Here is a 43,469-nt window from a genome sequence, read left to right as displayed (position 1 = left end):
AGCAATGGCATCCAGTTCGCCTAGCAGCCGCGCAACCGCAACACCGCCTGGTCGCGGCAGATGCGCTTCGACATGATCTGTGAGGCGCACGATATCGAGCACCGGCTCACCAAGCCGAACCACCCCTGGACCAATGGTCAGGTCGAGCGGATGAACCGCACTATAAGGAGGCGACCGTCAAACGCTTCCACTATGAGAGCCATGAACAGCTACGGACGCACCTCGCCGACTTATGGCTGCCTATAACTTCCCGCCGGCTAAGACGCTTAGCGGCCTCACACCCTACGAATACATCGCCAAAATCTGGACTTCAGAACCAGACCGGTTCATTGTTAATCCGATCCACCAAATGCCGGGACTAAACACCTAGCGTATGGAGTTCCATGATCTCCCGAGCGAGATTCTCGTTCAGTCCGCGCTTACGGTCGGGTTGGCGTGCGGCGGCTTGGCTTTCGGGACCGATCGACCGGAACTGGTTGAGATAGATCAGCATCGCTGGATGCTGTTCGGCGGCCAATACCATGTCCGAGAATTTGCCCAGCACGTGCGGCCGGATCGCATCGCGCTCGAAAGCGCCGGCGAACGCGGTGACCTGCGCGTTGTCGACCGAAATGCAAAAATGGTTCGACCAGAAATTCGCCATGCGTTCGACGAACGGCGCTTCGGTCGCGAGCGCACTGTCGGCGCGAGCTTGTACGCCGGCGCGGTAAAGCGCCTGAACGTCCTGTCGGAAATCCTGGCGTCCGGCTTTTAGATCGATCTTGGCGTCGGTGGCGCCCTCCTGCTTGGCCATGCGCCGGTTGGCCTGTTGCTGCCCGCGGTATCGTTCGACTACAGCGCCCGCATCACCGAGCGACGCGAAGCCCGTGGGGCGTACCTCGAACCGCGAGAACTGGTCGAGGAGCCAACGCTTGGGATCGCCGGGTGCTACGTCGTCCGGTCGGGCACCCAGACCGAACCGGTTCAGCGCGATCGCGGCAGGCGAGAGGGAAGCGAACTGGACGGACAATGGTCTTACCTCGGTGGTGATCCACTGTCCCTTCAACGCGACCAGACGGGATTTCCGTCGGAGATCATTCGGGAGCGGGCGGAATCCTGTCGGAGCGCCGCTTCATGGCGTCGGCGAGCTTTGCCCGATCAGCTGGTGGGAGCGTAGCGGCGTAGGCGACCGCGCGTCGCTCGACCGCAGCCCGAACCGCCTGATCGGCCGCACGAGCCCGGTCGAGGGCGGTCAGGACTGCCGCTTGATCGACCGTTGGCTGCCGCAGCAGCACAGCCGCCTCCGCCTTCGCCTTGCGTGCTTCAACGATTGTCGGACGCAGCTCCTGCCGGGCTCTGCGCAGCGCTGCCCGGAACGGTCGCCGCTCGAAACGGGGCAATTCGGCGCCTGCTATCCGCAGGGAGCCGGCGTTGATCATCCGCCCTCCGGTCCGCAGAGACACCACGCCGGCGACGAGCGCACCGGCGAGGAACAGGTTCAGGACGACCGATACGATCAGGGCGATGCGAATCTTACCCATCAGTTATCCTGTGCACCGATGTCACCAAACGATGTGCCGCTGTCCCCCGTGGAATCGATCGGGGCGACCATTGCGACTGCGGCTGTTCCGGACGCGGCGCCAGCTAGCGCTGCTGCGACGCCGACGGCAGACCACCAAAGCCGGGCGCGCATCCCAACGGTTTTCTTTTGCGCAAGGGCGCTCCCAACCACGTCATTGCGCAGTTCAACGGAAGGCGATGGCACCCGCCAAACATCGAGGGTTTCATCGATCGTCGAGGCATATGCGAGAATTTTACGTGCGCAGGGGCGCACCGCCATCAGCGCTGCGGCATCACGGTGCTGTTCGGGCCAGCGCGCAATAGCGCCGCCATACGCGTCCGCCAAATCTCGAAAGCGGTCGAGGGTCATTGGTTCACTCATGCGTCACCCTCCACCGGCTCGGCGAGCTGCGCGCGCAGCGTGCGCCGACCTCGCGCCAACAATGACTCCAGCGCTTCGACGCTGACATCCAACGCCACGGCCGCCTCGGCACCCGAAAGATCCTGATAGTGGACCAGCAAAATCGCCTCGCGCTGACGTTCGGGTAATGCTGCAATGGCGTTCGCAACCGAACCGCTGCGTTCCGCTTCCAGCAATCCGGCTTCCGCATCCGGTGTTGGGTCGACGGCGTCCGGTATCGTGTCGCTTCCAACCTCTCGCCGCCGCCGCAGGCGGTCGCGACACAGATTCAGTACGACCATATGCAACCACGTGTCGAAGCGGGCACGGCCGGGCTGCCACTTGGCCGCGTTTCGCCAGACCCTGACGAACGCCTCTTGTGCCACGTCTTCCGCTTCCGTCGTGTTGCGCAGGATGCGCGTCGCGAGACCAAGGATACGGGGAAGCTTCGCTGCGACCAGCGTTCGCGTTGCGGCCGGCTCGCCGCGGCTGACGCGCTCGAGCAAACTCGAGTCGGGGTCCTGATCGCTCAAGCGCCGTGGTTCCTATGCCCATCCCGGTTGATCCAGCATCAGGATTCCGTTTCATCGCCCGCAGCGTCGATGCTTTTGGGGCGCGCGCCTGCCCGTTCTGTCGGGCTCGCCACGCCGTCCCCGTTCGCATCGAGGCGCTTGAAGCGACGGGAGAGCATCGCATCGATCTCCGACTTGTCGAGCATGCCACTGCCGTCTCGATCCAACCTTGCGAACCGCTTCGCTGGATCGGTTTTGCCAGCTTTCGCGCCGGCGAGGTACTCGGACCTGCTGACCTTGCCGTCTCCGTCGGTATCTAGGGCCAGTTGCCTTTTCTCACGCCGTTCGATGAAAGCCTGCAATGATACGCCCTTTGCGGACGTCTTCGCTTCACTCTGTGAATGCTCCTGATCGACGGGCTGCGCACAGGCTATGGCGGGGGAAAGCATCAGCAAAGCCGTGAGGGTCCGCGCCACTGTCAATAGGGTCATCATATTCATGCTAGTGCCTCTATTGCTTTCGGATCATGGCTCTCGCTTCATCGATTACCGGACAGGAATAGCAGGAGCGCCGGTGCGCGACGCTCCTGCTGGCCTCAAAGCCTAGCGATAGCGCCAACCGCCGTGATACCGATACCGATGGTCACAATACCGCCTGCCATCCCAATATCCTCGGCCTCCATAAAATCCGCCGATGCGAAGCCTCGGGGCCACGACCACACGTCCGCGATTAGGGCGGCAATAGCCGCCAGGGCCACGATGCGCGCCAACGCCGCAGCCCTGCCGCGCCTCGGCGGGCGCAACGACGGTGAAGGCTGCTCCGGCCGCGATCGCGGCAAGCAGGATTTTCCTCATGATGCTCTCCTTGCACATAATACCCGGCACCCCTTCGGAGGCACCCAAGTAGTCATTGAACGCAGCTCAGCGGCAATTCCGTCGCGCATCGTGAATGGGCGCCACAATCGGGTCGGGTAAGGGTTGCTCAGCGTTCGCTAAGCAGCTCGCGTTGCGCTTTTTCAATCAATCGAATTTCGGAATGAGCGAAATGGGGAGTAAGCGGACCGACCGCTTTCGGGCGACGTTTGGCAATAGCCGCCGTTGCGCCACCGCCGACTCGCTCGGATCCTGGTAAGGCAGGTCGTGCTGATTCTAGCGCTTACAACTAAGATGAAATTAGGATTAAAACTTCGAGTGTCGGTCGTCACGAGAATGACACACGGGTTACTAAATGACGGGCTAGCGGTCCCCCTAGAGATATAGAGCCTCAAGGGTGTATCAATGACTTACTGATCATCTACTCGCGCTTGCATACTTGCATACTTGCATACTTGCATACTTGCATACTTGCATACTTGCATACTTGCAGGCGTCGCCTTCGCAAGCATGACTGCTGCATGTGCCGCGAGCGGCCAAGCTCCGGCTGGCGCGGCTGCATCGGCGCCAGAAACCATGCAGGTCCAGCCGCAGGCCAATTCGACCGACGCGTCGGATCCTAGCCAGTTGGAGGGCAGAGCGTTGAAAGCCCGCTAAACAACGCTAACCGAGAACATTCCATGAAAACGCGTATTTGAGATGTCGCCGCCGACCTGACTTTCCGAGCCAATCGGAATCATGCTAACCAGGCGGAGTGTCCGCAACCGCCCGAGGCTGTATAAAAACGCCTTGCCGCACCCGAAACAAGCAATATCGCAGTCGGAAAGGATATCTTAACCTCATAGCAGAATCCCGGCGCGCCCAGTCTTGAATGAATATTCCGCAGCAAGCCGCCGAACCTGCGTTTTACACGGGCTGGCCATTAGCAGACACGTACTATGTGCGGAGCACCGCGAAAACTATCTACAGGACAATCCGGTAGAGTAGCCCTTCGCCGCCGCCATAGGCACCGTCCCTAGTGAACGAGCCAATGAGATTACCGCCAGCCCGTTCAATGCTGCGTTGCGAGGCAATATTCTTTGGGTTGGCCGCGAGGTCCACATGCGCCAGGCCAAGAGCCCGGGCATCTGGCAACAGCGCAAGAACTGCCTTCGCTGCATAACCGTGTCCGCGCTTGCGCGGTATCACACTAAAACCAACATGACCGAGCACATGGGAGGGAAGACTGGCCGTACCCTTTTGCCAACGAAAGGCTATGCTTCCACAAAATTCCCCATCCCAAAGCCAGCGTTGATAGCTGGGCAGGCGCTTTCGCGTCGTGCCGTCAGGCATCAGGATTGGTTCACCGATAGCTTCCCGGTCCTCCAGCGACGCGAGGAATGCGCAGCGATCATCAGCGATCGAGCCCAACTCTTTTCGGGCGGCCGCGCCCCCGTTTAAATTGTCGGGCGACCATCCATCCTCAAGCGCAGCACGGTAAGCGGGGAGGTATATGAGCGCCGGGATTACCAAAGATAGCGATTCAGACATAAGGCCGGTGTTTTTGCTGGAGCAACGCGCAGCGTCAAGCGTTTGCTCGTCCCGTCCTAATTCAGAAGCCGAACAGCAGCTAACCACCCCTTTTCAGCCGATCACTCAGGCCGCCCAATGCCCATTCGTCGCATCTCGCGGTAGATCGTAGAACGTCCAATCCCGAGCTGCCGGGTACTTTCCGCTGGCGACACTCGCGCCTCGACGAGTTTGATCGCGGCGTCGATCTTGGCCATGTCGAGCGGCTGCCGGCCGGGCAGCTTACCCTTGGCGCGCGCCGCCGCAATGCCGTCCTTGGTGCGTTCCGAGATCAGCCGTCGCTCGAAATGCGCGATGGCACCGAAGACGTGGAAGATGAGCTCACCGGCAGCAGATGAGGTGTCGATCTTCTCTTCGAGGCTGAGCAGGGCGATCCCGTTGTCACGCAGCTTTGAGACCGTCGCCAATAGGTCGGCAAGCGACCGCGCGAGCCGGTCGAGCCGCACCACCGCCAGCGTGTCGCCTTTGCGCGCATAGGCGAGAAGCTCGGCAAGGCCCGGCCGGTCCATGCTCTTGCCCGACATGACATCGGTGAACACCTTGATCGCGCCCGCCTGCTTGAGGCGCATGGTCTGCCCCGCGACGTCCTGGTCGCCGGTGCTGACGCGGGCATATCCCAGAATGTCGCTCAAGCTCCGTCTCCCATACGAACGATTTATGGACACCCCGATCTCAGGGCGCAAACACGCGGAAAACCCGTCCACAGAATTCGTCCCAGAATGCTGGATCGTCCATAAAACACTCAGTCATTTTGTGGACGGGCTTATCGTTGCTTAGCGTAGGATCAGCGCTCCGCCCTCAATGACGAGGGATAGCGTCGCGCCCCGGCGACCGACCATGACCGCGGCCGGGGAACCCGGTTCAAGCATGGAGCGGCCGTTCCGCCCGATCACCGCCCGCCCGTAAGGACGGACTGCATCAGCCTAGTCGATCGTTACCCGTATGTGTAGCCGCACCTTCGGCATCGGAACAGGAAGCGATCAGCGTGGAAGAGCAAAGCACCGTCGCCCGAGGTTGGTTCGTCAGCGTCCCCAAAATTTACCGACAATGGAATGCGCGGTTTACCTAAAGTTTGATCACTTTACCTATAACTCAATATTGAGCGTTTTGGATTTTTGCGATGCGCAGGGAGGGATTGAAAGTCACGAGGCATAGCTCAAAGGTTGTGGCCGATTAAACGTATCTCCCATTTTCATCGTCCTTGCGGGAAGATGGCGCACTGTCCCAAAAGTAGCGACATTCGAGACGTCCGGAACTTAGTAGATTTGCGACACGCCCGTGGATCGGCAGAATTACAAGACCGCGTGGCCAAGCTGGAGAAGGCCATCTCGATGGGGTTGAAGTCGGGGCTGTAGGGCGGAAGGAACAGGAGTCTGGCACCCGCGGCTTCGATGGCGGCACGCACGGCTGGGCCCTATGACTCGATAAGTTGTCCATGATGACGACGTTGCCGGGCGAAAGTTCGGGCACGAGGACGCGGGTCACGTAGGTGGTGAAGGCTTCACCGTTCATCGCTCCGTCGAGCACCCAGGGCGCGATCATGCCGGTGCGGCTCAGACCCGCGACGAAGGTAGTGGTTTTCCAGTGCCCGTGCGGCACACCGGCCCGCAGTCGTTCGCCGCGTGGCGCTCGGCCGTAGCGACGTGCCATGTTCGTTGATGCCCACGTCTCGTCGATGAAGATGAGCTGCTCGGGATCGAGATCAAGCTGGCCGTCGAACCATTCCTCTCGTCGTTTTAGGATGGCCGGGCGATCCTGCTCGGTCGCGTGCGCTGTCTTTTTTTGCGCGTGATCCCGCGCCGCGCGAAGAACCGCCATATCGTGCCGAGTGCGACCTCGGTGCCGTGATCGGCCAGAAGTGCCTGCAACTCGGCCAGGGTGATGTCGGGCGTCGCCATATAAGCCTCCAGGATCAACTCGGCATGCGCCTCGATCCTCATCGAACGTCGATCGCCACCCTGCTGCTGTGGCGTCGGCGTTCCGTGCTGGTTTGCAAGCTGCTGCCACCGGACAGCGCTCGCGGCGCTGACACCGAACCGTACCGCCGCCTGTCGACGCGACAGACCGCTCGCGATCGCCGCCACAACCTTGTCTCGAAGATCCACTGACAATGCTCGCGCCATCAATGCCAGCCTCCTGCACCGGCAGGATTTATGAATCAGAAAACCGCAGCGACGGGAATTCCTCTATGATTCAGCACGGTGAGAAACCGCTTATCTTATGAAGGTGGCGGTCTTTCTGGCAAGAAAGGCCGTCGCCGACGAGCCGCAAACTCGTCGGCGACGGGAAGGGACGGATCGCAAAACCGCAGGCCGTAATGGGCCGAGTTAGAGATTGATCGCCCTTCTCTTTTCCCGCGGCCTGAACGGATACGTGGGCCTTGGCCCGCATGACAAGCAGAGGACCTGGAAAAGATGGAGACCATCATAGCGCAGAATGTTGGTGTCGATATCTCCAAAGCGACACTCGACGTGCATCTTCACCCGGCGGGCATCGCCCGCCAGTTCGCCAACGACGCCAGTGGCATCAAGGCGTTGCTCGGTTGGCTTGGCGACCGTGACATCGTCCGTATCGTCTTCGAACCGACTGGCCCATACCATCATCGGCTCGAGCGGCGACTGGGCGACGCAGGGCTCCCCTTGGCGAAGGTCAATCCGCTACAGGCGCGGCGCTTTGCACAAGCCGCCGGCGCACACGCCAAAACCGATGCGATCGATGCCGCTATGCTGGCCCGCATGGGCGCACTTCTGACACCGCCAATACGGCCGATTACCAGCGAAGCTATCGATGAAATGAGGGAGCTTCACATCGCCCGGCTCGCTTTGGTCAAGGATCGTACCGCTGCCAGGAACCGTCAGCATGCGTGTCGGTCGCCATTGCTGAAGCGACATGCTGCGCAACGGCTAGCACAGATCGATCGTTAGATCGCCGCCATCGACGCTGCCCTGAACGCGCGTTTGCAGACCGATCCTGAGCTGGTGGCGCGCTTCGAGATACTCGTCTCAATTCCTGGCGTTGGTGCACTCACCGCTATCACTATGCTCATCGAAATGCCTGAGCTCGGTCAACTCGAGAGCAAGCAGGTCGCCAGTCTCGCTGGTCTCGCCCCACAAGCCCGCGACAGCGGGCAGTATCGCGGAAAACGCCACATCCGCGGTGGGCGCGCCGTTCTCAGGCAAGCGCTCTACATGCCGGCCCTCGTCGCAACGCGGTTCAACGTCGATCTGAAAGCTAAATATCAGGCGATGGTCACCGCGGGGAAGCCTCCCAAGGTCGCCATCACCGCGATCATGCGGAAGCTCATCATCCTGGCAAATACGTTGCTCAAAGCCGACCGCAAATGGATCGATAAGCCCGCTTGATCACAACGGATACTCTAATCGCATGCCAGGATGTGCCGCGAGCCTGGTCAAGATGTTGTTGCAGACATCCGCATGATGAGGGGCAAGAAGACCGGCGGAGACGTAGACTAAACGATCGCTCGGCGAACGGGTCACCCTACGACCGTGTTCTTCGGGCGAATGTGACGCCGAATTCACTTTCAAATTCGAAGACATTTCGCAAGAAATCACTGCATGCCCGATGAACCTGAGCGCGATACCGTAACTGAAGCCTCGGCGCTGATGCGAGAGGCGCTTCGCCTGCTGGACGCCGCGGGCGTGGCGCTCGCGGCGTTGCATCTCGAGCAGGCGCTTAATCTGGTTCAGGACGAGTTGGCGGTCCGCTAGACGTTCGACGTTCAGTCCGGCGGAAATTCGACCTTGGCTCTGCCCACGTCTTCTTCCACGGTCGCACGGAGGGAAACGCGCGGCTGAAGCCGTCGTGTCGCGTACGCGTGTCGTTCACATAACGAGGAACGGACTCTACAAATTCGATTACGGCCTACCGACTGGACCGGAGCAGCGAGCGTGTTGAAAAGTGATCGGCGCTGGCTAATACGCCATAGGGACATTCGGGGGACGGCCATCCATGCATGAAGCGATCGATGTGGAAGGCCGATCGCTTCAGATCACGGTGGGGCAGGTCTCGAAGACCATGTGGACGGTGAGCGGAACGGTCGCCGGCTCGCCAATCACTGTCAGCGCAGCGAGCAGACGAACGGCGGTAAACCGTTGGCGCAAGGCTGCGGAGATGAGGATCTAAGATCGACGTCGAGGAGAGCATCTCCTTACCGCGAGACCACGGACCTTGACGGTCAACCGCCGCGTATTATCTCCCGCGGTTGGGCGGGCGGTCACGATTTCGTAGCGGCTCGCCCCCTGCGCACGCCATCGTGCTGTCGGTCGACGCGAAAAGCCAGATCCAGGCGCTCGGCCGCACTCAGCCGGGACTGCTGCTCAACTGCGGCCGTGGCGCCACCATGACGCACGACTACAAGCGCAACGGTACGACGACGCGACGATGCTGTTTGCGGCCCTGAACGTCCTCGATGGCTCGGTAATCGGCCGCAATATGCAGCGTCACTGGCATAAGGAGTTCATCCGCTTCCTGAACGCCGTCGAGGCAGAGCTGCCGCACGACAAAGCCGTCCACGTCATCCTCGATAACTATGCCTCCCATACACGACCAGCTGAGACCCAGCGTTCCTAAACTCGTAAAGCTGATGGATACGGCGGAGGAAGACGTGCTCGCGTACATGTCGTTCCCGCCGCAGCATCGCACCAAGCTGCACAGCACCAATCCACTCGAACGTCTCAACGGCGAGATCAAGCGGCGCACCAATGTCGTCGGTATCTTCCCCAACGAGGATGCCATCACACGCCTCGTCGGCGCCTTGCTGCTCGAGCAATACGACGAGTGGGCAGTCCAGCGGGGCCGCTACATGACGCTGGAAAGCGTGACGCAACTGAGCGATGATACCACCGTCACGTTGTCGTCCATGGCGGCGTGATCGATCCGGCCCTGCCCGGAGATCAAAGCGGCTACGCCGCTGAAGCTACACCACGCGGTGGGACACGATCTTCGGGATGAGCACATTGGATCGAGCCAGGAGTGCCCCGTTTTCCGATGTCGCCCGGGCGCATCTCGCGGCCACGCTGCTTGCGGTGGCCGGTGAGGACCGCGCCGCGTTCAAGGAACTCTATCGCCTGACGAGCGCGAAGCTGTTCGGCATATGTCTGCGCATCTGCGGCAATCATCAGAACGCGGAGGACGTACTACACGAGGTGTCCCTTCTCATCTGGCGGCGTGCCGGGGCCTTGGCGCCGGGAAAGGCCAGCCCGATCAGTTGGCTTGCCGTCATCGCACGGAACCGCTCCATCGACTGGCTTCGTGCGCAGACATCCCGACCGACCGCATCGCTCGACGAAGTACCGGACATCCTGGATTGGCAACCGGACGCGGAAACGATCCTGATCGCCAAAGGAGAGTGCATCAGGTTGGTTGAATGCCTGAACGAACTGGATTCTCGTCAGCGATATGCGATCGTCACAGCATTCTTCGATGGCGCAACATATGCGGAGGTCGCCGTCCGCGCGTGCCGACGAGTACCGCGAAAAGCTGGGTTCGTCGCGGGCTCCAGCAGCTACAGACTCGCCTTGGTGTCGACTAGGCGACGATATCACTGGCTGGCACTGGGAAGGATCAGGGAGCAGCGCGATCGAAAGCGTGGGCGAGACGATCGTGGCCGGGGGCGTTAGGTGATCTCGCTAAAGCTCCAATGGCAAAGCCAGAAAACCACGCCACGCATGCGTCATACTCGTGGATCGGCCATGGGCATTCCAAAGGCGTCGCCTCTGCCGATTTCCCTGCCTGCAAGCCCTGCGTATGCGCGAGAGCAATCGGGTGAGATAATTCAGTCATTGGAAAATCATTGAGCATTTAGCCAATGATTTCAACGAAAGACTGACCGCTAGCACGGTCACGTCAGTTCCGTCATCATTGATGCAGAAATCAAACAGACCGTGTGAAAAGTCGTGAGCAGCGGCGTAGACGGTGACGGGTAGGCGCGTGCGACCCGCTCCTGCCCGGTCGACTGCGGGAACAGCGCCTTGCGGTATTGCGAGCCCTGGTCGGGGCCTTGCGCGTTCAGCGTGGTCGGATCCGCGACGACGGAGAAATAGACGCGCAGCAGATCTGCGTAGCTGACCTTGGCAGGGTCAAGGACGACACGGACCGCTTCCGCATGACCGGTGGTCCCGGTCGACACCGTCTCTTAGCGGGACGAGCCCGCGCTGCCCCCGGCATAGCCGGAGGTCGCGGCGAGAACGCCCTTCATGTGGGAGAACACGCCTTCGACGCCCCAGAAGCATCCACCGGCGAAGATCGCCGTCTCGGTCTTGCCCGGCGCCAGTGCGGTGACACGCGGTTGGGGTGCGTTAACGAAGGTTTTGGCCGACGCATTTCCGACGACCGCCGAGGCCATGACGGTTGAGAGCGCGAAGGCGCCGCCGAACCCGAGATGATAACCTATTCGCATTTTGGAACTCCTTTGATTGCTAAGACATACGCAGCAGGTCGCTCCGAACTTACGACGTAACCGCACCAGGCGATCGCACGTATGTCTGTCCATGACCCACAATCACTATCGCCGACGCTTCCTGACCACCAGCGCGCTGATGCTCGCCGGGGCCGTGGCAACGGGCTATGCCCTCCCCGCTCTTGCAACCGCCCCCCAACCACTGCGCCTGACCGACGCCGAGTGGCGGCGGCACCTGTCACCACAGGCATATGCCGTGCTCCGGCAGGCTGCGACGGAGCGGCCGTTCTCCAGCCCCCTCAATGCGGAGCATCGCCGCGGCACCTTTCTGTGTGCTGGTTGCGCCCTGCCGTTGTTCGCGGCGCAGTCGAAATTCGACAGCGGCACCGGCTGGCCAAGCTTCTGGACCCACCTCGACGACGCCGTTTCCGAACACCGCGACGTCACCCTTGGCATGGCCCGTGTCGAGGTGCGCTGCGCCCGTTGCGACGGCCATCTCGGCCACGTCTTCGACGATGGCCCGCAGCCGACCGGACTACGCTACTGCATGAACGGCGCCGCAATGCACTTCGTCCCTGCCCCTCAGGCATAGCGGCGATGGTGTGGCGGCCGTGATCTTCACAGGGCGGAATGATTACGCGCCGCTTCCTCCGTGGCCGATTTGGTCGGGCGCAGCGCATCATCGACGGCGCCGGGATCGGTCCGGTTCAATTCGATCATGGCATGCCGATCGGGGCCACCGCGCACCACCTCAAGGCGATTATGGAGAATTGCGGCAACGACGTCCTGCGCCACCGCGGACGCCGTCTCGCGACCGCCGAACCGGCCGAGGCCCGACGTCGCCATCATCGGTGTGTCGGTTGCCGTGGGATACACCGTCAGGACACGGACCCCTTCCCCGTCCAGCTCCCGGCGAAGCGCCTCGCCGAAATGCGCGATCCCGGCCTTGACCGCCGCATAGGGCGAGTAGAACGCCATGCCGACGAGCGCGATCCCCGAACTGACGTTCACCACCAGCGCGTCCCCGCTCTCCCTGAGCAGGGGAAGCGCCGCGCGGGTCAGCAGGATCGGGCCGGTCAAGTTTACCTCGACCATCCGGCGGATCTCGTCCTCTTCGATCGCTTCGATCCGGCCCGCCCGGACGCCGCCGGCATTGTTCACCAGGATGTCGAGTCCGCCGAGCGACCGCGTCGCCAGATCGAGCGTTTGCGCCCGGCCTTCCGGTGTAGCTACATCCGCTGAAACGCCGCTGATCGCGCCCAGGCCCTCTAGGGTACGGACGGCTAGGTCGATGGCATCTTGCCTGCGGCCGGTAATCGCAACATTCGCGCCGGCGCGCAGCAGCTCGCGGGCGATTTCGAGGCCGATGCCGCTCGATCCGCCGGTTACCAGCGCGCGCTTTCCCGTGACGTTCATAGTTCAATTCCCGTGCAATATGTGGTGAAAACGGAAGGCATTTCTTTCTATGCTGCGGTCGACCATTCGGTGATCTGGTCGGGCAGATGATCGAGCGCGAATGCCTCGATCCTTCGATCGATGCCGGTCAGTATGAAGAGGCCGATAACGAGCAGCAGCGCGCCAAGTATGGCTTTTCCGCGTCCGCCAGCCATCATGAGGCGACCGCGCCACCGGGCGAGCGCGCCGCGCGCTGCAAAGGCGATCACGACCAGCACCGTGGAGATACCAAGTCCAAACGCGATCATGACCAGCGCCACGTCGCCGAGGTCCTTGCCTTCGGCCGCCAGCGCGACCGCGGCGCCCAATGTCGGTCCGACGCAGGGTGCCCAAACGATACCCAGCAACGCTCCGATCAACGCTTGCCCCCAGAGTCCGGCTTTATCGTCGAGTGCCGATTGACGGCTACTGGCCCATGCTGCGAGCGGCGTCGCGACACGGGTCAATCCGTCCTGCAGTCTCGGCATGAGGAGCACCACGCCAGCCAGGCAGAGGACCACGGCCCCGGCCGCACGAACGACCAACGTATCGATCCCGAGCGCCTGACCAAAAGCGGCCACGATAAAGCCAGTGGCGGTGAACGCCACCACCAGACCTGCCGCCAGCGCCAACGGTGCAAAGCGGTGCCGCTGCGCTGCTGACGAAAGCACGATCGGCACCAGCGGCAAGACGCAAGGCGAAAGGATGGTAAGCGCGCCCGCCACATAGGCGAGCGCGGGATTTAGTGCTGACGACATTCCCGGATCAGGCGATCGCGCTGCGAATTACCGCGGAAACCTTGCCGTCGTCTGTCTCATGCGCGATCCGCGCGGTCTCCCGCTTGCCGTGGAACGCGATTACCGTCGATTGCATCGTGGCGCCGAACTTCTGCCATAGGGCCTTCTGCGTGTCATAGTCGACGCGGAAGACTTGCATGTCGCGATAGGCCGGCTCGGCCGTCACCCGAGCAATCGTCTTGGCTTGCTGACGGCAGACCGGGCACCACGGTGCATGAACCCATACCACGATCGGCTTGCCCGCCTTCTGAGCGGCATCGAAGGCTGCCTGATCGAACGGCTGCACCGTGGGCGCGGCGGCGCTCGCCGGCGCCGCAACCATGATCGCTGGAACGCCGGCGGCAAAGGCGGCAAGAACGGCGAGTGAAGAAGCGTGGCGCATGGGAATCTCCTGGGGATGATCGTGCTTCTCGTTCGCGCCGAGGCGGCGCTTGGTTACACGTCGGATTTCCAACGCATGCGGCAGGTTCGCCGTGCGTTTGGAAAATGTGCCCTGCTCGCGGCACCAAGACCCAGCGGCCGGGATACCGAAGGGGCATAGCTCTGCACTTAGGACGGACGGCTGGGCAGGCCGACCGGCACCGAGGATCGTCCTCGCCGACCGAGCCGTGGCCAGTGGCAACGCCATGTTCACATCACGATTTGCGCCAGTCGCTCGCGCAGCCGCGGCGAGGCAAAGTCGATGAAGGCGCGAAGCTTGAGCGGGCGCGCCTGGCTGTCGTAGAGCAGATGGACGGGCACCGGAGCCGGTTCGAAGGCGTCCAGCACGATCACCAGAGTCTCCCGCCGGAGTTGTTCCGCGACCTGATAGGAGAGCACGCGGATCAATCCCATGCCGCTGAGCGCCGCATCGATTGCGGCTTCGACACTGTTGACGGCGATGCGCGCGCGCATCGCCGTCGCAACTTCCCTATCCGCGACCGCGAAGCGCCAGACGTCGGGTGATGAACCGGCTTCCAACGAAATGGCGACATACCCGGCCAAATCCTGTGGCGTCGCAGGGACGCCGCGTTCGGCAAGATATGCGGGACTGGCGCACACCACGCGCCGCACCGATCCGAGACAGGCGGCGGTTAACCCACTGTCGGGCAAGTCGCCGATCCGGAGCGCGATGTCGATATGGTCGTCAACCAGATGCACGATGCGGTCACTGAGCGTCAGCGAAACGCCGACGTCGGGGTAAGCGCGCAGAAAGTCGATTATCACCGGCAGTGTATGGATCCGCCCGAACATCACCGGCGCGGTAATCGCGAGTTCGCCGCGCGGCGCAACATATTCGCCGGCTGCGGCACGCTCTGCTTCGTTCACTTGTTCGAGAATGGCCTTGGCGGCGGCCACATATGATCGCCCCGTAGGCGTGGGCACGAGACCCTTCGATGAGCGGATGACCAGGATTGCGCCGAGATGCGCCTCCAGTTCCGACACCTTGTGGCTGACCGTCGCGAGCGGCAGGCCGAGTTCGCGGGCCGCCTTCGACAGGCTCCCGGCGTCAAGCGCGTGAAGCAGCAGCGTCATTGCCTCGATTCTATCCAAGTATCAAACCTTCCGAATTTCAGGAGGGTAGCTTCCGATTATCGCCGCTACCAATATTTTATGGAAGGGGCCAAATACATGCTCGCAAACAAAAAGAATCGTCATGTCCCGCCTTTCCATTCCTGAGACCATCGACGCTGCCCCTGCCGCCGCCCAGCCGTTGCTGGAAGGGGTCGAGAAGAAGTTCGGCTCGGTCCCCAATCTATTCCGACTTGTCGGCACCAGCCCGGCTGCGCTCGAGGGGTATCTCGCTTTGTCGGGCGCGTTGGGTAAGGGGTCGATCCCCGCGGCCACCGCCGAGCGGGTCGCTCTCGCCGTTGCCGAGATCAACGGCTGCGATTACTGCCTGTCGGCACATACGTTTATCGGCAAGAACCTCATCAAGCTAGACGACGCCGAGATCGCTGCAAATCGCGCCGGCGGATCGAACGACGCGACGGCCGACGCGGCAGTGCGATTCGCTGCCAAGATCGTCCGCGAACGCGGACACGTCGACGATGCCGACCTCGCCTCGCTCAACGCTGCCGGTTACGACGACGCGCAAGTGGTCGAGATCGTGCTCCACGTCGCGCTCAGCACCTTCACCAACTACATGAACGAAGTCGCCAAGACCGACATCGACTTCCCATAGCGAGCGCTCGCCAGCCGGCGTGAGCCGCTTGACCAGCCCCGACCTCGACCTTCGGAAAGGAGCGCGATCATGGCCTATGACTTTCTTGATCGTCTCGCGACGCCGGCCGTCGAGGCGGCGCGCGTCGCGAATGGCGCGGGCGGGCTGTGGGAGACACTGGGCGGCGATCACGCGTCGGCGGCGTTCACCGACCTTGAGGCCGCATTCATCGCGGCGCGCGACAGCTTTTATCTGGCGAGCGTTTCCCAGACCGGCTGGCCGTACATCCAGCATCGCGGCGGGCCGCCCGGCTTCCTGCGGGTGCTGGACGACACGACGCTCGGGTTCGCCGACTATCGCGGCAACCGGCAGTATCTCACGCTGGGGGCGGTCGCCGACGACGATCGCGTCGCGCTGTTCCTAATCGACTATCCCCACCGCCGCCGGCTCAAGATCCTGGCGCACACGACTGCGCACGACCTGAATGCCGAACCCGATTTGGCTGGCCGATTGGCAAACCCGGAATATCGCGCCGTGGCCGAGCGCGCGTTCACGCTGCGGCTGGCCGCGTTTGACTGGAATTGCTCCCAGCACATCATGCCGCGCTTCACGCCCGCGGAGATCGAGGCTGCGAGCGCGCCGCTGCACGAGCGGATCGCCGCGCTGGAGGCGGAGAATGCGCGATTGCGTGCGCGGGAGCAGCAATCATGACCGACGACGGACGTCCGCCGTTACCCCCCTTCACGCCTCAAACTGCCACATGGAAGGCAAGGATGGCGGAGGACGCCTGGAACAGCCGCGACCCGGCTAGGGTGTCGCTCGCCTATACGCCCGACAGCCGTTGGCGGAACCGCGCCGAGTTCTTGGTCGGCCGCGCGGCGATCGAGCATTTCCTCACGCGCAAGTGGGCGGCGGAGCACGACTATCGGTTGATCAAGGAGGTGTGGGACTTTCACGCCAACCGGATCGCCGTGCGGTTCGCCTATGAATCTCACAACGAGCACGGCGAATGGCACCGATCGTTCGGCAACGAGCTGTGGGAGTTCGACACCCGGGGGCTGATGGCGCACCGCATCGCCAGCATCAACGACCTGCCGATCGGGGAGGGCGAACGCCTGTTCCACTGGCCGCTCGGGCGCCGGCCCGATGATCATCCGGGCCTCAGCGATCTCAACCTTTGAGGAGCATCTCGATGAAGACCATCGTTACCGCCGCGCTCGCACTCATGGCGAGCGCCACCCAGGCTCAGCCTTCGCCGTCGACCTCCGCCACGACTACTTATCACACGGTCAAGGTCGATAGCCTGAACATCTTCTACCGCGAGGCCGGCCCCAAGGACGCGCCGACCATCCTGATGCTCCACGGCTATCCGTCGTCGTCGCGCATGTTCGCGACGCTGATCCCGCTGCTCGCCGACCGCTACCACCTCGTCGCGCCAGACTATCCCGGATTCGGCCAAAGCGACGCGCCGCCCGATTCGCAGTTCCGTTACACCTTCGATCAACTTGCCCAGGTGGTCGACCACTTCACGCAGGCCGTGGGGCTGAAGACCTACGCCCTCTACCAGCAGGATTATGGCGGACCGGTCGGCATGCGGCTTGCGATCGCGCACCCGGAGCGGGTGCGCGCGATCATCGTTCAGAATGCGGTCGCACACGAGGCGGGGCTGGGAGCCGGCTGGGAACTGAGGCGCGCCTTCTGGCGCGACCGCGCTGCGAACGAAGCCAAGGTCATTGCACCCTTCGTCTCGCTAGAAGGTGCCAAGGCCCGCCACCTCGGGTCGAGCCCGGACCCCCAACGCTACGACCCTGAGACGTGGCAGGATGAGTACGCCCTGCTGTCCCGGCCGGGACAGCGCCAGATCCAGTCGGCCCTGTTCTTCGACTATCAGACTAACGTTGCTGCCTATCCCCGGTGGCAGGCCTGGCTCCGCGAGCATCGGCCGCCGCTGCTGGTGCTGTGGGGCAAGTACGACCCCTCTTTCGCGGTGGCGGGAGCGCGGGCCTATAAGCGCGACGTGCCGGCCGCCGAGGTCCACATCCTCGATGCCGGCCATTTCGCGCTGGACGAGAAGGTCGATGAAATGGCCGCGCTGATCCGATCCTTTCTCGGCCGCCTCAACCCATAATCAGGAGCAAGATCACCATGCCCCCCATCTCACGCCGTCAATCGCTTGCCGGACTGTCGCTTGCTCTCGGGCTTGGCGTGTCCGGTCAGGCCGAGGCCGCTTTTTCTCGCGCGTCGCAGGATCGGCGTCGCACCCCCGAATCACGCAGCGCGGGGTCTGATATGACCGTCGCTTACAAGACGCAGAAAGTCGGCCCCGTCGAGGTCTTCTACCGCGATGCGGGACCAAAGGACGCGCCCGTCATCCTGCTGCTCCACGGCTATCCGACGACCAGCCACATGTTCCGCAACCTGCTACCGCAATTGGCGACGCGCTACCGCGTCATCGCCCCCGACCTACCCGGCTTCGGGCTGACCAAGGCGCCCCCGCGCGGACGATTCGACTATACCTTCGAAAACCTGACCAGGGCGATGGAGGGCTTCACCGAGGCGCTGGGATTGAAGCGCTACGCGCTTTACGTTTTCGATTACGGCGCGCCGACCGGCTTCCGCCTTGCCGCTCTGCACCCCGAGCGCGTCACCGCGATCGTCAGCCAGAACGGCAACGCCTATGTTGAGGGACTGAGCGGGGCGTGGGCTCCATATCAGGCCTATTGGAAGAACCCGTCCGACGCGACGCGCAATGCCTGCCGCGCAGCGCTGACTCCGCAGGCGATCCGCGCGCAATATGTGACCGGCGCGAACGAGGCGCACGTCGCGCCCGACGGCTACACGCTCGACATCGCCTATTTCGCGCGACCTGGGACCGACGAGATCCAGCTCGACCTGATCTACGACTATCGTACCAACGTCGCGCTCTACGACGCATGGCAGGCGTATTTCCGCGAACATAAGCCGCCGCTGCTCGCGGTATGGGGCGAAAAGGACATCTATTTCCTGCCGCCCGGTGCCACGGCGTTCAAGCGTGACATTCCCGACGCCGAGCTCCATTTCTACGACACCGGCCACTTCGCGCTTGAGACGCACGGTGCGGAAATCGGCGAAGCGATGCTCGACTTCCTCGACCGCAAGATGCGCGGCTGACTGGTGAGAACGGAACAACAGCCATGACCAATCGAACGATCGAGCCCCAGGGCATGTATTCCCCCGCCGGTGCATACAGCCATGCGGTGGAAATCCGCGGTGCGGGACGGACGCTCTACATTTCCGGGCAGTTGGGCGTCGATCCCGACGGCAAGACACCCGACACCTTTGCCGCGCAGGCAATGCTATGTTGGCGCAATGTCGTCGCGATCCTTGCCGCCGCCGAAATGACCGTCCACGATCTGGTCAAGGTGACGACGTTCCTGACCGACATCGGCGATGCGCGGGCGCTGACGGCCATCCGTGAGCCGTTTCTGGAGGGCGCGCGCCCCGCGTCGACACTGGTCGCGGCAGCGGCGCTGGTCATGCCCGAATGGAAGATCGAGGTGGAGGCCATCGCCTTTAAAACCGGCGACGGCTGACGGGCGGCGAACGATTACGCCGGACCGAGAACGGTTATGATGGTGTCGTAGGTCCGCCGACGCGGTGTAGGAAGTCCAGCACCGCTGCCCAGTTCGCCGCTGCGCCCGCCGCATTCTTCGCTGGAATGAGCGTGGAAGAGCCATGGACCCCGGCACGTGGCAGGTACTGACGCTTCAGCGCGGCCGGCGAGGCCGCAAGGATGGCGCGCGCCGCCGCGATCTCGCCCGCGTCGTCCGCGGACGTGACGAACACGGGCACGCGGACCGCCGCCGCGGCGTGCGCCACCGCCTGCTTGTCGTCGAGATATTCGCCCGGCGAAAAGGCCAGCACTGCCGCCACGCCCTGCGGGTGCGCCGCCGCGACGCGGAACACCAACGCGGCGGAATAGCTGCTGCCCCACAGGATGATCGGCAGGCCTTGGGCACGTCCCCAGGCCAGCGCCGCCTCCAGGTCGCGCTGCGCTTCCGGATAGTCCGCTGGGCGGCCGAGCCGCGCCGCGGTGGCATTGACGCCGAACAGCGGTCCGCCCGCGCGCTGGTCGATCGCCAGCGAGCTGTAGCCCGCCGCCGCCAGACGCGGGGCGATGGTGGCATACTCGCCCTTGCCGGACCCCGCCTGATGGAACAACAGGATCAACGCCCTAGGGCTCGTCGCCCGGCGATAGTCACCGTCGATCCGCACGCCATCGGTGGCAGTCAGTGTTACTGGTGACGCGACTACACCGGGAACCGTCACCCGTTGGCTTGTTACCTGCGGCTCGCTGGACGCTCCGCAGGCGGAGACCGCCAAGGCCAGAGCCAAATACGGCGCATGGGGTTTCTCCGTTGATTGTTGGTCAGGCGCCCTGCCCGACGAGTAGCGACAGGCCGCCGTCGATCGTGATCGACGTGCCCGTTATGTAAGCGGCGTCGGGCGACGCCAGAAAAGCCGCGAGCCGCGCCACTTCCTCCGGCCGGCCGGCGCGACCGACGGGGATGTTGCGCTCGATCTTGCGGAGATACTCCGGATCGTCTTGGGCCTGCTTGTTCAGCGGCGTCAGGATCATGCCCGGCGCGATCGAATTGACCGTGATCCCAAGCCGCGCGACCTCCAGCGCCAGCGTGGCACCCAAGTTAGCCTGCCCTCCTTTCGCGGCAGTGTAATCCGCCCCGCCCGCCCGCATGGCAAAGGCATGGATGGAGGTGATGTTGACGATCGCACCACCCCGTCCCACCCGCTTCAGGTCGCGAACGAACCGGCGCGAGGTAAGAAACGTGCCGGTCAGGTCGGTGTCGATCAGCCGTCGCCACTGCTCCAGCGGCATGTCGGCCACGTCGACGTCCGACATGTTCAGTCCGGCCGAATTAACCAGGATGTCGGGTACGCCGAGCACCGCTGCGACCCGATCGAACGCGGTGTCGACCGCCGCCTCGTCGGCCACGTCGAGCGACACCGCGACGGCCCGCCCGCCCGCCGCCTCGATCGCGGCGACACGCTCGCTCACGTCCTCGTTGCCGACGATGCCGATGGCGACGGCCGCACCGCGCTCGGCAAGCGCCTGAACGCAGGCTTCGCCGATGCCCGAGCCGCCGCCGGTGACGATCCCAACCCGGCCCGCAAGGATGCCGGTGCCGCTCACAGCCGGCGCAGCCTTGCGCGGAACAGATCCTTGTCGGACAGCGAGTAATAGAGCCAGATATGATCCTCGTCCTCGATCGCTGAGGCGGCGAAGGCGATGTCGGTGGCGCCTGACGCCAGTGCCTCGGGCGCGATCAGCGGGCCGTCGCATCGTGCGACCACCTGTCCCAGACCCGCGTCCAGCGCGGCCCAGCCGATCCGCCAGTGCGCGTCATGCGTGGCGCCGTTGTAGAACATCACCGGCTGCTTGGAACCCGCACCGATCACCGGCCCGGTCGACAGGTGCCAATTGTCCCAATGGTCGGGCCTGGCAGCGAGCAAGGGTCCGATCACCTCCCAGGGGCCATGCAGGTCGGGGGCGGCAGCGGCACCGATCTTGGAATGCTCGTCCTCGGCATATTCGAACAGCAACCGCCACGATCCGTCGGCAGCGGGGGCGACCGTCGCTTCCTTGGGGTTGGCGTAGGGCGGGCGGGAATCGAGCACACGGCGCTGCTTGTTCAGGCTGCGCGCGTCCGGTCCCGCCGCATACATCAGCCGCCCGGTTCGCTGAGCCTGGTTCCAGCCAGTGTACCAGCAATGCACGCGTCCCTCCGAGACGATCACCGTCGGGTCCTCGCAGCCGTCGAGATCCTCCAGGCCGGGCCCGGGAAAGAGGACAGGCGCCTCGTCCATCTCGAAATGCAGGCCGTTGGATGATGTCCCGTACCAGATTTCCGCCATCTTTAGCCGCGGTTCGTCGTCGCGTCGCGGCACCGCCCGGACGAGAAGTTCATAGCTATCACCGGTCCGCCAGATGAACGGGCTCAGCACATACATGTCGACCAACCGGCTTTGACGGCCGAGCGTTACGGGTTCGATTGCCTCGACTATGAAGCCCTTCACAACGCTTCCCCCTGATGTGATCCATCCACGAGTGTGGCCGCTCGGCGGGCATAAGCGGCGGCAAGCGCGAGATGCGCCAGCTTGGCCGACGGGCACGTCGCCTGCGAACCGCGCCCCGCCTCCTCCGCACTGCGTTTGCGCATATAGTCCTGCTCGTGCCTCATGGCGTTCGCCTCATCGTTGGTAGGGTAAGACATTATCGGTCGAATGCGGTCATGCGATCGCCCTCCATGTCCGGCCGTCGCGTGCCATCAGCGCCCCCGACCCCGCGGGGCCCGTCGTGCCGGCAGCGTAATCCTCCGGCTCGCCTTGCCGCCAAGCTTCGATCAGGGGCGCCACCGCCGTCCAGCAGGCCTCGACCATGTCCGCGCGCTGGAACAGCGTCTGGTCGCCGATCAGCAGGTCATAGATCAGCGTCTCATAACCGGTCGGCCGACCGAGCCCGAAAGCCTCGGCATAGCAAAAGTCGAGCGCGACGGATGCCGTGGTCAGTGTAGGTCCCGGCCGCTTCACAACGATGCCAAGATGGAGGCCTTCGCGCGGCTGGATCTGGATCACCAGCTCGTTGGCGGGGCGTTCGCCTTCGATGCCCTCGAACGGTGCGGCGGGGACGTCGCGAAACCGGATCACGATTTCGCTGTCGCGCGCGGCTAGCGCCTTGCCGGTACGCAGGTAAAAGGGCACGCCCGCCCAACGGAACGTGTCGATCGCTACCTTGGCCGCGACGAAGGTTTCGGTGCGGCTATCCGCCGCAACGTTCTGTTCGGCGCGGTAGTCGACGACGGGTTGGCCGCCAGCCTCACCCGCCGCATAGCGGCCGCGCACCGTGTCCTCCGGCCGAACCGGATGCACGGCTTTCAGCACGCGCGCCTTTTCGTCGCGGATCGTTTCTGCATCAAAGCGGTTTGGCGGCTCCATCGCCACCATCGCGAGCAGTTGGAACAGGTGATTGGCGACCATGTCGCGCAACGCGCCGGTCGCGTCGTAAAAGGCGCCACGGCTGCCAACCGCGACGGTCTCGGCGACGGTGATCTGGACATGGTCGATATGGCGGTTGTTCCACACCGCCCCGGTCAGCGCGTTGCCGAAGCGCGCCACCATGATGTTCTGCACCGTTTCCTTGCCCAGGAAATGATCGACCCGAAAAATCTGCGTCTCCGCCGCTCGCCCCAGCAACCGCGCGTTGAGCGCACAGGCGGAAGCAAGGTCGGTACCGAACGGTTTTTCAACCGCGATCCGGCGAAAGCCATCGGCCTCGTCCAGCAACCCGGCGTCGCCCAGCGCGTCGACCAGCGGGCCGAAGAACGACGGCGCCGTCGCGAGGTAGAAGATCACGGCGCCGTTCAGCTCGGCGGTCAGCGCGCTGAACAGCGCCGGGTTCGCGAAATCGCCCGACCGGTAGCTGATCCGATGGCGCAGGGCGCTCCAGCCGTGCTGGTCGCCTTCCTCCTCCAGCGTGCCGTTTTCGCGGAGGAACTTCTCGAGCGAGTCGCACAGCATCGCGTCGTCGCCCATCTCCCGGGCTACGCCGAGAATCTTGAATCCGTCGTCGAGCAACCCGTCGCGCATCAAATGTACCAGCGCGGGGGCGATCAGTCGCCGCGTCAGGTCGCCCGTCGCGCCGAAGATCACGAGCGTCGCGGCGGGCGCGCGGTCGATCATTGCGGCATCTCGACATGCCCGCCGAATCCGAAGCGCATCGCTGATAGCAGCTTGTCCCCGAAAGTCGTGTCGACGCGACTGCGATAGCGCGCGAACAGCGCCGCCGAGAGGACGTGAATTGGCACCGCCTGCTCCATCGCGGCGTCGATCGTCCACTGGCCTTCGCCGGAATCGCTAACCCTGCCGGAGAAGTCGGCAAGCTGGTTATCCTTGGCGAGCGCGGTGGCGCACCAGTCGAGCAGCCATGAGGAGATCACCGAACCGCGCCGCCATACCTCGGCCACATCGGTCAGGTTGATCTCGAAGCGCTCGCCCTTGGGCACGCGCTCGCAATTGCCGCGGCTCTTCAGGATGTCGAACCCTTCAGCATAGGCCTGCATGATCCCGTATTCGATGCCGTTATGGACCATCTTCACGAAATGGCCCGCCCCCGGCGTGCCGGCGTGGATGTAGCCGCGCTCGGCGCGGTCGTCGGTCGTGTCGCGACCTTCCGTCCGGTCGATGGTGCCGGTGCCCGGTGCGAGCGTCGCGAGCACGGGATCGAGCAGTTCGAGCGCCGCCTCGTCCCCACCGACCATCATGCAATAGCCGCGCTCCAGGCCCCATACGCCACCCGACACGCCGACATGGACATAGTGGACCTTCTTCAGCCGGCAGTCCTGCGAACGACGGATATCGTCGCGGTAGTAGCTGTTACCGCCGTCGACGACAACGTCGCCTTCGTCGCCGAGCGCGACCAGCGCCTGGATCGTCTCCTCCGTGGGATCGCCGGCGGGCAGCATCACCCACAGCACGCGCGGCGGCTCCAGCGCGGCAACGACCTCCTCGAGCGATTTAGCAGGCGTCGCGCCGTCCTTGGCAAGCTCCGCCACCGCCGAAGCGTCACGGTCGAAGGCGACGACCTCATGTCCGTCGCGCAACAGTCTTCGCGCCATGTTGCCGCCCATGCAGCCGAGGCCGACCATTGCGATCTTCATGCTGGTGTCACTCCTTTAGAATGGGTCTTTAACGACCAGGAGGTGTGCCAAGTGGCGCACCTCCTGGTCGGCGGATTGGCAGCTAGAGTCGCGTTGCTGCAACGATCGCGCCGCCTTTACCGCTTTGAACCAGTATCGCGGTACGCAGGATCGGATTGGGGTTGGGAGGCAGCGTGAAGCTGGCCGCACTTCCCGACCATGTCCCGACGGCATCCAGCTGGCGGACGATGTTGCGGTGGGGCAGCGTGCGCCCGCCATTTTCACCTGCCCGTATCGGCACATTGTTGCTGCGTGGATCGTACCGGACGACCCAGACCGTGGCTGGCTTCACACCACTCGCTGCTCCGACCGTGATCCGGTTGCCCGCAACCACGATCGAGGGACCGCCAGTGTGCCGGGCAGAACGGATCGCCGCCTCGAGCTGCTGCCGATTGTTGCCCACCACCGTCTTGTGCCCCCCATTGATGACGATCTGGGGCGTCGCCACCTCCAAACGGCCGGCGCTGCGCGCATAATCCCACTGCCGCGCGGTGAATTGCGGCGGGCAAACGTGTCCTTCCAGCCGAGCTGATCCCAGTAAGTTACACCGAACGATAACGGGATGACGTCCGCCCGGTCGGCGATCGCATTGAGGTTGGCATTTGCCGGGGGACAGGAGGAGCAACCCTGGCTCTGAAAGAGCTCGACCACGACCGGCGCCACGGTCGCTGCCTTGGCGGCAGCAGAAGGCGAGCCCGGCGCGGCGAGCAGGCCCGCCGCACCGATCGCCGCTATGCCAAAGGCGCTCGGCACCCAGAAAATGGCCTTCATCGTACTTCTCCTTACGCTTTATTCCGTGGCGAGGACGACTGTCCGCTTGACCATCATACGCAGCCGATCCGGCTGCGGTTACGCCCCTCGGCACGGGCTTGGCAGCTGGCAGACGGACGTAACCAGCGCAGGTGTTGACCGTATTGATCTTGCGACATCGGTCAGCTGCTACACGGAGAAAGAAATGCGCCTGTCTCAACTCGGCTCGCTGCTCTTCGGGCGATCCCCGCCGGGCGGCACCATGTTGCTTCATCATCACGATGCCATGCTGAAACCCGACCCGTCGCGCACCGTGATCCGGCCCTTCGAACCAGGGTATCCCGGCGGGCATGACGACGGGCCGTCGCGTCTTCAGGTCATCGCCGAGCGCGTCATCGGGTTCGATGATCGGCAGGTCGACCGCTTGTTGAGCGAAGTGACTTCCGCCCTCGATGACCGTCATCGTAATGTCGATGCGACCTTTCGTCGTCGCTTCGACGATCTACGCCCCATGCTCGTCGGCATCGATGGCGTCGATGCACCCCGCCGGGAATTGATCGGTGCTCTTTTCATGGAGGAATATGCGTTCGAGGCGGCCGCCCTGTTCAACCCCAGCGCCGTTCCGCATCCTGACCAGGACGACGTTCCGGCAGGCAGTCTCCGCTTCGTCATGTCGCTCAGGGGCATCGGTGAAGGCCATGTTTCGTCCGTAAGTTTCCGCACCGGCATCTGGACGTTTGGTGGCGGTGTCGAAATTGATCCGGTCGGACCCACAACCCAGCCACCGGTCATCGACGCCGCGGCAGTCCGCGCGGAAATGCCGCGTCTGGAACTGCATTGTGGCGGCAGCCGCGTCATATCTGAGACGGTGCTGTTCCCGGTCCTTCCCACCCAGCGTCAGGGGATTGAAGACGTGCGCCTGGTTCGGTTCGTCGAGGATGACGGGCAAGTCACGTATTACGGCACCTATACCGCCTTCGACGGCATGCACGCGCGCTCCGAGATGTTGGTCGGCACCGATTTCCGCTCCTGGGAAATGCGGCAACTCGCCGGCGATGCCGTAGGAGCGAAAGGCATGGCGCTGTTCCCACGGCGCATCGACGGTCGCTATTTCATGCTCGGGCGGCAGGACAATGAGAGCATCTGGCTGTTGTCCTCCGACGATCTTTTCACCTGGAATGGTGGCGCCAAGCTGATCGAGCCGCGCTTCCCCTGGGAAGCAGTGCAGATGGGTAATTGCGGTTCGCCGATCGAGATCGACGAAGGATGGCTCGTCCTGACGCACGGTGTCGGCGCCGTGCGCAACTATTCGATCGGCGCCTGCCTTCTCGACCGCGACGACCCTTCGCGCGTCCTCGCACGCACCCCGGAGCCGATCCTGTCGCCAAGTCCCGAGGAGCGGGACGGCTATGTCCCCAATGTCGTCTACAGCTGCGGTGCCATGGTGCACGATCGCGAGCTGCTTATCCCGTACGGAGTGGCCGACAGCTTCACGGCGTTCGCGACCGCGCGTGTCGATGATTTCCTCGCGGCGATGGTGTGAGGTTGCGGGCATCGGACAAGGTCGAGGCTGCCGATAACCGCGCGCGGGCTTCCGAATGGCAAAAAAGTGAGAGTGATCTGTAACCGAACGCTGCCCGCTTACGCATGACCCTAGGATGCGGTTTGCTTTCGCCCTCCCCCTCCCCGAAGGCAGACCGCTTCTTCACGCTAACGCTGGCCGCTGCGGTGGATGTCCTACCGGGGCCGGCGAAACAGGAGAATACCCATGCGTTCCATGACCTTGATCGCGCTTTCCGCGCTTGCCCTCAGCGCCGCCGCTCCCGCCTTCGCCCAGGATGCGATGGCGTCCCACGACCAGATGAAGAGCGGCGACAAGATGGCCACCACCAAAAAGCCGATGGCCAGCAACATGAAGTCGCACGACGCCATGTCGACAGGCAAGAAGAAGCACGCCAAGCCGGCTAAAAAGGCGCATTCCGACATGATGAGCCATGACGCAATGAAGCACGGCAACTGAACGGAGTCGGGGGCGCGTGAAGCGTCCCCCTTTCCTTTTTCCGGGGGTTTTCATGGCTTCACGCGCTAGCACATCCGAACCGACGGGCGGCGATCTCGTCTACCGCCAAAGGCGCCCGATACGGCTCTGGCATTGGCTGAACGCGCTGTCCGTCGTCATCATGCTGATGAGCGGCCTGATGATCTTCAACGCGCATCCTCAGCTATATTGGGGTCAGTATGGCACCAATCACGAAAGGCCTTGGCTGGAGATCGGCAGCACCGACGACCGCGGCTTCCTACGCCTCGGACCGGTCACGATCCCGACGACGGGGGTGCTTGGCATCTCCAACGGACAGCAGAATGCCTTTCCATCGCTGGTGACGATCCCGTCGAGCTACAATCTCGCCGGCGCACGCCAGTGGCACTTCTTCTTCGCTTGGCTGCTGGTCGTACCCGGACTGCTGTTCTGGCTATGGGGGTTCGCAACCCGTCATGTGCAACGCGATCTCGCGCCTACCGGCGATGAACTTCGTCCCCATAACCTGTGGCAGGACGTCAAGGATCATGCCCGCCTGCGCTTCCACACTGGCGAGGCGGCAAGGCGCTACAACGTACTTCAGAAGCTCAGTTACGTCGGTGTGATCTTCGGATTGTTGCCGGCGATGGTCTTGACCGGGCTTACCATGTCGCCCGCCATCGATGCGGCTTGGCCTTGGCTGCTGGACCTGTTCGGCGGCCGGCAGTCGGCACGCTCGATCCACTTTATCTGTGCAGCTCTGCTGTTCGGGTTCATCCTTGTGCATCTGCTGATGGTCGTGCTTGCTGGGCCGCTCAACGAACTGCGCTCGATCGTGACCGGCTGGTATCGCCTGCCCAAGGAGCGCGAAGAATGACGTTGTTGACCCGTCGCGGCCTGATCGGCTCGCTTGGTGCCGGCGCCGGTGGCCTGCTGCTCTCGGGGTGCGACCGGATCGCGGCTGCCCCCAAGGTCCAGGAGGTGCTGAGCCTCGGCGAGGGCCTGACGATGCGCGCGCAACGGCTCGTCACCGACCGAACCGCGCTTGCCCGCGAGTTCCCTGCCTCGGACATGTCTCCGGTGTTTCGTACCAACGGCAACGACATGCCGGACAACACCGATTATCAGGCGCACATGGCCAATCATTTTGCCGACTGGCGTCTTGTCGTCGACGGGATGGTGCGGCGGCCGCTGAAGCTATCGCTCGCGCAGATCAGAGCCATGCCCGCCCGCACCCAGATCACCCGCCATGACTGCGTCGAAGGCTGGAGCGCGATCGGCAAGTGGCACGGCCTGCCGCTCAAGTTGGCGCTCGATGCCGCGGGCGTCTTGCCGTCCGCCCGCTATCTCGTCTTTCACTGCGCCGACGACTTCGACGGCGATCCCTATTATGAGAGCATCGACCTGATCGACGCATACCATCCCCAGACGATCCTCGCCTGGGGCATGAACGACCAAATGCTTTCGGTCGGACACGGTGCGCCGCTTCGGCTCAGGGTCGAGCGTCAGCTCGGCTACAAGCAGGCAAAGTACGTCATGCGCGTGGAGGCAGTCGACAGCCTGGCCAAAATCGGCGCCGGCAAGGGTGGCTATTGGGAAGATTCCTCCGACTACCAATGGTATGCTGGTATTTGAGCAGCCCGGCGGGTCATGGTAGCCGGGATTGAGAGCCGCTTGCGACAGGATGCACACGCGATGGCCCTCACCCTTTACGCTGCGACGATACCCTCCTACCTGCAGATCCTGTCCTCGGTGTCGCGCCTGATCGACAAAGCGGAGAGTTTCTGCAGCGAGCGTAGCCTCGCACCGGATCGCCTGATTCAGGCACGTCTGACCGCGGACATGATGCCCTTCGCCTATCAGGTGAAGTCGACCATTGTCCATTCGCTAGGCGCCATTGAGGCTCTTAGAGTGGGCTGCTTCTCGCCCGACAACACGGCTCTCCCTGCCACGTTCGACGCATTGCAAGAACGGCTTGGCACAACGCTGGCCACCCTGGAAGCGACCGATCCGAGCGAGATCGAGTCCTATGTCGGTAAGGATATGCGCTTTAAAGACGGTGAAATGCATATCAATTTTTTAGCCGAAGATTTTCTGCTCTCTTTTTCGCAGCCTAACTTCTATTTTCATGCAGCGACGGCGTATGACATTCTCCGCGCGGAAGGTTTGCCGCTCACCAAGCGCGATTTTAACGGACGGGTCAGGAAGAAGCCGTCGAGTATTTAATTGGCACGGCGATCGACGTCACAAATTCTTTTCACGGTGCGCCTGAAACATCACTGACCGACTTGTCGTCGCCGTCGTCCCGCAGGCGCCAGTGTTCCTCGATTTGGCGGCATCCACCGCGCTAGCCGAAGAAATAATCATTCGGCTTGCGCGCGAAGGGGCTGGTTTGGTGGTTTTTCCCGAAACCTGGCTACCTGGCTAGGTGTTTAGTCCCGGCATCTGATGGATCGGATCGACGATGAACCTGTCCGGCTCTGAACTCCAGATTTTAGCGATGTATTCGTAAGGCGTGAGGCCACTGAGCGTTTTGAGCCGACGGGCGAAATTGTAAGCCGCCATGAAGTCGGCGAGGTGCACCCGTAACTGCTCGTGGCTTTCATAGTGGAAGCGTTTGACAGTCGCCTCCTTGATGGTTCGGTTCATCCGCTCGACCTGACCATTAGTCCACGGGTGGTTCGGCTTGGTCAGCCGGTGCTCGATGTCGTTTGCTTCGCAGATCATGTCGAAGCGCATCTGACGCGACCAGGCGGTGTTCCGGTTACGCGGCTGCTCGGCGAACTGGATGCCATTGTCGGTCAAGATCGTGTGGATGCGGTAGGGCACCGCTTTCAGCAAGTGTTCAAGGAACTCCCAAGCCGTCCGCCTGTCAGCCTTGTCGACGAGCTGGGTGACCGCAAACTTGCTGGTTCGATCGATGCCGACGAACAGGTAAAGTTTGCCTTCGGCAGTCTGAACCTCGGCAATATCCACGTGGAAGAAGCCGATCGGGTAGCGCTGGAAGCGCTGTCGCTTCGGCTTGTCCCCCTCGATGTCCGGCAGACGGGATATGCCGTGCCGCTGCAGGCAGCGGTGCAGCGCCGACCGTGTCAGATGCGGGATCGACGGCTGCAACGCGTAGAGGCAATCGTCGAGCGGCAGTAATGTGTGACGCCGGAATGCAACGACCGCCGCCTCTTCGGCTTCGGTAAGGGTTGTGGAATGAGGGGCCTTCGGCCCGGTCTTTTGATCCTCGACCGTCGCCCGCTTACGCCACTTCGCTACCGTCTTAGGGTTGATCCCAAGCTCTCGGCTCAGCGCCGAGAGCGAAGCTTGCGATCGCTGTATTGCTGCTCTGACGGCGTGCGTGGTCGTGGCGCTCCCGTGACGTACCTGTCCCATATGGCTTCCTTCCATTCCAACGAAAAGATCGCACCATCAAACCGTGGGATCAAACAGTTTCTTACATCGAGATCGGACTCGCTCTAATTCCGGGCCTTACCGGCATCTGGCTTCTAACGCTGCCACCCACTAATAAGGTTCTGATGCTGATATTCTACATACCGGCAATGAGCTTTAGTCTTTGTATTTGGGGTCTGCTGTTCATTTGCGGCGCGTTCGGAGCATGCTTATGACAGCTCCATTTCGTACTCTTCTGGCATCATCGTTTTAAAAGCTGCCCGTCGCCTATCCACCAGGCCATGACATCCGCGATCGGCAGCGCATCGGATTTCCGCATCACCGCAATGCCGAGTTTCCGCCGTTCCAAGCCTGATGCAAAATTTGTGAGTTTTTCATCACGAATAGTTGCCAAAACGCCTAATAAGGATATCGCGCTTGACGATCGCGCCAATGCACGTGAGCTATTCGAAACATTTTAGGGGAACGCTTGTGCGTAATCGATTGGCCGTGTCCGCGGCTGTAGCAATTTTTGTCGCGGCAAGCCCTGCCTTGGCCGAGTGTTCCGTATCGTCTGATGCTGGAGCTATCGCAAAACCAATCGATATGACTGTTCAAACAGACGCAAACATCGTCGCTTCTATGAGCTTGCTGCCAAAGCTGATGCACATCGACTATTCGAGTGCGGCCGGGGGAAAGCCGTCATGCGACCTGGGCCAGTTCACTGCTGGTGCGGCGTCATACGAGCTCTATGGCGATGACAAGGCTGGTCGACGACGGACGGCCAAGCCGGCTCGAAAGGGTGATCCCATCGCTCAGATCGTCCCAGTGACGGACATCATAAAGGCGATCAACGCATCGAAACAGGGTAAGTCGGCCACTGTAGAAGGCTACCTCCTCGCCACGGTGAGCAAGACCGAGTTTACTGGATGGCGATACTACACAGGCATGCCCGATACCGCGACATTGAAGCGCGACATGGCTGAGGCCTTGGGTGGCAGCACCGCTCCAATTTTCCGTAACGGAGCGGATGGCAAAACGGAGATATTTGTACCCAAGCGGTGATCCACCCTCAACTTATGGTCGTGAGTAAGTATCGCCGCGATGCAAAAATGTTGACTTTTGCATCATGGAAGGCCTTCGGTTGGCTCCATTTTCGAGAACTGCTTTAAGGGGCTTGCATCAATTTTTTCGCAAGCGCAACATGACGACGCCTTTCAGGCAACCTCTGTTGATAACTTCGGGGCCGGCTCACGCTGGCCCATTTTTTTGCCTGATGAAGATAGCTTTATCGTCGCAAAAGGGACCCCTTTTGCAACGGGAGCGCGTACCCCTCCGGGCACGGCAGAATACCCGAGCGGCAGTAGGTTAATGCTTCAGCTGATGAAGAAGGCGAAATGTCGGCGGTCGCGATGGCCTTTCCGGAAACCTGTTAGACCACCCGCCACCTGACATTCACCTTCGCGAACGGCGCAGACCTCTTCTTGTATCCAGATCAGCCACGAGTTTTGGGAACACGCTGGCGTTCTCAAATCTCGATACTTTTCGAGAAAGGAGCTGGCAGCAGCGGTATGCGTAAAACGGCCGGGGCTGTTGAAAAATGCCGATCGCCTCGCCTGCCTGTGTCAGAAGGGATGGCTGATTGGGACGCAGCGGCCATCACTCTCGCCGAACCATAGCTTTCTTGAACTTCCAGTTTAACTTTTTCGCCCCACGGATAACGCTTCAGTACGCTCGGCGCGGCAAGCCATTTCGTCCCATCGTTCAGCAGACCGAAGTGCTCGATCTCGAACATTGGGTAACACAGCTGTACTTGCCTCCACGCGCTCGGCCGCCGCACGCTCCCTGAACAATTTTGCGTCGTCCGCCATGGTGTCTTTGGTATACAGTTTCGCCAGCCATATGGAGCGCTTTATGTCCGAAGAAACCTACCAGCCCAATGCGGTCGAACTCGCTACCGAGTTAACGATCGCCTGGCTGAGCAACCCCAATACCCGCACGTCTGCCGATGACGTCCCAGCATTTCTTTCGCAGATGCACACCAGTGTTCAGTCGCTTGTCGGCGGTTCGCGGACATCGGAAGCTCCCGTCGAAGAGCCCAAGCAGTATGTCGGCGCGGTCACTGCCCGGAAATCCCTTGCAAGCCCCGATCATATCATCAGCATGATCGATGGAAAATCGTACAAGACACTCCGGCGTCACCTCGCAACCAACGGCATGACACCTGCGGAGTACCGCGAGCGCTACAACCTCAAGGCCGATTATCCGATGGTCGCTGCAACATATTCGGAAAGCCGTCGCGCGATGGCGAAAAAGATCGGCCTCGGCCGCAAGCCGGGTCAGACAAACGCTGCCAAGGCAGGAGTTGCAAAATCAGCGCCGCGTAAGCGCAAGGCTGACGACGCAGCAGCAGGGTAATATCGGGGCTGGCTTTCAAGGGGGAGGCCAGCCACCCCATTTCGAAATTCCTTCTCGATTAGGATCGCAAAACGGGAATGCCTGGATCACACGGCCTCCAGTCGAGCGATACCCTGAAGCGCCTCCACCAAGCCGTCGAACACCACCCGGTAGCGGGCGTTGGTCTTCAAGTCTTCGTGCATCACGATCCATAGCGGTAGCGCGAATGATACGGCGTCCAACACGCGCGCCAGCACCGGATCGGCCTGTGCCATCGTCACATGGCACAGGCCGATGCCGAACCCGGCGCGGATGGCGGCGAGTTGCGCCAGGTTGCTGTCCGTGCGCAGCGCGAAGCTGCTCCGGTCAAGCCCGGGCAAGTGAGTAAGCATCGCCCGCAACGCAGGCGTCTCGGCGTCAAAACCGATCAGATCATGCCCCGAAAGGTCCGCGAGCGTGGTCGGCACGCCGCGACGCTCGAAATAATCCCGGTGCCCGTGGAAGCCGAGATCGACGGGGGCCAAGCGTTGGGCGACCAATGCGCCTTGGGTCGGTTCGGTGTTGCGCACGGCGATATCCGCCTCGCGCTGGAGCAGATCGTCCACGCGGTCGGTTAGCGTAAGTTCGATCACGAGTTGCGGATGCTCGCGTCGTAACAGAGTGAGAATCGGCGGCAGATATTCGACGCCGATGACCTCGCTGGCGCTGATGCGCACGGTGCCCGCCACGGTGCCCGCCGCCCCGCTCGCGGTGCGGAGCAGCGCGGCGGCTGTAGACCCCATGATTTCGGCATGAGGTCGCAGCGCCAGCGCCAGGTCGGTCGGCGCAAGTCCGCGCTGGGAGCGGACGAACAGGTCGGAGCCCAGAGCCGCTTCCAACGCATCGACATGGCGTGCGACGGTCGGCTGGGTCAGGCCGAGGCGCCTGGCGGCGCCCGACAACGAGCCGTCCTTGAGCACGGCCAGCAGCGTCCGGTACAGCGCCCAATCGGGGTCGGCGGTCATACATTCCCGTATAGCAGGCCAACACAATACGGCAATTTCCGCGCAGGCCTGGGCACGTCATCTTCTCCTTATTGAAAAGGAGATACGGCATGAACGGATTGACGGTAGTGTTTGGCAGCGGCGCGGTGGGGCGCCCGATCATCGAGACGCTCGCGGCCCGAGGCGACCGGGTCCGGGTCGCGCAGCGCGGCACGCCCCAAGCGTTGCCGGCCAGCGTCGAGCATGTCGCCTGCGACGTGCTCGACGCAGACGCGGTGGCCCGCGCGGTCGAGGGGGCAGCCCAGGTCGTGCTGGCGGTCGTCTTCCCCTATGATGCGCGGGTCTGGCGCACGGCATGGCCGCAGGCGATGGCCAACATGCTCGCCGCCTGCGCCGCGTCGGGCGCGCGGCTGGTGTTCATCGACAATCTCTACCAGCTCGGACCACAGAACGAACCGCGCCACGAGGACATGGCGCTGAGCGAGATCGGCGAGAAGCCGGCCATCCTCACTGCGGTCACGCGGATGTGGCTGGCGGCGCGCGACCGGGTGCGGGTGGCGGCGCTGCGCTGTCCCGATTTCTACGGGCCCGGTGTCGGCCACTCGCATCTCGGCGCGTTCGCGCTTGGCGAACTGGCCAAGGGCAAGCCTGCGCAGCTGCTGGTGCCGCCTGACACAAAGCACGACTTTGCCTATGTGCCCGATATCGCTCGCGCCGCGGTGACGCTGCTCGATGCGCCCGACGATGCCTTTGGCCGGGCCTGGAACATGCCATGTGCCCCGATCCGCTCGCCGCGCGAACTGCTCGCGATCGGTGCGGATTCGCTCGGGCAGCGGGCAAGGATATGGGCGGTGCCGCTATGGCTGATGCGGCCGCTAGGCCTTGTCTACCGGATGGCGAAGGAGGTGGTCGATGTCGGCTTCACCTGGGATCGTCCCTACGCCGTCGACTCGGGCGCCTTCACGCGCCGTTTCGGCTTCGCCCCTACATCCTTCGCTGTCGGCATCCCCGCCAGCGCGCTCTCCTTCGTTGCAAAGGACCGCTGACATGACCGATCTTCAGGAAATCGCGATACGCTGGCTGGCGCTGTGGAACGGCGACATGGCCTTGCTCGATAGGCTCGTCGCCGAGAGCGTCGTCACGCACGCCGTACTGGTCGGCCAGCTGACGGAGGAGCCGATGGTCGGGCGCGACGCGCTCGCTGCATGGATCGCGCAGATGCAGGCGGGGATGCCGAGGGTGCACTTTTCGGTCGAGGTCGGGCCGCTGGTCGACGGCGATCTGATCGCGCTGCGCTGGCGGGTCGAGGGGCAGCATGGCTCGGCCTCGGTCAGCTTCACCGGAACCGACATCCTGCGTGTCGCGGAGGAGCGGATTGTCGAATACTGGGTCAATAGCGACACCTCGCTGATGATGGCGCAAATTCAGCGTGCCGCGCTGCCCTGACAAGTCGAGCGCCGACAGCACCAAACGTCGTCGTCGGATCAAACTGCCCGCAAAGGAACGGCGCTTGAGACGGCTGCGGCTTTCCCAAAAGGATGGTTGATCGGGAAAGGGATGGCTTCCCAAAACGCCGCAGGCCGCGACAATAGTGAGAGGCGCGTACCGCCTACTTGCGTATTGATCGGTAGAAGTCCACCAAGTCGCGAAGCGACGGGGCACCTGCCGCTTACCGGCGCTGAACCGCCTGCGAGCCGACCGATCGCGTCCCGATCAGCAACCGCGTAATCATAGAACCGCCGGTGTGTAGGCGACAAGTTCCCCCCTCACTATGCTGGTACCCGGCGGGAAACTGCCCAAACAGGAGGTTGCGTGAGCGCGGCCACCTTCCGCTGATATCGAGGCGGAGGCGGTCGCCCCGGCGAAAGCGAGTGGCGTGCGGGCGCAAAGACAACACGATCGGCACGATTTCGCCGGGGGCGGCGGGCTCCGCACGGTCATGGCGATGCACCGGCTCCAAGGGCGTGCTGAGGTCGGAGTCAAGCATCCGGTGCGCGACCCGCTGCCAGCCCTTGGACACGCTGTCGGCACCGTAGCCGTATGAGCCCTCGAACGTCACCTCGCGCCCGGCCACGATCTTGCGGGCGGTGACGAACAGGTTGAGGTCGTCCACACCCACTAGTTCGACCGCGATCGACAGCGCCATCGGCCCGATTACGTCCATATCCTCGGGTACGGTCCAGACGAACGACGCGACACCGTTTGGGGCATCAAACGAGGCGACCGCTTCGGCGACGCCCTGCTCCGTCTCGCCAAGTGTCCCGTGTGCAGCGTCGAGGTTAAGCGAACGCCAGCGCAGATCGCAGGGCGGCCATGCATCCTCCCGCGTCACAGCCGCCGGCTCCGCGCCGGCCTCGTAGATCGCGAGACGGACGGGCGGCTCCTCCCCCCAGCCGTTGTCCGCGCTTTTCAGGAAATAGTCGAAAAAGCGTAGCCGCGTGCGGGTCGCCTCCTCGCCATAATAGGCCGCCCACTTGCCGTCACGGTGCGTGTAGAGCCACTTCTGCTCCGAACCAGCGCGACGAAACAGCTCGAACGATCCACGCGTGTGAAGCAGATGATCGGAGAAGCTGCCGCACACAAGAATCGGCACTGCGATATCCTCAATCCGGGGCGTCGCCGCGACGTACCAGCCGTCACGTTCGGGCCGGGCGACGATCTCGTCGTTTAGGGAGCCCGATACCCGCGCCTCCCGCGCGGTGTTGTTCGACCATAATTTGCTGAATCCGTCCTCGCGCACACCGCCTGGCCGGGCGAAATCGCGGTAGAGGTCGGTCAGCCCCTCCCAGGGGCAGATCGCGGCGAGGCCTGGCGGGTGAAGCGCCGCGACCTTGTACTGGCTGATCGCGAGATACGAAACGCCATCGAGCCCGATCCGTCCGCTCGACCAGGGCTGTGCGACGGCCCATTTGATCAGGTCGTAATAGTCCTCAGCTTCCTGGTCGGAGATCAACTCGGCAGTGCCCTCGGACGTGCCGCCACCACGCAGGTCGGCGTTGACGACGACGTAGCCGTTCGAGGCCCAAAAAACGGGGTCGGGCGCTTCCCAGCTCGTCCATTCCGAATAGCGGATCGGGCGCGGCTGAGACAGGACACGCGCCTGGAACGGCAGGCCACGACCGCTACGGGTTTTCGCGGGGATTTGATCCTTGCCGTAAGGGTGCGCGGACATGATGACCGGGTAGCCGCCGGGTGCGGCAGGTCGGAAGACGTTGACCCGAACCATGGTGCCGTCACGCACGCGCACCGGCACGTTCCACTCGGCGGTGAGGTCGCTTGGAGCGGGCGTCACTATTACGTTGGGTGAGAAGGCGTTGCGGAGAAAACGCCGTGCCAACGCCCAGCGGGACCAGCGGCCATCGTTCGGATCGTTCGTCATCGTTGCTCCCCTTCGTTCGACGGCCGGTTAGCGGACGCTAGAAACCGCGATGCGGTCGCTGCCCGCCGGCAGGTCGATCGTCATCCCCTCCGCACCCAGCCGCCATCCTGCCGCCGGCCGCGTCACCGCCACCCCGCGCAGGAAGATCGATCGCGTCAGCAGGTTGTCGGGTGGGATCGGGCCCAGGTGGTTGAACACCAGCAGCCGCACCCGCGCGTCTTCGGCGATGCGCGCCGCCTGGACAGGCGTGGTGTGATAGCGTGCGATCTCGCGCATCTGCCCGGCAAGCCTCGCCTTGCCGGCATTACCCAGCCCTTGGACAACCGAACCGAGCAACTCATCGCTCTGCGCCTCATGCACGAGCAGATCGGCACCATGCGCCATCGCGACCACGTCAAGTGAGGGTGCGGTATCGCCTGACAACACCACCGATCGGCCCTTGTAGTCGAAACGGTAGCCGACCGCTGGATAAACCGGCTCGTGATCGACCTGGAACGCGGTGATCCGCAACGCCCCATCATTGAGGATTACGCGACGCGCCATGTGCGTTCGCCGCTCGGCCGCGTCCGCCAGCCCGAACGGCCGTGCGGTCAACGGCGCGGTTGCGAGCGATCCGTCATCCAGGGCGACGCGGTACTCATCGTCCTGCGCGAAGGCTGTGTTGAACCCAGCGACCACCTTCACCACCCCGTCCGGACCGAAAACGGGCAGCGTCTCGTGCCGGCCGCCGGTCCACGAAAGTCGGCGGAACTCGCCGAGGTCGCCGATATAATCGGAATGGAAGTGGGTGAGCAGGATCGCCGATATCCGCCCCATCGGGAAATGCCACTGGTCGAGATTGTTTGCCGATCCTGTACCGGCATCAACGACGAAGATGCGCTGGCCGGCGATCACCGCCGTACAGGTGCGCGCGTGCGGGCTAGGCGCGGGCGGTGCAATCCCGCACAGGATCACCCGCAGGCCGTCCGCCGATAGTGCCGCCGGGTCTCGACCTACCTGCCGCGTTACAAAGAACGCGACCAGCCGATCCTGGACGACAGGCAGCGTCGCGACGCCGATCGTCGCCAGCGCGGCGATACTGCCGACGATGCTGAGCATCCGACCTGTTCGCGTCACCCTCCGCATCCGCTGCTCCATCCGCTCGGCCCGTCCGACCACCTCCGCGATCGACCGGATCAACGGGCGCGACGGCCCAAGGTGTAGCTGAGCGCCAGCCCGCCGGATGCCTGGTCGCGCGACCCGAATGCCCGCACGACGGGCGAGCGACCTGCATCGTCGACCAGCCGGTTGTAGCCGGCATAGGCGTAAATGCCGAACGGCCCGGCGATGATGCGGTAAAGGCCGAGGTTCACGCCAACCGATTCCAGACCGCCATCGGGCCGATAGGCTGCAAGCCCGGAGGTTGCGGCCTCCGCCTGGGTGACGCCGAAATAGGCCCGGTTGAACTTGCTCTCGGTGAAGGTGGCGCGCGGACCGATGAAAACGGACGACCGGTCGCCATCGGCGACGATGTAGTCCGAGCCGATCGTGCCGATCCATGCTTTGTGCCCGTTCACGCCGTGGCGGACCTCCGCCGTTAGCCGGAACGAGGGCAGGACGCGGTAGCTTGCGAACCCGCCCAATTCGACGGTCGATCCCACCCGCGCGAGCTTGTCGTGGGTGTCGCTCGCCGATCGGCTACCCTGGAAGGCGACGGACGGCCCCAAGGCAAAGCCACCGCCATGAAAAAGCGTGGGTTCCAGCGTGCCGTCCGGCGTCGCGAAGTCGAACGGCGCGTCGCCGCTCGCCCGCGCAATCGAGCCGAACGGGCGCGCGCTGACGTGGTCGGCACCCGGATAGCTGGGTGCCACCTGCACGCCGGCGGCGACGCGCGTTACGGCGCCTTCGCCGCTATCCTGTGCCCATACCGCAGCGGGGATCGCGGCGCCGGCCAGGACGATTGCGAAGAGGCTCCGGGGAGCCAACTTTCGCAGCAGGGTGGGGGTAGGTCGTAGCATCGTGTCGCGCCTTAATACCAAGTCGATATATAAACGCGTTTACATTCTTACCGGGTACTGCACAACCCGCCCTTCCCGAAATATGTCAATGCGTTTACGTCGTACGCGATGAAGGCCCAGCCGCACGATATCGTCGACCTCATCGACACAGCCTCCTCAGGCTCGCCGCGCAACTCGGTCGGGTTCATGCTGTGGCGGATCACTCACCGTTATCAGCGCGACGTGGACCGGGCGCTCAAGACGCAGCAGCTCACCCACCTGCAATTTGTAACCCTGACGCTCGCCGCCTGGCTCGGCCGCGACGGGGAACCGGTGAATCAGGCGCAGCTAGGCCGGTTCGGCAGCATCCACCCCATGCAGGTCTCCACCGTCGTCAAGGCGCTGGAGGAGAAGGGGCTGATCGTCCGCGAACCTGCTGCGGTCGGACCGGCTAAGGCAATCGGCATGACGCTGCAGGGGGTGGCGGCGCTGAGAGCCGCGCTGCCGCTAGTAAAGCAGGTCCAGCGCGACACCTTCGGCGATGCAGGCCGCACCGGGGGGGAGCTGTTCGATGCTCTCGCGCAGATTGATTTGGAGGGTGATTGAAGCCTTCCCACAAAGGAACGGCCAGTAAGACGGACAGGACGTTCTCAATTGGGATCTTGTTTCGAGAAGCGCTTAAGCTGACACCTTGCCGATGTTATGACACCCGCTTGCAGTTTGGCGTGTCGATGCTCGTTGCGCCCCTTGGGTCGAACCACACCGTTCCGTTCGACACCATCGCCAATCCGTCATGAACGAACATCTCATGCGGAACGGCCAGCTTCAAACGTGATAGGAGGCATGGTGTAAATATCTCATCCCAGCGTCGGAACAGCTCTTGTCTGGTGCGGACGAGACCCCGGCGGCTACCGATGTTCAAGGGAAATGAAGTCGCCGATGCCGCTTCAGTTTTGTTGCCGGACAGGGCACCGTCTATGAAGTGTCGCGCTCTCGCCTCGAACACGTTCGCCGATTCCTTCGTCACATCCTCGTACCGGCTGGCCCCTTGCGGCCCACCGATGAGATCCATTCCGAGCGTTACCGGCAGCGTCGTTGTGCCCTTCGTCCATGTTCCTACAAGCGACGTCGAATTATAGAATGTCAGAGGCGGTTTCGATGCCGGGCTGACGGTCTCGAAGTGTAGATTGAACGTTGAACCGTCATCACCATGCAGGACAAGATGATCCCCATTCATCCCGCCGGTGAGTCCTATGTCGATGGGGTTCCGTGCGTAGAAGTAGTGGCCGGCGACGAACTCGGTGTGGTTCCTCACCGTCATGTGTGCGCCGACGCCATACGGGCCAATGGACCCGTCCAGGCCCTCCTCCTCGACACCGGGGACCGCAGCGCCATGCTTGATCGCCGTGCTGGAAGTGTCGGTCATCTGACCGGCATCCTCCACTATGATCTGTTTCCCGGCGATAGCTTGCAGCCTCACAGCCGGTGAAACAGTCGGATTATCCGGGTAGCTATGCCCGTCATAGCGCAAGCGCGCCTCATATCCGCGAACGATGCCTCCACCAGCGACCATCACTCCCAGATCACGCCACCCATGCGTAGTTGTCGCCAGAACGCGCACGGGGGGGCGGGCGACGGAGATATCGGTGATTTCCCGGTAGCCGGTCGGCGTCATGGCCAGCACGTAAAGATCGCATCCCCCGCTGCCGCAAAGGTCGGCTTTGCCGCCACCTTCAGACGTGGCCATTGCGTAGATCAGCGCCTCCGGCTTATTGTCCCCGTCCAGGTCCGCCAGCGCGACGGTGTAGCGCGTCAGCTTGTGATCCCGAATGAAGGCCGCGACCCCGGAGGGCGCTGTTGGAGCTGCCATGCCTGCGGCCGTAATCAGGCCGGCGATTATAGCTGCGGAATAAACGGCCAGACGCTTCAAGACAGCCTCCACCACGAAATGTCGCGACGCGTTTGTGCGCCAATCGTCTTACCCTGCCTCTGCGTTCCCGTAAACGAACGGCGATCGAGAAGGCCAGGGCGTTCCCAAAAGGATCAGATTTTGGGAAAACATCATGGGACAGGCTATTCCCGCTGCCGACCGGAAAGGTCGTCACCGAACACCCATCTGACGAACAGCGGCTGCAAGTCCCGACCGCTTGACGCTTCCATTGCCCGTTCCAGATCGATGCTGGTGACCGTGCCGCCCGCATGTTCACGGGTGTAGCGACGCAGGCCCGACCAGAACGCGGTATCGCCTAGCGTGGCCCGCAGCTGCGCCATGAATAGCGCGCCCTTGCTATATTGGATTGCTCGCCGGGCGCTTAGTGTTGGGTAGGTGCCGTCCCAGGCCAGCGGCTTGTCGAAGCCCAGCGCCTGCGCCTTTTTAAGCCGGCGTCTCGCAACTTCGAGTTCGGCGTCGTAGGCGACGCGGCCGTAGCGGTGCTCTTTCCAGGCCGCCGTCATGAAGGTTGTGATACCCTCGTTCAGCCAGAAGTCCCTGAGCGTCTCACACGTGATTAAATTGCCCCACCATTGATGGGTAAGCTCATGCGCGATGGCCCAATCCTCCGACGGATCATCTGGCTTCGTCGGCAGCGCATCAGTGCCGAGGACCGAGTACGTTGCCGCCTCCTGTGCCTCATCGCCTTTGACGAGAAGCTGGCCGTAGTCGGCGACGGGAAGCGGCACGCCTGCCTTGGCAGAAAGAAAGGCGACCATCTCCTTTGTCTTCGCAAACCGTCGTTTTAACTCGTCCGCGTCGGTGGTGTCGCTCAGGTAGGTGAGCCTTTTTGATCCGGCCCGTTCGCTAACTCGCGTAAATCGCCCGACCCCAAAGCCGTAAAGGTACGCTGAGTAAGGCCGGGGCGCCTTCCAGCTATGGATCTCGCTACCGTCCGGTCCCGGACGCCGCGCGATCATACTACCAATCGACAGGCTGGTCATCCCGGCCGGGACGCGCAGATCAAGGAAGAACGCCGCCTTCTCGCCAAACTTGTTCTGGGAACAGACCATCCAGTCGCACGCGAAATAGCTAGTGTAGAGCGTTGTCGCGGAGCCTGCGAACCCACGGGCGGGGCGGCCATGATATGACAACTCCAGCTTTACGGTGCGCCCGCGTTGAATCGGCCGGGGCAGGTCAAAGCCGAGCACATCGCCTTCCACGGTGTGGGCGAGCGCCACGCCATCGAGAGCCGCACTGTCGATGCTGAGAGCATTGGCAGAGAAGGTCAGGCGCTGGACGCCCTCCATCGTCGCGCGTAGTGTGATCACCTCACGCCCTTCAACAGTCTTGTTCTGAATGTCAGGGGTAAGCGAAAGCCTGTAGCTCGCCACTTCGAAACCATCGCCAGGCCCGTTGGCGGCGAGCGCAGGGCTGCACTGTACCCCTAGAACCGTTCCTGCCAGCGCTAGCACCAAAATTCTGCGGATCACTGACGCCTCTCCATACGGCTTGGCCAACGAGCCAACCCATGGCTTCTATCGATGGGGGCCAACCTAGAAGCGGTCGCGTAGTCCCTCCTGCAAACGATCCTTTTCGAGAAGGGCAGCTATCGCCAACTGCCTCCTGAAAGCTGCCTGTCCGTTCCCCACCAGACCCGGTCGTTCCTGATGCAAAAATCAAAAGTTTTGCATCAGGGCAACAGGGTTAAGCAGCCGATCGACCAACCCCAAAACTTTACCATCCGTGGAGCTTGTCTGCTTCCCAAATTCCGTCATCGACTGGTGTAGGAGGGCAGACGCTGGCCGCCATCGCTGTGAATCTGTTTACCCTAAACGATAAGCATTTATAGATTTATGGAAATTACATAGGGTCAGGACCCATTGATCTGAGCGGCTCGATCTGATTCAGGCTCCGTGAGGAGACCGAGGATGAGCGACCTGTACTGGCTGACCGACGAGCAGATGGCGCGGCTCGAGCCGTATTTTCCCAAGAGCCATGGCAAGCCACGGGTTGATGACCGGCGGGTGTTGAGCGGTATCGTGTTCGTCAACCGCAACGGGCTGCGCTGGTGCGATGCCCCTCGGGAGTATGGCCCACACAAGACGCTCTACAACCGATGGAAGCGGTGGGGCGAAAGGGGCGTGTTCCTGCGCATGATGGAAGGGCTGGCCGCCGCGAGCGCCACGCCCAAGACGATCATGATCGACGCGACCTAT

48 protein-coding genes and 7 pseudogenes are annotated in these 43,469 nt (G+C 62.8%); 26 read left to right on the top strand and 29 right to left on the bottom strand.

The window, feature by feature from the left end:
• A pseudogene (locus RI03_RS23245) lies at window positions 1-370 on the top strand (integrase core domain-containing protein); the annotation flags it as partial.
• On the opposite strand, the gene RI03_RS21675 reads toward RI03_RS23245, so the two are convergent.
• The 9 genes and pseudogenes from RI03_RS21675 to RI03_RS24985 all read right to left on the bottom strand — a co-directional run.
• A complete protein-coding gene (locus RI03_RS21675) occupies window positions 359-1,009 on the bottom strand; it encodes a DUF1800 family protein (protein ID WP_010219911.1) in 651 nt (216 codons plus the stop codon). The pseudogene RI03_RS23245 and the gene RI03_RS21675 overlap by 12 nt on opposite strands.
• 64 nt (window positions 1,010-1,073) lie before the next feature.
• Window positions 1,074-1,520: a periplasmic heavy metal sensor gene (locus RI03_RS21670; RefSeq protein ID WP_010219910.1), complete on the bottom strand. Its 447-nt coding sequence runs from the start codon at window positions 1,518-1,520 to the stop codon at window positions 1,074-1,076.
• A complete protein-coding gene (locus RI03_RS21665; RefSeq protein ID WP_026046977.1) occupies window positions 1,520-1,921 on the bottom strand; it encodes a hypothetical protein in 402 nt (133 codons plus the stop codon). Before RI03_RS21665 ends, RI03_RS21670 begins: the two co-directional genes overlap by 1 nt.
• Complete coding sequence (locus RI03_RS21660; RefSeq protein ID WP_010219907.1) at window positions 1,918-2,472, bottom strand: RNA polymerase sigma factor; 555 nt, start codon at window positions 2,470-2,472, stop codon at window positions 1,918-1,920. The genes RI03_RS21665 and RI03_RS21660 overlap by 4 nt, the downstream gene beginning before the upstream one ends.
• A gap of 38 nt (window positions 2,473-2,510) precedes the next feature.
• Window positions 2,511-2,951, bottom strand: a complete 441-nt coding sequence (locus tag RI03_RS21655) for an EF-hand domain-containing protein (protein WP_010219906.1) — start codon at window positions 2,949-2,951, stop codon at window positions 2,511-2,513.
• Between the two features lie 102 nt (window positions 2,952-3,053).
• The gene (locus RI03_RS25485; protein WP_081504332.1) at window positions 3,054-3,305 is read right to left on the bottom strand and encodes a GCG_CRPN prefix-to-repeats domain-containing protein; all 252 of its coding nucleotides are present in this window, start codon (window positions 3,303-3,305) and stop codon (window positions 3,054-3,056) included.
• A 981-nt stretch (window positions 3,306-4,286) separates the two neighbouring features.
• Window positions 4,287-4,853: a GNAT family N-acetyltransferase gene (locus tag RI03_RS23240; RefSeq protein ID WP_081504330.1), complete on the bottom strand. Its 567-nt coding sequence runs from the start codon at window positions 4,851-4,853 to the stop codon at window positions 4,287-4,289.
• 101 nt (window positions 4,854-4,954) lie between these two features.
• Window positions 4,955-5,524: a recombinase family protein gene (locus RI03_RS21640; RefSeq protein WP_010219903.1), complete on the bottom strand. Its 570-nt coding sequence runs from the start codon at window positions 5,522-5,524 to the stop codon at window positions 4,955-4,957.
• 677 nt (window positions 5,525-6,201) lie between these two features.
• Window positions 6,202-7,015, bottom strand: a pseudogene (locus RI03_RS24985) (IS630 family transposase); the annotation flags it as partial.
• Between the two features lie 291 nt (window positions 7,016-7,306).
• Here RI03_RS24985 and RI03_RS21630 point away from each other — a divergent pair.
• The 6 genes and pseudogenes from RI03_RS21630 (at window position 7,307) to RI03_RS21615 (ending at window position 10,531) form a co-directional block, all read left to right on the top strand.
• Window positions 7,307-8,254 (top strand): annotated as a pseudogene (locus tag RI03_RS21630) (IS110 family transposase).
• A 213-nt stretch (window positions 8,255-8,467) separates the two neighbouring features.
• On the top strand, window positions 8,468-8,620 hold the full coding sequence (locus RI03_RS24270) for a hypothetical protein (RefSeq protein WP_170318450.1): 153 nt from the start codon (window positions 8,468-8,470) through the stop codon (window positions 8,618-8,620).
• A 241-nt stretch (window positions 8,621-8,861) separates the two neighbouring features.
• On the top strand, window positions 8,862-9,035 hold the full coding sequence (locus tag RI03_RS24265; protein WP_170318449.1) for a hypothetical protein: 174 nt from the start codon (window positions 8,862-8,864) through the stop codon (window positions 9,033-9,035).
• Window positions 9,036-9,144: 109 nt separating this feature from the next.
• Window positions 9,145-9,461, top strand: a pseudogene (locus RI03_RS23225) (IS630 family transposase); the annotation flags it as partial.
• Window positions 9,451-9,783: pseudogene (locus RI03_RS21620) on the top strand (transposase); the annotation flags it as partial. The pseudogenes RI03_RS23225 and RI03_RS21620, both read left to right, overlap by 11 nt.
• A 76-nt stretch (window positions 9,784-9,859) precedes the next feature.
• A complete protein-coding gene (locus RI03_RS21615; RefSeq protein WP_010219898.1) occupies window positions 9,860-10,531 on the top strand; it encodes a sigma-70 family RNA polymerase sigma factor in 672 nt (223 codons plus the stop codon).
• Between the two features lie 221 nt (window positions 10,532-10,752).
• On the opposite strand, the pseudogene msrA reads toward RI03_RS21615, so the two are convergent.
• A pseudogene (gene msrA, locus RI03_RS23220) lies at window positions 10,753-11,256 on the bottom strand (peptide-methionine (S)-S-oxide reductase MsrA).
• Between the two features lie 145 nt (window positions 11,257-11,401).
• On the opposite strand from msrA, the gene msrB reads away from it, so the two are divergent.
• Entirely contained in the window at window positions 11,402-11,902 is a 501-nt protein-coding gene (msrB, locus tag RI03_RS21605) for a peptide-methionine (R)-S-oxide reductase MsrB (protein ID WP_010219895.1), read from the top strand.
• A 26-nt stretch (window positions 11,903-11,928) separates the two neighbouring features.
• Here msrB and RI03_RS21600 read toward each other — a convergent pair whose 3' ends face one another.
• From RI03_RS21600 to RI03_RS21585, 4 genes are read right to left on the bottom strand one after another with little or no spacing between them, the layout of a single operon-like run.
• Window positions 11,929-12,726 carry an SDR family NAD(P)-dependent oxidoreductase gene (locus RI03_RS21600; RefSeq protein WP_010219894.1) on the bottom strand — a complete coding sequence of 266 codons (798 nt, stop codon included), beginning with the start codon at window positions 12,724-12,726 and terminating at the stop codon, window positions 11,929-11,931.
• A 47-nt stretch (window positions 12,727-12,773) separates the two neighbouring features.
• Window positions 12,774-13,502 carry a cytochrome c biogenesis CcdA family protein gene (locus RI03_RS21595; RefSeq protein ID WP_010219892.1) on the bottom strand — a complete coding sequence of 243 codons (729 nt, stop codon included), beginning with the start codon at window positions 13,500-13,502 and terminating at the stop codon, window positions 12,774-12,776.
• Window positions 13,503-13,509: 7 nt separating this feature from the next.
• Window positions 13,510-14,169 carry a thioredoxin family protein gene (locus RI03_RS24980; RefSeq protein WP_238542499.1) on the bottom strand — a complete coding sequence of 220 codons (660 nt, stop codon included), beginning with the start codon at window positions 14,167-14,169 and terminating at the stop codon, window positions 13,510-13,512.
• Between the two features lie 2 nt (window positions 14,170-14,171).
• Window positions 14,172-15,056 (bottom strand): LysR family transcriptional regulator, encoded by an 885-nt coding sequence (locus tag RI03_RS21585; RefSeq protein WP_010219890.1) that lies wholly within the window; start codon window positions 15,054-15,056, stop codon window positions 14,172-14,174.
• 121 nt (window positions 15,057-15,177) lie between these two features.
• Here RI03_RS21585 and RI03_RS21580 point away from each other — a divergent pair, with 121 nt between their 5' ends.
• The 6 genes from RI03_RS21580 (at window position 15,178) to RI03_RS21555 (ending at window position 19,256) form a co-directional block, all read left to right on the top strand.
• The gene (locus tag RI03_RS21580) at window positions 15,178-15,705 is read left to right on the top strand and encodes a carboxymuconolactone decarboxylase family protein (protein ID WP_010219889.1); all 528 of its coding nucleotides are present in this window, start codon (window positions 15,178-15,180) and stop codon (window positions 15,703-15,705) included.
• A 69-nt stretch (window positions 15,706-15,774) separates the two neighbouring features.
• Complete coding sequence (locus RI03_RS21575; RefSeq protein WP_010219888.1) at window positions 15,775-16,395, top strand: pyridoxamine 5'-phosphate oxidase family protein; 621 nt, start codon at window positions 15,775-15,777, stop codon at window positions 16,393-16,395.
• Window positions 16,392-16,865, top strand: a complete 474-nt coding sequence (locus tag RI03_RS21570; RefSeq protein WP_026046972.1) for a nuclear transport factor 2 family protein — start codon at window positions 16,392-16,394, stop codon at window positions 16,863-16,865. The genes RI03_RS21575 and RI03_RS21570 overlap by 4 nt, the downstream gene beginning before the upstream one ends.
• Window positions 16,866-16,876: 11 nt before the next feature.
• A complete protein-coding gene (locus tag RI03_RS21565; protein ID WP_010219886.1) occupies window positions 16,877-17,812 on the top strand; it encodes an alpha/beta fold hydrolase in 936 nt (311 codons plus the stop codon).
• A 161-nt stretch (window positions 17,813-17,973) separates the two neighbouring features.
• Window positions 17,974-18,834 (top strand): alpha/beta fold hydrolase, encoded by an 861-nt coding sequence (locus RI03_RS21560; protein ID WP_010219885.1) that lies wholly within the window; start codon window positions 17,974-17,976, stop codon window positions 18,832-18,834.
• A 23-nt stretch (window positions 18,835-18,857) separates the two neighbouring features.
• On the top strand, window positions 18,858-19,256 hold the full coding sequence (locus tag RI03_RS21555) for a RidA family protein (RefSeq protein ID WP_026046971.1): 399 nt from the start codon (window positions 18,858-18,860) through the stop codon (window positions 19,254-19,256).
• Between the two features lie 34 nt (window positions 19,257-19,290).
• On the opposite strand, the gene RI03_RS21550 is transcribed toward RI03_RS21555, so the two are convergent.
• The 7 genes and pseudogenes from RI03_RS21550 to RI03_RS21520 all read right to left on the bottom strand — a co-directional run bounded on the left by RI03_RS21550 (window position 19,291) and on the right by RI03_RS21520 (window position 25,208).
• Window positions 19,291-19,992, bottom strand: a complete 702-nt coding sequence (locus RI03_RS21550) for an alpha/beta hydrolase (RefSeq protein WP_238542498.1) — start codon at window positions 19,990-19,992, stop codon at window positions 19,291-19,293.
• Window positions 19,993-20,092: 100 nt separating this feature from the next.
• Window positions 20,093-20,875 carry an SDR family NAD(P)-dependent oxidoreductase gene (locus tag RI03_RS21545; protein ID WP_010219881.1) on the bottom strand — a complete coding sequence of 261 codons (783 nt, stop codon included), beginning with the start codon at window positions 20,873-20,875 and terminating at the stop codon, window positions 20,093-20,095.
• Window positions 20,872-21,759: a hypothetical protein gene (locus RI03_RS21540; protein ID WP_010219880.1), complete on the bottom strand. Its 888-nt coding sequence runs from the start codon at window positions 21,757-21,759 to the stop codon at window positions 20,872-20,874. Before RI03_RS21540 ends, RI03_RS21545 begins: the two co-directional genes overlap by 4 nt.
• On the bottom strand, window positions 21,756-21,923 hold the full coding sequence (locus RI03_RS24260; RefSeq protein WP_170318448.1) for a hypothetical protein: 168 nt from the start codon (window positions 21,921-21,923) through the stop codon (window positions 21,756-21,758). Before RI03_RS24260 ends, RI03_RS21540 begins: the two co-directional genes overlap by 4 nt.
• A 49-nt stretch (window positions 21,924-21,972) precedes the next feature.
• Window positions 21,973-23,421 (bottom strand): glucose-6-phosphate dehydrogenase, encoded by a 1,449-nt coding sequence (zwf, locus tag RI03_RS21530; protein ID WP_010219878.1) that lies wholly within the window; start codon window positions 23,419-23,421, stop codon window positions 21,973-21,975.
• The gene (gnd, locus tag RI03_RS21525; protein WP_010219877.1) at window positions 23,418-24,398 is read right to left on the bottom strand and encodes a phosphogluconate dehydrogenase (NAD(+)-dependent, decarboxylating); all 981 of its coding nucleotides are present in this window, start codon (window positions 24,396-24,398) and stop codon (window positions 23,418-23,420) included. Before gnd ends, zwf begins: the two co-directional genes overlap by 4 nt.
• Window positions 24,399-24,480: 82 nt before the next feature.
• A pseudogene (locus RI03_RS21520) lies at window positions 24,481-25,208 on the bottom strand (DUF1223 domain-containing protein).
• A 184-nt stretch (window positions 25,209-25,392) separates the two neighbouring features.
• Between RI03_RS21520 and RI03_RS21515 the strand changes: the two are divergent.
• From RI03_RS21515 to RI03_RS25480, 6 genes are all read left to right on the top strand, one after another.
• Window positions 25,393-26,730: a glycoside hydrolase family 130 protein gene (locus RI03_RS21515; protein WP_010219875.1), complete on the top strand. Its 1,338-nt coding sequence runs from the start codon at window positions 25,393-25,395 to the stop codon at window positions 26,728-26,730.
• 225 nt (window positions 26,731-26,955) lie between these two features.
• Window positions 26,956-27,207: a hypothetical protein gene (locus RI03_RS21510; RefSeq protein WP_138995806.1), complete on the top strand. Its 252-nt coding sequence runs from the start codon at window positions 26,956-26,958 to the stop codon at window positions 27,205-27,207.
• 52 nt (window positions 27,208-27,259) lie between these two features.
• On the top strand, window positions 27,260-28,081 hold the full coding sequence (locus RI03_RS21505; protein ID WP_010219873.1) for a cytochrome b/b6 domain-containing protein: 822 nt from the start codon (window positions 27,260-27,262) through the stop codon (window positions 28,079-28,081).
• The gene (locus RI03_RS21500) at window positions 28,078-28,839 is read left to right on the top strand and encodes a molybdopterin-binding protein (RefSeq protein ID WP_010219872.1); all 762 of its coding nucleotides are present in this window, start codon (window positions 28,078-28,080) and stop codon (window positions 28,837-28,839) included. Before RI03_RS21505 ends, RI03_RS21500 begins: the two co-directional genes overlap by 4 nt.
• 60 nt (window positions 28,840-28,899) lie before the next feature.
• Window positions 28,900-29,430 carry a DUF1993 domain-containing protein gene (locus tag RI03_RS21495; RefSeq protein ID WP_026046967.1) on the top strand — a complete coding sequence of 177 codons (531 nt, stop codon included), beginning with the start codon at window positions 28,900-28,902 and terminating at the stop codon, window positions 29,428-29,430.
• Between the two features lie 49 nt (window positions 29,431-29,479).
• Window positions 29,480-29,632 (top strand): nitrilase-related carbon-nitrogen hydrolase, encoded by a 153-nt coding sequence (locus tag RI03_RS25480; RefSeq protein ID WP_138995807.1) that lies wholly within the window; start codon window positions 29,480-29,482, stop codon window positions 29,630-29,632.
• Here the strand turns inward: RI03_RS25480 and RI03_RS21490 are convergent.
• Window positions 29,629-30,588, bottom strand: coding sequence for an IS481 family transposase (locus tag RI03_RS21490; RefSeq protein WP_010219869.1), 960 nt, complete (start codon window positions 30,586-30,588; stop codon window positions 29,629-29,631). The genes RI03_RS25480 and RI03_RS21490 overlap by 4 nt on opposite strands.
• A gap of 435 nt (window positions 30,589-31,023) precedes the next feature.
• Here RI03_RS21490 and RI03_RS21485 point away from each other — a divergent pair, with 435 nt between their 5' ends.
• A complete protein-coding gene (locus RI03_RS21485) occupies window positions 31,024-31,650 on the top strand; it encodes a hypothetical protein (RefSeq protein WP_138995805.1) in 627 nt (208 codons plus the stop codon).
• A 463-nt stretch (window positions 31,651-32,113) separates the two neighbouring features.
• On the opposite strand, the gene RI03_RS23905 is transcribed toward RI03_RS21485, so the two are convergent.
• Entirely contained in the window at window positions 32,114-32,380 is a 267-nt protein-coding gene (locus tag RI03_RS23905; protein ID WP_138995804.1) for a hypothetical protein, read from the bottom strand.
• 119 nt (window positions 32,381-32,499) lie between these two features.
• On the opposite strand from RI03_RS23905, the gene RI03_RS21480 reads away from it, so the two are divergent.
• The gene (locus RI03_RS21480) at window positions 32,500-33,003 is read left to right on the top strand and encodes a MucR family transcriptional regulator (protein WP_010219867.1); all 504 of its coding nucleotides are present in this window, start codon (window positions 32,500-32,502) and stop codon (window positions 33,001-33,003) included.
• 86 nt (window positions 33,004-33,089) lie between these two features.
• Here the strand turns inward: RI03_RS21480 and RI03_RS21475 are convergent, their stop codons facing one another.
• Complete coding sequence (locus RI03_RS21475) at window positions 33,090-33,986, bottom strand: LysR family transcriptional regulator (RefSeq protein WP_010219866.1); 897 nt, start codon at window positions 33,984-33,986, stop codon at window positions 33,090-33,092.
• An 89-nt stretch (window positions 33,987-34,075) separates the two neighbouring features.
• On the opposite strand from RI03_RS21475, the gene RI03_RS21470 reads away from it, so the two are divergent.
• Entirely contained in the window at window positions 34,076-35,011 is a 936-nt protein-coding gene (locus RI03_RS21470) for an NAD-dependent epimerase/dehydratase family protein (protein ID WP_010219865.1), read from the top strand.
• 1 nt (window position 35,012) lies between these two features.
• Window positions 35,013-35,411: an ester cyclase gene (locus RI03_RS21465; protein WP_010219864.1), complete on the top strand. Its 399-nt coding sequence runs from the start codon at window positions 35,013-35,015 to the stop codon at window positions 35,409-35,411.
• 223 nt (window positions 35,412-35,634) lie between these two features.
• On the opposite strand, the gene RI03_RS21460 is transcribed toward RI03_RS21465, so the two are convergent.
• Genes RI03_RS21460 through RI03_RS21450 form a run of 3 tightly spaced genes read right to left on the bottom strand, consistent with a single transcriptional unit; the run spans window position 35,635 to window position 39,341 of the window.
• Window positions 35,635-37,344, bottom strand: coding sequence for a CocE/NonD family hydrolase (locus tag RI03_RS21460; RefSeq protein ID WP_010219863.1), 1,710 nt, complete (start codon window positions 37,342-37,344; stop codon window positions 35,635-35,637).
• Between the two features lie 27 nt (window positions 37,345-37,371).
• On the bottom strand, window positions 37,372-38,523 hold the full coding sequence (locus RI03_RS21455; RefSeq protein WP_010219862.1) for an MBL fold metallo-hydrolase: 1,152 nt from the start codon (window positions 38,521-38,523) through the stop codon (window positions 37,372-37,374).
• On the bottom strand, window positions 38,520-39,341 hold the full coding sequence (locus RI03_RS21450; protein ID WP_081504327.1) for a MipA/OmpV family protein: 822 nt from the start codon (window positions 39,339-39,341) through the stop codon (window positions 38,520-38,522). Before RI03_RS21450 ends, RI03_RS21455 begins: the two co-directional genes overlap by 4 nt.
• A 108-nt stretch (window positions 39,342-39,449) precedes the next feature.
• On the opposite strand from RI03_RS21450, the gene RI03_RS21445 reads away from it, so the two are divergent.
• The gene (locus RI03_RS21445) at window positions 39,450-39,926 is read left to right on the top strand and encodes a MarR family winged helix-turn-helix transcriptional regulator (RefSeq protein ID WP_010219860.1); all 477 of its coding nucleotides are present in this window, start codon (window positions 39,450-39,452) and stop codon (window positions 39,924-39,926) included.
• A gap of 94 nt (window positions 39,927-40,020) precedes the next feature.
• Here the strand turns inward: RI03_RS21445 and RI03_RS22465 are convergent, their stop codons facing one another.
• The gene (locus RI03_RS22465) at window positions 40,021-41,250 is read right to left on the bottom strand and encodes a hypothetical protein (protein WP_138995802.1); all 1,230 of its coding nucleotides are present in this window, start codon (window positions 41,248-41,250) and stop codon (window positions 40,021-40,023) included.
• Between the two features lie 143 nt (window positions 41,251-41,393).
• A complete protein-coding gene (locus tag RI03_RS21435) occupies window positions 41,394-42,743 on the bottom strand; it encodes a M1 family metallopeptidase (RefSeq protein WP_238542497.1) in 1,350 nt (449 codons plus the stop codon).
• A gap of 438 nt (window positions 42,744-43,181) precedes the next feature.
• On the opposite strand from RI03_RS21435, the gene RI03_RS21430 reads away from it, so the two are divergent.
• Window positions 43,182-43,469, top strand: a 288-nt coding sequence (locus RI03_RS21430; protein ID WP_010219856.1) for an IS5 family transposase, incomplete at its 3' end; no start/stop codon positions are given.

This window comes from Sphingomonas sp. PAMC 26621 (assembly GCF_000251145.1).
Lineage (GTDB): Bacteria > Pseudomonadota > Alphaproteobacteria > Sphingomonadales > Sphingomonadaceae > Sphingomonas.
The sequence above is the reverse complement of the archived record's forward strand: the minus strand, read 5'-3'. Positions and strand labels throughout refer to the sequence as shown.

Excerpts from the sequence above, each read along its gene's own strand:
- msrB (WP_010219895.1), top strand. The coding sequence starts at position 11,402 with ATGACCCACAATCACTATCGCCGACGCTTCCTGACCACCAGCGCGCTG.
- gnd (WP_010219877.1), bottom strand. The coding sequence starts at position 24,398 with ATGAAGATCGCAATGGTCGGCCTCGGCTGCATGGGCGGCAACATGGCG.
- RI03_RS21475 (WP_010219866.1), bottom strand. The coding sequence starts at position 33,986 with ATGACCGCCGACCCCGATTGGGCGCTGTACCGGACGCTGCTGGCCGTG.
- RI03_RS21570 (WP_026046972.1), top strand. The coding sequence starts at position 16,392 with ATGACCGACGACGGACGTCCGCCGTTACCCCCCTTCACGCCTCAAACT.
- RI03_RS21560 (WP_010219885.1), top strand. The coding sequence starts at position 17,974 with ATGACCGTCGCTTACAAGACGCAGAAAGTCGGCCCCGTCGAGGTCTTC.
- RI03_RS21505 (WP_010219873.1), top strand. The coding sequence starts at position 27,260 with ATGGCTTCACGCGCTAGCACATCCGAACCGACGGGCGGCGATCTCGTC.
- RI03_RS23240 (WP_081504330.1), bottom strand. The coding sequence starts at position 4,853 with ATGTCTGAATCGCTATCTTTGGTAATCCCGGCGCTCATATACCTCCCC.
- RI03_RS24265 (WP_170318449.1), top strand. The coding sequence starts at position 8,862 with ATGCATGAAGCGATCGATGTGGAAGGCCGATCGCTTCAGATCACGGTG.
- RI03_RS21575 (WP_010219888.1), top strand. The coding sequence starts at position 15,775 with ATGGCCTATGACTTTCTTGATCGTCTCGCGACGCCGGCCGTCGAGGCG.
- RI03_RS21460 (WP_010219863.1), bottom strand. The coding sequence starts at position 37,344 with ATGACGAACGATCCGAACGATGGCCGCTGGTCCCGCTGGGCGTTGGCA.
- RI03_RS21585 (WP_010219890.1), bottom strand. The coding sequence starts at position 15,056 with ATGACGCTGCTGCTTCACGCGCTTGACGCCGGGAGCCTGTCGAAGGCG.
- RI03_RS21450 (WP_081504327.1), bottom strand. The coding sequence starts at position 39,341 with ATGCTACGACCTACCCCCACCCTGCTGCGAAAGTTGGCTCCCCGGAGC.
- RI03_RS21500 (WP_010219872.1), top strand. The coding sequence starts at position 28,078 with ATGACGTTGTTGACCCGTCGCGGCCTGATCGGCTCGCTTGGTGCCGGC.
- RI03_RS21665 (WP_026046977.1), bottom strand. The coding sequence starts at position 1,921 with ATGAGTGAACCAATGACCCTCGACCGCTTTCGAGATTTGGCGGACGCG.
- zwf (WP_010219878.1), bottom strand. The coding sequence starts at position 23,421 with ATGATCGACCGCGCGCCCGCCGCGACGCTCGTGATCTTCGGCGCGACG.
- RI03_RS24980 (WP_238542499.1), bottom strand. The coding sequence starts at position 14,169 with ATGGCGTTGCCACTGGCCACGGCTCGGTCGGCGAGGACGATCCTCGGT.
- RI03_RS24270 (WP_170318450.1), top strand. The coding sequence starts at position 8,468 with ATGCCCGATGAACCTGAGCGCGATACCGTAACTGAAGCCTCGGCGCTG.
- RI03_RS21515 (WP_010219875.1), top strand. The coding sequence starts at position 25,393 with ATGCGCCTGTCTCAACTCGGCTCGCTGCTCTTCGGGCGATCCCCGCCG.
- RI03_RS21565 (WP_010219886.1), top strand. The coding sequence starts at position 16,877 with ATGAAGACCATCGTTACCGCCGCGCTCGCACTCATGGCGAGCGCCACC.
- RI03_RS21595 (WP_010219892.1), bottom strand. The coding sequence starts at position 13,502 with ATGTCGTCAGCACTAAATCCCGCGCTCGCCTATGTGGCGGGCGCGCTT.
- RI03_RS21615 (WP_010219898.1), top strand. The coding sequence starts at position 9,860 with ATGAGCACATTGGATCGAGCCAGGAGTGCCCCGTTTTCCGATGTCGCC.
- RI03_RS21670 (WP_010219910.1), bottom strand. The coding sequence starts at position 1,520 with ATGGGTAAGATTCGCATCGCCCTGATCGTATCGGTCGTCCTGAACCTG.
- RI03_RS21445 (WP_010219860.1), top strand. The coding sequence starts at position 39,450 with ATGAAGGCCCAGCCGCACGATATCGTCGACCTCATCGACACAGCCTCC.
- RI03_RS21490 (WP_010219869.1), bottom strand. The coding sequence starts at position 30,588 with ATGGGACAGGTACGTCACGGGAGCGCCACGACCACGCACGCCGTCAGA.
- RI03_RS21495 (WP_026046967.1), top strand. The coding sequence starts at position 28,900 with ATGGCCCTCACCCTTTACGCTGCGACGATACCCTCCTACCTGCAGATC.
- RI03_RS21655 (WP_010219906.1), bottom strand. The coding sequence starts at position 2,951 with ATGAATATGATGACCCTATTGACAGTGGCGCGGACCCTCACGGCTTTG.
- RI03_RS21580 (WP_010219889.1), top strand. The coding sequence starts at position 15,178 with ATGTCCCGCCTTTCCATTCCTGAGACCATCGACGCTGCCCCTGCCGCC.
- RI03_RS24260 (WP_170318448.1), bottom strand. The coding sequence starts at position 21,923 with ATGAGGCACGAGCAGGACTATATGCGCAAACGCAGTGCGGAGGAGGCG.
- RI03_RS21470 (WP_010219865.1), top strand. The coding sequence starts at position 34,076 with ATGAACGGATTGACGGTAGTGTTTGGCAGCGGCGCGGTGGGGCGCCCG.
- RI03_RS21480 (WP_010219867.1), top strand. The coding sequence starts at position 32,500 with ATGTCCGAAGAAACCTACCAGCCCAATGCGGTCGAACTCGCTACCGAG.
- RI03_RS21510 (WP_138995806.1), top strand. The coding sequence starts at position 26,956 with ATGCGTTCCATGACCTTGATCGCGCTTTCCGCGCTTGCCCTCAGCGCC.
- RI03_RS23905 (WP_138995804.1), bottom strand. The coding sequence starts at position 32,380 with ATGTTCGAGATCGAGCACTTCGGTCTGCTGAACGATGGGACGAAATGG.
- RI03_RS21465 (WP_010219864.1), top strand. The coding sequence starts at position 35,013 with ATGACCGATCTTCAGGAAATCGCGATACGCTGGCTGGCGCTGTGGAAC.
- RI03_RS25485 (WP_081504332.1), bottom strand. The coding sequence starts at position 3,305 with ATGAGGAAAATCCTGCTTGCCGCGATCGCGGCCGGAGCAGCCTTCACC.
- RI03_RS21555 (WP_026046971.1), top strand. The coding sequence starts at position 18,858 with ATGACCAATCGAACGATCGAGCCCCAGGGCATGTATTCCCCCGCCGGT.
- RI03_RS21600 (WP_010219894.1), bottom strand. The coding sequence starts at position 12,726 with ATGAACGTCACGGGAAAGCGCGCGCTGGTAACCGGCGGATCGAGCGGC.